The organism is Roseibium sp. AS2 (assembly GCF_038900065.1).
In the GTDB taxonomy this organism is placed as follows: domain Bacteria; phylum Pseudomonadota; class Alphaproteobacteria; order Rhizobiales; family Stappiaceae; genus Roseibium.
This window is the reverse complement of sequence record NZ_JBBMQN010000003.1, coordinates 57,393-114,238: the sequence shown is the minus strand read 5'-3', so window position 1 is coordinate 114,238 and position 56,846 is coordinate 57,393. Positions and strand designations below refer to the sequence as shown.

At 62.7% G+C, this 56,846-nt stretch carries 54 protein-coding genes (1 of these 54 only partly in view); 27 read left to right on the top strand and 27 right to left on the bottom strand.

Features of this window, described 5'->3' with window-relative positions:
* The 18 genes from WNZ15_RS09495 to WNZ15_RS09410 all read left to right on the top strand — a co-directional run.
* Positions 1–141, top strand: partial view of a LacI family DNA-binding transcriptional regulator gene (locus WNZ15_RS09495; RefSeq protein WP_342892728.1) — the end only. It extends 888 nt beyond the left edge of the window; 141 of the gene's 1,029 nt are visible here — the last part of the coding sequence; the start codon falls outside the window, past its left edge; its stop codon occupies positions 139–141.
* A 254-nt stretch (positions 142–395) separates the two neighbouring features.
* On the top strand, positions 396–1,715 hold the full coding sequence (locus WNZ15_RS09490) for an extracellular solute-binding protein (RefSeq protein ID WP_342892727.1): 1,320 nt from the start codon (positions 396–398) through the stop codon (positions 1,713–1,715).
* Positions 1,716–1,886: 171 nt separating this feature from the next.
* Complete coding sequence (locus WNZ15_RS09485; RefSeq protein ID WP_342892726.1) at positions 1,887–2,834, top strand: sugar ABC transporter permease; 948 nt, start codon at positions 1,887–1,889, stop codon at positions 2,832–2,834.
* Positions 2,831–3,772, top strand: coding sequence for a carbohydrate ABC transporter permease (locus tag WNZ15_RS09480; protein WP_342892725.1), 942 nt, complete (start codon positions 2,831–2,833; stop codon positions 3,770–3,772). Before WNZ15_RS09485 ends, WNZ15_RS09480 begins: the two co-directional genes overlap by 4 nt.
* Complete coding sequence (locus WNZ15_RS09475; protein WP_342892724.1) at positions 3,769–3,957, top strand: hypothetical protein; 189 nt, start codon at positions 3,769–3,771, stop codon at positions 3,955–3,957. Before WNZ15_RS09480 ends, WNZ15_RS09475 begins: the two co-directional genes overlap by 4 nt.
* 5 nt (positions 3,958–3,962) lie before the next feature.
* Positions 3,963–5,060 (top strand): ABC transporter ATP-binding protein, encoded by a 1,098-nt coding sequence (locus tag WNZ15_RS09470; protein WP_342892723.1) that lies wholly within the window; start codon positions 3,963–3,965, stop codon positions 5,058–5,060.
* Complete coding sequence (locus WNZ15_RS09465) at positions 5,053–6,048, top strand: ABC transporter ATP-binding protein (RefSeq protein ID WP_342892722.1); 996 nt, start codon at positions 5,053–5,055, stop codon at positions 6,046–6,048. Before WNZ15_RS09470 ends, WNZ15_RS09465 begins: the two co-directional genes overlap by 8 nt.
* Positions 6,049–6,323: 275 nt before the next feature.
* Positions 6,324–7,970, top strand: a complete 1,647-nt coding sequence (locus tag WNZ15_RS09460; protein ID WP_342892721.1) for a dihydroxyacetone kinase subunit DhaK — start codon at positions 6,324–6,326, stop codon at positions 7,968–7,970.
* 450 nt (positions 7,971–8,420) lie between these two features.
* The gene (locus WNZ15_RS09455; protein WP_342892720.1) at positions 8,421–9,461 is read left to right on the top strand and encodes a TRAP transporter substrate-binding protein; all 1,041 of its coding nucleotides are present in this window, start codon (positions 8,421–8,423) and stop codon (positions 9,459–9,461) included.
* Positions 9,462–9,530: 69 nt separating this feature from the next.
* Positions 9,531–10,118: a TRAP transporter small permease gene (locus WNZ15_RS09450; protein WP_342892719.1), complete on the top strand. Its 588-nt coding sequence runs from the start codon at positions 9,531–9,533 to the stop codon at positions 10,116–10,118.
* A complete protein-coding gene (locus WNZ15_RS09445; RefSeq protein WP_342892718.1) occupies positions 10,115–11,431 on the top strand; it encodes a TRAP transporter large permease in 1,317 nt (438 codons plus the stop codon). The genes WNZ15_RS09450 and WNZ15_RS09445 overlap by 4 nt, the downstream gene beginning before the upstream one ends.
* A 100-nt stretch (positions 11,432–11,531) precedes the next feature.
* Entirely contained in the window at positions 11,532–12,296 is a 765-nt protein-coding gene (locus WNZ15_RS09440) for an SDR family NAD(P)-dependent oxidoreductase (RefSeq protein WP_342892717.1), read from the top strand.
* 10 nt (positions 12,297–12,306) lie between these two features.
* Positions 12,307–13,074 carry a crotonase/enoyl-CoA hydratase family protein gene (locus tag WNZ15_RS09435; RefSeq protein ID WP_342892716.1) on the top strand — a complete coding sequence of 256 codons (768 nt, stop codon included), beginning with the start codon at positions 12,307–12,309 and terminating at the stop codon, positions 13,072–13,074.
* Between the two features lie 4 nt (positions 13,075–13,078).
* Positions 13,079–13,564 carry a MarR family transcriptional regulator gene (locus tag WNZ15_RS09430; RefSeq protein WP_342892715.1) on the top strand — a complete coding sequence of 162 codons (486 nt, stop codon included), beginning with the start codon at positions 13,079–13,081 and terminating at the stop codon, positions 13,562–13,564.
* A gap of 22 nt (positions 13,565–13,586) precedes the next feature.
* Positions 13,587–15,437, top strand: a complete 1,851-nt coding sequence (locus WNZ15_RS09425; protein ID WP_342892714.1) for a feruloyl-CoA synthase — start codon at positions 13,587–13,589, stop codon at positions 15,435–15,437.
* 12 nt (positions 15,438–15,449) lie between these two features.
* Positions 15,450–16,322 carry an amidohydrolase family protein gene (locus tag WNZ15_RS09420; protein ID WP_342892713.1) on the top strand — a complete coding sequence of 291 codons (873 nt, stop codon included), beginning with the start codon at positions 15,450–15,452 and terminating at the stop codon, positions 16,320–16,322.
* Positions 16,319–16,774: a DUF3237 domain-containing protein gene (locus WNZ15_RS09415; protein ID WP_342892712.1), complete on the top strand. Its 456-nt coding sequence runs from the start codon at positions 16,319–16,321 to the stop codon at positions 16,772–16,774. The genes WNZ15_RS09420 and WNZ15_RS09415 overlap by 4 nt, the downstream gene beginning before the upstream one ends.
* Before the next feature lie 457 nt (positions 16,775–17,231).
* On the top strand, positions 17,232–18,788 hold the full coding sequence (locus WNZ15_RS09410) for an acyl-CoA dehydrogenase family protein (protein ID WP_342892711.1): 1,557 nt from the start codon (positions 17,232–17,234) through the stop codon (positions 18,786–18,788).
* Positions 18,789–18,852: 64 nt separating this feature from the next.
* Here WNZ15_RS09410 and WNZ15_RS09405 read toward each other — a convergent pair whose 3' ends face one another.
* Positions 18,853–20,499 (bottom strand): thiamine pyrophosphate-binding protein, encoded by a 1,647-nt coding sequence (locus WNZ15_RS09405; RefSeq protein WP_342892710.1) that lies wholly within the window; start codon positions 20,497–20,499, stop codon positions 18,853–18,855.
* A gap of 20 nt (positions 20,500–20,519) precedes the next feature.
* Positions 20,520–21,263 (bottom strand): FadR/GntR family transcriptional regulator, encoded by a 744-nt coding sequence (locus WNZ15_RS09400; RefSeq protein WP_342892709.1) that lies wholly within the window; start codon positions 21,261–21,263, stop codon positions 20,520–20,522.
* A 135-nt stretch (positions 21,264–21,398) separates the two neighbouring features.
* On the opposite strand from WNZ15_RS09400, the gene WNZ15_RS09395 reads away from it, so the two are divergent.
* The 5 genes from WNZ15_RS09395 to WNZ15_RS09375 all read left to right on the top strand — a co-directional run bounded on the left by WNZ15_RS09395 (position 21,399) and on the right by WNZ15_RS09375 (position 25,503).
* On the top strand, positions 21,399–22,310 hold the full coding sequence (locus WNZ15_RS09395; RefSeq protein ID WP_342892708.1) for an NAD(P)-dependent oxidoreductase: 912 nt from the start codon (positions 21,399–21,401) through the stop codon (positions 22,308–22,310).
* A gap of 66 nt (positions 22,311–22,376) precedes the next feature.
* A complete protein-coding gene (locus WNZ15_RS09390; protein ID WP_342892707.1) occupies positions 22,377–23,348 on the top strand; it encodes a TRAP transporter substrate-binding protein in 972 nt (323 codons plus the stop codon).
* 54 nt (positions 23,349–23,402) lie between these two features.
* Positions 23,403–24,689, top strand: coding sequence for a TRAP transporter large permease (locus tag WNZ15_RS09385; RefSeq protein ID WP_342892706.1), 1,287 nt, complete (start codon positions 23,403–23,405; stop codon positions 24,687–24,689).
* Between the two features lie 2 nt (positions 24,690–24,691).
* Positions 24,692–25,180 carry a TRAP transporter small permease subunit gene (locus tag WNZ15_RS09380; protein ID WP_342892705.1) on the top strand — a complete coding sequence of 163 codons (489 nt, stop codon included), beginning with the start codon at positions 24,692–24,694 and terminating at the stop codon, positions 25,178–25,180.
* Entirely contained in the window at positions 25,177–25,503 is a 327-nt protein-coding gene (locus tag WNZ15_RS09375) for an NIPSNAP family protein (RefSeq protein WP_342892704.1), read from the top strand. The genes WNZ15_RS09380 and WNZ15_RS09375 overlap by 4 nt, the downstream gene beginning before the upstream one ends.
* A gap of 109 nt (positions 25,504–25,612) precedes the next feature.
* Here the strand turns inward: WNZ15_RS09375 and WNZ15_RS09370 are convergent, their stop codons facing one another.
* The 7 genes from WNZ15_RS09370 to WNZ15_RS09340 form a co-directional block, all read right to left on the bottom strand.
* On the bottom strand, positions 25,613–26,605 hold the full coding sequence (locus tag WNZ15_RS09370) for a Gfo/Idh/MocA family oxidoreductase (protein ID WP_342892703.1): 993 nt from the start codon (positions 26,603–26,605) through the stop codon (positions 25,613–25,615).
* Positions 26,602–27,489, bottom strand: coding sequence for a sugar phosphate isomerase/epimerase family protein (locus WNZ15_RS09365; RefSeq protein WP_342892702.1), 888 nt, complete (start codon positions 27,487–27,489; stop codon positions 26,602–26,604). Before WNZ15_RS09365 ends, WNZ15_RS09370 begins: the two co-directional genes overlap by 4 nt.
* Before the next feature lie 20 nt (positions 27,490–27,509).
* Complete coding sequence (locus tag WNZ15_RS09360) at positions 27,510–28,343, bottom strand: carbohydrate ABC transporter permease (RefSeq protein WP_342893193.1); 834 nt, start codon at positions 28,341–28,343, stop codon at positions 27,510–27,512.
* Positions 28,340–29,269: a sugar ABC transporter permease gene (locus WNZ15_RS09355; protein ID WP_342892701.1), complete on the bottom strand. Its 930-nt coding sequence runs from the start codon at positions 29,267–29,269 to the stop codon at positions 28,340–28,342. The genes WNZ15_RS09360 and WNZ15_RS09355 overlap by 4 nt, the downstream gene beginning before the upstream one ends.
* A 150-nt stretch (positions 29,270–29,419) precedes the next feature.
* The gene (locus WNZ15_RS09350; protein WP_342892700.1) at positions 29,420–30,634 is read right to left on the bottom strand and encodes a sugar ABC transporter substrate-binding protein; all 1,215 of its coding nucleotides are present in this window, start codon (positions 30,632–30,634) and stop codon (positions 29,420–29,422) included.
* Positions 30,635–30,663: 29 nt separating this feature from the next.
* Entirely contained in the window at positions 30,664–31,650 is a 987-nt protein-coding gene (locus tag WNZ15_RS09345; RefSeq protein WP_342892699.1) for an alpha/beta hydrolase, read from the bottom strand.
* The gene (locus tag WNZ15_RS09340) at positions 31,647–32,405 is read right to left on the bottom strand and encodes a GntR family transcriptional regulator (protein WP_342892698.1); all 759 of its coding nucleotides are present in this window, start codon (positions 32,403–32,405) and stop codon (positions 31,647–31,649) included. The genes WNZ15_RS09345 and WNZ15_RS09340 overlap by 4 nt, the downstream gene beginning before the upstream one ends.
* Before the next feature lie 194 nt (positions 32,406–32,599).
* On the opposite strand from WNZ15_RS09340, the gene ugpC reads away from it, so the two are divergent.
* A complete protein-coding gene (gene ugpC / locus WNZ15_RS09335; RefSeq protein WP_342892697.1) occupies positions 32,600–33,667 on the top strand; it encodes a sn-glycerol-3-phosphate ABC transporter ATP-binding protein UgpC in 1,068 nt (355 codons plus the stop codon).
* Between the two features lie 32 nt (positions 33,668–33,699).
* Here the strand turns inward: ugpC and WNZ15_RS09330 are convergent, their stop codons facing one another.
* From WNZ15_RS09330 to WNZ15_RS09290, 9 genes are all read right to left on the bottom strand, one after another.
* On the bottom strand, positions 33,700–35,487 hold the full coding sequence (locus tag WNZ15_RS09330) for a gamma-glutamyltransferase family protein (protein ID WP_342892696.1): 1,788 nt from the start codon (positions 35,485–35,487) through the stop codon (positions 33,700–33,702).
* 30 nt (positions 35,488–35,517) lie between these two features.
* Positions 35,518–36,396, bottom strand: a complete 879-nt coding sequence (locus WNZ15_RS09325) for an ABC transporter permease (RefSeq protein WP_342892695.1) — start codon at positions 36,394–36,396, stop codon at positions 35,518–35,520.
* On the bottom strand, positions 36,393–37,340 hold the full coding sequence (locus WNZ15_RS09320; protein WP_342892694.1) for an ABC transporter permease: 948 nt from the start codon (positions 37,338–37,340) through the stop codon (positions 36,393–36,395). Before WNZ15_RS09320 ends, WNZ15_RS09325 begins: the two co-directional genes overlap by 4 nt.
* A gap of 62 nt (positions 37,341–37,402) precedes the next feature.
* Positions 37,403–38,908: an ABC transporter substrate-binding protein gene (locus WNZ15_RS09315; RefSeq protein ID WP_342892693.1), complete on the bottom strand. Its 1,506-nt coding sequence runs from the start codon at positions 38,906–38,908 to the stop codon at positions 37,403–37,405.
* Between the two features lie 5 nt (positions 38,909–38,913).
* Positions 38,914–40,044: a dipeptide ABC transporter ATP-binding protein gene (locus tag WNZ15_RS09310; protein WP_342892692.1), complete on the bottom strand. Its 1,131-nt coding sequence runs from the start codon at positions 40,042–40,044 to the stop codon at positions 38,914–38,916.
* Positions 40,041–41,069, bottom strand: a complete 1,029-nt coding sequence (locus tag WNZ15_RS09305) for an ABC transporter ATP-binding protein (RefSeq protein WP_342892691.1) — start codon at positions 41,067–41,069, stop codon at positions 40,041–40,043. The genes WNZ15_RS09310 and WNZ15_RS09305 overlap by 4 nt, the downstream gene beginning before the upstream one ends.
* Positions 41,053–41,775 carry an FCD domain-containing protein gene (locus WNZ15_RS09300; protein ID WP_342892690.1) on the bottom strand — a complete coding sequence of 241 codons (723 nt, stop codon included), beginning with the start codon at positions 41,773–41,775 and terminating at the stop codon, positions 41,053–41,055. The genes WNZ15_RS09305 and WNZ15_RS09300 overlap by 17 nt, the downstream gene beginning before the upstream one ends.
* Positions 41,776–42,968: 1,193 nt before the next feature.
* Complete coding sequence (locus WNZ15_RS09295; protein WP_342892689.1) at positions 42,969–44,324, bottom strand: ATP-binding protein; 1,356 nt, start codon at positions 44,322–44,324, stop codon at positions 42,969–42,971.
* The gene (locus tag WNZ15_RS09290; protein WP_342892688.1) at positions 44,302–44,985 is read right to left on the bottom strand and encodes a response regulator transcription factor; all 684 of its coding nucleotides are present in this window, start codon (positions 44,983–44,985) and stop codon (positions 44,302–44,304) included. Before WNZ15_RS09290 ends, WNZ15_RS09295 begins: the two co-directional genes overlap by 23 nt.
* A 205-nt stretch (positions 44,986–45,190) precedes the next feature.
* On the opposite strand from WNZ15_RS09290, the gene WNZ15_RS09285 reads away from it, so the two are divergent.
* The 3 genes from WNZ15_RS09285 to WNZ15_RS09275 all read left to right on the top strand — a co-directional run bounded on the left by WNZ15_RS09285 (position 45,191) and on the right by WNZ15_RS09275 (position 47,478).
* On the top strand, positions 45,191–45,832 hold the full coding sequence (locus tag WNZ15_RS09285; protein ID WP_342892687.1) for a PEBP family protein: 642 nt from the start codon (positions 45,191–45,193) through the stop codon (positions 45,830–45,832).
* Positions 45,833–45,943: 111 nt separating this feature from the next.
* Positions 45,944–46,918: a YHYH protein gene (locus WNZ15_RS09280; RefSeq protein ID WP_342892686.1), complete on the top strand. Its 975-nt coding sequence runs from the start codon at positions 45,944–45,946 to the stop codon at positions 46,916–46,918.
* Between the two features lie 17 nt (positions 46,919–46,935).
* Positions 46,936–47,478 carry a YbhB/YbcL family Raf kinase inhibitor-like protein gene (locus WNZ15_RS09275; protein WP_342892685.1) on the top strand — a complete coding sequence of 181 codons (543 nt, stop codon included), beginning with the start codon at positions 46,936–46,938 and terminating at the stop codon, positions 47,476–47,478.
* A gap of 428 nt (positions 47,479–47,906) precedes the next feature.
* Here WNZ15_RS09275 and WNZ15_RS09270 read toward each other — a convergent pair whose 3' ends face one another.
* The 9 genes from WNZ15_RS09270 to soxX all read right to left on the bottom strand — a co-directional run bounded on the left by WNZ15_RS09270 (position 47,907) and on the right by soxX (position 56,783).
* Positions 47,907–49,184 carry an NAD(P)/FAD-dependent oxidoreductase gene (locus tag WNZ15_RS09270; protein WP_342892684.1) on the bottom strand — a complete coding sequence of 426 codons (1,278 nt, stop codon included), beginning with the start codon at positions 49,182–49,184 and terminating at the stop codon, positions 47,907–47,909.
* Positions 49,185–49,233: 49 nt separating this feature from the next.
* Complete coding sequence (locus WNZ15_RS09265) at positions 49,234–50,166, bottom strand: c-type cytochrome (RefSeq protein ID WP_342892683.1); 933 nt, start codon at positions 50,164–50,166, stop codon at positions 49,234–49,236.
* Positions 50,167–50,201: 35 nt separating this feature from the next.
* Positions 50,202–51,320, bottom strand: coding sequence for a c-type cytochrome (locus tag WNZ15_RS09260; protein ID WP_342892682.1), 1,119 nt, complete (start codon positions 51,318–51,320; stop codon positions 50,202–50,204).
* Positions 51,304–52,590, bottom strand: coding sequence for a sulfite dehydrogenase (gene soxC, locus WNZ15_RS09255; protein ID WP_342892681.1), 1,287 nt, complete (start codon positions 52,588–52,590; stop codon positions 51,304–51,306). Before soxC ends, WNZ15_RS09260 begins: the two co-directional genes overlap by 17 nt.
* 45 nt (positions 52,591–52,635) lie before the next feature.
* Complete coding sequence (gene soxB, locus WNZ15_RS09250; protein WP_342892680.1) at positions 52,636–54,330, bottom strand: thiosulfohydrolase SoxB; 1,695 nt, start codon at positions 54,328–54,330, stop codon at positions 52,636–52,638.
* Positions 54,331–54,572: 242 nt separating this feature from the next.
* Complete coding sequence (gene soxA / locus WNZ15_RS09245; protein WP_342893192.1) at positions 54,573–55,373, bottom strand: sulfur oxidation c-type cytochrome SoxA; 801 nt, start codon at positions 55,371–55,373, stop codon at positions 54,573–54,575.
* Positions 55,374–55,473: 100 nt separating this feature from the next.
* Complete coding sequence (gene soxZ / locus WNZ15_RS09240; RefSeq protein WP_342892679.1) at positions 55,474–55,800, bottom strand: thiosulfate oxidation carrier complex protein SoxZ; 327 nt, start codon at positions 55,798–55,800, stop codon at positions 55,474–55,476.
* Between the two features lie 30 nt (positions 55,801–55,830).
* Complete coding sequence (gene soxY / locus WNZ15_RS09235; RefSeq protein ID WP_342892678.1) at positions 55,831–56,280, bottom strand: thiosulfate oxidation carrier protein SoxY; 450 nt, start codon at positions 56,278–56,280, stop codon at positions 55,831–55,833.
* A 23-nt stretch (positions 56,281–56,303) separates the two neighbouring features.
* The gene (soxX, locus tag WNZ15_RS09230) at positions 56,304–56,783 is read right to left on the bottom strand and encodes a sulfur oxidation c-type cytochrome SoxX (RefSeq protein ID WP_342892677.1); all 480 of its coding nucleotides are present in this window, start codon (positions 56,781–56,783) and stop codon (positions 56,304–56,306) included.
* Positions 56,784–56,846: the final 63 nt, after the last annotated feature.

The window sequence follows — 56,846 nt, the reverse complement described above, 5'->3', positions numbered from 1 at the left end:
GATGCGGTGATTGCCCAGAACGTCGGTCATCTCGTGCGCAGCGCTCTCAGGGTTCTGCGTGCCAAGTGCGACGGCAGGGACATCTACGAGGCACAGGAAAAGATCCGCATCGAGATCATCATGCGCGAAAACCTGTATTGACCTGATTCCGCGCTTGTTCAGGCCGGGTTTCGGCCAGGCGCGAGTGCAGAACTTCCATTCATTCTGGTCGCTCTACAGATCACGGCAGACCGGGTGGCCCGATCGGCACAGCTCTTTCCAAACACTCAAAGAAAGGCGTATGTCAGTTTTTTTGTTGACTTGACATACGTATGTCACTTACCGTGGCCGGGCACTTGGAGGAGTGCACCGCCCGGCATGCGCCGGTGCGCGATCTTTTCGGGAGGACTTCACCGATGAAAACTGCGAATTTTTTCGCGGCGACCGCAATCGTGGCGGTCAGCGGACTAACTGTTTCGAATGCGCAGGCCGAAGACCTGACGCTGTGCTGGGCGGCCTGGGATCCGGCCAATGCGCTTGTGGAATTGTCCAAGGAATTCGAGGCCGAGTCAGGGCACTCGATGAGTTTCGAGTTTGTGCCCTGGCCGAACTTCGCGGACCGCATGCAGAACGAACTGAATTCCGGTGGCAAGCTCTGCGATCTTCTGATCGGCGACAGCCAGTGGATCGGCGGCGGTGCGGAAAACGGTCACTACGTCAAGCTGAACGACTTCTTCGACAAGGAAAGCATCAGCATGGACGACTTCGCTGCAGCGACCGTCTATGCCTACTCCACCTGGCCGAAGGGAACGCCGAACTATTACGCACTGCCGGCCATGGGCGATGCCAACGGCTGGTTCTACCGCAAGGACTGGTTCGAAAAGCCGGAGATCCAGGCTGCGTTCAAGGAGAAGCACGGCCGCGATCTGGCGCCGCCGAAAACGCAGGCAGAGCTTCTGGAGATCGCGCAATTCTTCCAGGAACGCGAAATCGATGGCCAGACTCGCTACGGCGCGGCCATCTTCACCGAACGCGGTTCGGAAGGCATCACGATGGGTGCCACCAGTTCCATGTATCCCTATGGTTTCAAATACGAGATGACGCCAGGCAAATACGACATGGAAGGCGCGGTCAATTCCGCGGAAGCGGTCGCGGGGCTGGAGTTCTACAAGGAGCTCTACCAGACGGCGACGCCTCCGGGTTATACCGACAGCTACATGGAGCAGTCGCTTGATGCCTTCAAGTCCGGCCAGGTTGCCATGGCAATGAACTGGTTCGCCTTCTTCCCCGGACTGTACGCGGATCCGGATGTCGGCGGCGACAAGATCGGCTTCTTCGTCAATCCCGGCCAGAACGTCGAGGCGTCGACGCTTGGCGGGCAGGGGATTTCCGTTGTCGCCTATTCCGACAAGCAGGACGCGGCGCTTGAGTACATCAAGTGGTTCGCCCAGCCTGACGTTCAGAAGAAATGGTGGGATCTTGGCGGCTATTCCTGTCATGTCAGCGTGCTGAACGACCCGGGTTTCCCGGACAGTGCGCCGTTTGCCTCCGACTTCCTTCTGGCCATGGACAACGTCAAGGACTTCTGGCAGGAGCCGGCCTATGCCGAGCTGCTTCTTGCCATGCAGAAGCGTCTGCACGACTACGTCGTGGCGGACCAGGGGACCGCCCAGGAGGCGCTCGACAAGCTGATCGAGGACTGGACGGAAACCTTCGAGGATGAAGGCAAGCTCTGATCCGGAGAACAGAAACAGCCGGCCCGCATGTTTTCGCCAGGCCGGCTGTTGCTCAAGGACAAAACAGTTTCAACCGGCGGATGGCCGCCGGGACCGCGCCGGAAATCCGCCCGGCGTTCACCCGGGCTCTGTCCGGTTCTTTCCGGCACCGTTTCCATTGAAGAGCATCTCATGGCCGTTACACCGATCGACCACATTGCTAAGGCGACCCCACCGTCGGTCGCGACGAAAATCAGGGGGTTCTCCGACCGCACCATTGCCTGGCTCTTTGTCGCGCCAACCATCTTCCTGCTGCTTGCGGTCAACATCTTTCCGCTCATCTGGACGATCAACCTGAGCTTCACCAACTTCCGCGCCAACCGGCCAAACCGGGAGATCGACTATGTCGGCCTGCGCAATTACGAGCGCATCCTGACCGACGGCGACATCTGGCTGACCATGCAGGCGACGGCGCATTTCCTGTTCTGGACGATTGTTCTTCAGGTGCTCATCGGCTTCACGCTGGCCTGGCTGATCAACCGCAAATTCAGGGGCAACGACCTCTGGACGACCCTGATCGTGCTGCCGATGATGCTGTCGCCCGCTGTGGTCGGCAATTTCTGGACATTCCTCTATCAGCCGCAGATCGGCCTGTTCAACTACGGGGTTTCCTTTTTGACTGGCGTCGACCCGTCCTCGTTCCAGATGATCGGTGATGTTGCGCTGGCGCCCTGGTCCATCGTGATTGTCGACACCTGGATGTGGACCCCGTTCGTGATGCTCATCTGTCTAGCCGGACTGAGATCGATACCGGACTACATCTACGAGGCGGCGGAAATCGACCGGGCCAGCAAGTGGCGTCAATTCTGGACCATCACGGTGCCCATGGTGCTGCCGTTCCTCATGCTGGCCGTCCTGTTCCGTGGCATCGAAAACTTCAAGATGTTCGATCTGGTCGTGCAATTGACCGGTGGCGGCCCGGGCTCGATTACCGAGCTGACCTCAATCAATCTCAAGCGCGAAGCATTCGAGAAATGGCGCACAGGCTATGCATCTGCCTATGCGATCATCCTGTTCGTGACCGTCTTCGGCCTCGCTTCGATTTATGTGAAGGCGCTCAACAAGGTGAAGGAAAGATGAGCAGTTACTCCATCACGGAACCGTCCGCGCGGCAGAAATGGGTGGCCGGGTCGCTTGTCATCGCCTATGCGGTCATCACGTTGCTGCCGCTGGTCTGGATCCTGACAACGGGTTTCAAGTCGCCGGTCGATGCTATTGCCTATCCACCCAAGCTCTCGTTCCAGCCTTCGCTGGAAGGCTATGTGAACCTGTTCACCACACGGACCCGGGTATCGCCCGAGCAGCTGGAGGCCCTTCCGCCGCCGGCCACATGGTATGAGGAGATTGTCCGCAAGCGTGACATGGTCATCGCCGGGCCGTCGCGCTACGGCGAGCGGTTCCTGAATTCCGTGATCATCGGGTTCGGTTCGACCTTCCTGTCCGTCTTCCTGGGAACGCTGGCCGCTTATGCCTTTTCCAGGTTCAAGGTGCCGCTGAAAGACGATCTCCTGTTTTTTATCCTGTCCACCCGGATGATGCCGCCGATCGCGGTCGCCATTCCGATCTTTCTGATGTTCCGCACGCTCGGCCTGTCGGACACCCATCTCGGCATGATCCTGCTTTATACGGCGGTGAACATCTCGCTGGCGGTGTGGTTGTTGAAGGGGTTCATTGACGAGATCCCGCGTGAATACGAGGAGGCGGCGCTGATCGACGGCTACACGCGCTTTCAGGCATTTCTCAAGGTGGTGCTGCCGCAGGCGGCGACGGGAATTGCCTCCACGGCCATTTTCTGCCTGATCTTCTCGTGGAACGAATACGCCTTCGCGGTTCTGCTGACCTCCGGTACGGCGCAGACCGCGCCGCCGTTCATCCCGACGATCATCGGCGTCGGCGGCCAGGACTGGCCAGCGGTCGCCGCCGGCGCGACCCTGTTTCTCCTCCCGGTCATGGTCTTCACCATTCTTCTGCGCAAGCACCTGCTGCGCGGGATCACCTTCGGAGCAGTGCGTAAATGAGTGCGTTCGTCACCGGCCTTGTCCACTTTCGCCGCGGGTCCTGGGAAATGCTGGCGTCCATCCTGATCGCTCTTGGCGTGATCATGCTGATGCAGCCGCTGGTTCTTTGGGCATACACCTATTCCTTTATTGTCACGCTGATCGGTACGGTGATGTTCATCGTCGTCAGCCACTTTCCGGAGTGATCTGAATGGCTGAGATCGTGATCAGGAACCTGAGGAAGGAGTTCGGCGCGTTCACGGCCGTGCAATCCTCCTCCTTCAAGATCGAGGACGGCGAGTTCTTCATGCTGCTGGGACCCTCCGGCTGCGGCAAGACCACCACCTTGCGCATGATCGCCGGGTTGGAACTGCCGACCGCCGGCGAGATCTATATCGATGGCGAGGAAGTGGGCCGCAGACCCGCCAGTCAGCGCGACATCGCCTTTGTCTTCCAGATGTTCGCCCTTTACCCGCACATGAACGTGCGCAGGAATATCAGCTATCCGCTGGTCAGCCAGGGCATGCCGAAACTCCAGGTGCGCGAGAAAGTTGCCGAGGTCGCTCAAATCCTGGGCATCACCGGCATTCTCGACCGGCCCGTGGGTGGGCTTTCGGGCGGTGATCGTCAACGTGTCGCGCTGGGCCGGGCCATCGTCCGCGACCCCAAGGCCTTCATGATGGACGAGCCCCTTGGGGCGCTCGATGCGGAATTCCGCGAACACATGGCAGAGGAATTGCGAGCCCTGCACGACCGGATGGGCGCAACCACCGTCTATGTGACTCATGATCAGCTTGAAGCCATGCAGATGGGCGACAAGATCGTTGTGATGAACCACGGCGTGATCGAGCAATTCGGCACGCCGCAGGACATCTACGACAAGCCGGCGACCCTGTTCGTGGCCGAATTCATCGGCTCACCCTCGATGAATTTCCTGCGCTTCCACGGTCAGGTTCACGCAGGCTCCTCGACGGTGAACCTGCACCATGTGGACATCGCTGTGCCAAGGCAGACAGAGCCGTTCGAGGGCGACATGGTGTTCGGCATACGGCCGGAGCAGGTGTCGCTCACGGACAACGGACCCTATCGGGGAGAGGTCGTTGCAGCGGAATATCTCGGCACCACGCAGATTGTCACCGTGAAGACCGCCAATGGCGAACTAAAGGCCCGGATACCGTCGGATCAGGCGGTGCGCACGGGGGAGACCGTCGGGCTGGATTTCAACGGGCCGAGCGTGACCCTCTTCGACAATCAATCGGGGCGGGCGTTGCGCTCCGAGCTGAACGAGGGAGTGCTTGCACATGTCTGAGGTCAGGCTCGCCAATCTGTCGAAAGCATTCGGGGAAACGGTTGCCGTCGAAGATCTGACGATGACAATCATCAACGGGGCGTTTGTGACGCTGCTCGGGCCGACCGGTGCCGGCAAGACTACTATCCTGCGGCTGATCGCGGGGCTCGAGCAGCCGGACGCGGGCGAGGTCGTGATCGGCGGACGAGATGTCACCGGCGACACGCCAGCGCAACGCAACGTTGCCATGGTGTTCCAGCAATATTCGCTCTATCCGCATATGAGCGTGCGCGACAACCTTGCATTTCCGCTGCGCTCTCCGATTCTGAAAACGCCGGCTGACGAGATCGACCGGAAAGTTGCGGAGGTGGCCGAGGTCCTGCGGATTTCGCACAAGCTCCACAACAAGGCGACCAACCTGTCGGGCGGTGAAATGCAACGGGTCTCCATCGGCCGTGCGTTGGTGCGCAATCCGTCCATCTACCTGATGGACGAGCCATTGAGCTCTCTCGACGCCAAGCTCAGGTCCGATCTCAGGATCGAGTTGAAGCGTATTCAGGAGAGCCTCGGCGCAACCCTGCTCTATGTCACCCACGACCAGATCGAGGCAATGACCATGGCGACACATGTCGGGGTTCTGGACCAGGGCCGCCTGGTGCAATTCGGATCGCCGCGGGAGATCTATGAAAGCCCGGTCAATCTCTATGTGGCCGGGAGGCTTGGTCAGCCGCGCATCAATGTGCTGCCTGCGGACATGTTTGCCGGGGCTCCAGCCGGTGCCAGGACAATGGGTCTTCGCCCCGAGCATGTTGCCCAGGGAGAGGGCAAGCCCTCCCGGATCACGCGGGTGGAGCACCTGGGAGACCAGACCCGTCTGCACCTGTCTCTGGACGGGCACGACATCGTCACCCTTTCGGAAAATCGCGTGGTCCACGAGCCCGGCGAAACGCTTGCCATCCAGCCGCGCAATCCGCTTTTCTTCGACGCCAGCGGCGCTCGAATTGCCTGATACCAAAGAGGGGTGAACATGACTTTTCCGACCGCGATTGCGGGCCCTTCGGCGAGACGCGCGTCGCAGGGCATTCTGAGTTTTCGAACACGAGGCGGGACGCAATCCGAAGGACCTCCAATCGTGGCCCGCGGTGGCCCGGTTCCGCCCGCTGGACGTCGCTGCACGGCATGCCCAGTTCTCCGCACAGGACTGGTCGATGCGCCTCACCGGCAGACGGAAAAGGGCCGCCGGGTGGGTCGAAACCAATACTCTCTGGCATGAGGAGACGGGATATGAAGCAGTTCATCAACACCAGGGAAGCGCTCGTCACCGAAGCGATCGACGGGATGCTCCGGACCGCCGGCGGACGGCTCGCCCGCCTGGACGGGTACCCGCATATCAAGGTTGTCGTGCGCACGGACTGGGACAAGTCGAAAGTGGCGCTGGTTTCGGGCGGCGGATCCGGCCACGAGCCGAGCCATGCCGGTTTCGTTGGCCAGGGCATGCTGACGGCAGCCGTCTGCGGCGAGGTTTTCGCCTCGCCCTCTGTCGACGCGGTGCTGGCAGGCATTCTGGCCGTTACCGGCAAGGCCGGCTGCCTTTTGATCGTCAAGAACTATACCGGCGACCGGCTGAATTTCGGTCTGGCGGCGGAACGGGCCCGGGCCTTCGGGCTGAAGGTCAGCATGGTCATCGTCGATGACGATGTCGCTCTGCCGGATCTGCCTCAGGCGCGCGGGGTTGCGGGTACTCTGTTCGTACACAAGATTGCAGGTGCACTGGCCGATCAGGGGGCCGATCTGGAAACCATCACGGATGCGGCCGGGCGGGCAATCGACGGAGCGATCTCCATCGGGATGTCGCTCGACACCTGCACAATTCCCGGTTCACCAAAGGAGGACCGCATCGCTACCGGCAAGGCAGAACTCGGTCTTGGTATCCACGGCGAAGCCGGGATCGAGCAGGTCGACTATTCCAATGCCCGGGCGGCCATGGCCATGGTCGTTGACCGGCTGGAACCGAACCTGACCCCCGGGCCGCATGTGGCCATTCTGAACAATCTCGGCAGCACCACGCCTCTTGAAATGTCCGTGTTGCTTGAGGAAATGACCGCGTCACGCATCGGCAGCCGGATTCGCTGGGTGATCGGGCCGGCGGCTCTGATGACTTCGCTGGACATGCACGGGTTTTCCGTGTCGCTGCTGCCCGTCGGTAAATCGGAGGAAGCGTTGCTGCAGGCGCCTGTCGCGCCCTGGGCCTGGCCCGGTTGCCTTGCGCTCGGCCCGGTTTCGGTGCGGCCGCTGCCGGACGGACTGGCGCCGATCCGGCCACTGCCCTCGGTCAACGACGAGACGCGGCAATTCATCGAGCGCTGCTGCAATATCCTCATTGCTGCGGAGGACGACCTAAACGCGCTGGATGCGAAATCCGGCGACGGCGACACCGGCAGCACGCTGGCAACCGCGGCACGGGCTCTGATCCAGGCCCTTGACCGCCTGCCGCTGGCGGATCTTACCCAGCTCTACCGGGCTATCGGACTGGAGCTCAGCCAGACCATGGGCGGCTCTTCCGGGGTGCTGCTGGCGATCTTCTTCGCGGCGGCGGGCGATGCGTCCTCAAGCGGGCGCGGTGCCATAGGTGCACTGAAGGCCGGTCTCGACCGGATCATGCAAGTGGGGGGGGCCGGACCGGGTGACCGGACCATGATCGACGCTCTTCTACCGGCACTGAATGGCCTGGAAAACGGTATCGGGGTCGCCGCTGAATCAGCCCGCCAGGGCGCAGACGCAACCGCCCGCATCACCCGGGCGCGGGCGGGCCGGGCGGCTTATGTATCCGAGGCGAACCTGTCCGGCCACAACGATCCCGGAGCGGAAGCCGTTGCGCGCCTGTTCGAACAACTTGTCCACTCTCCGGCCTTGACCTCCCGGTCCGCGTGAGGCCGGACACCTTCCGGCGGGTCGACGAGAGCCAGCGTGCGTTCGAACAAGCGCGCGGTGCTCTCATCGACTCGCCGGATTTTTCATGGGAACGTCCTCTCGGAGAGCACCGTGAGGCCGGCCAGGATCCGGCCTGATACCTGCCCAATATCTGGAAAGAGCAGGTTTCTTTCTCCATTCCGTCTGCTGGCCGCACGGAAGTCCTTGCGTTCGAAATCAATTCATCACAAACTCCGGTAAAAATCACGATATGTTGTGATGCTTTGAGACAGGAAGGGAGGAAACGCTTGCCGAAAGACAGCGCTTGTGCGGAAACGGGACATGTCCTGACTGACCTTCCCTGAAATAATGGCTTGAATAAAGTTATAATATATAACTATTATAAGCCATCACCTGATGGGGAGGAGGACCCCTGTCAGGCCCCGAAGTTGATCGAACAGGGAGGAAACCATGATCAACTTGAATAGCAAACTCGCCCGGCTGGCCGCGGCGGCGACCGTCTCCGCAATCGCGATTGCGGGTGCGGCGTCGACCACGCTGGCGCAGGAAGTCACGTTGCGCATGCATCAGTTCCTGCCGGCGCAGGCCAATGTTCCAAAGAACGTCCTGACACCCTGGGCGGACAAGGTCGAAGCCGAATCCGGCGGACGCATCAAGATCGAGCGCTATCCGGCCATGCAGCTGGGCGGCAAGCCGCCGGAACTGATCGACCAGGTCGTCGACGGTGTCGTCGACATCGTCTGGACCGTTGCCGGCTACACGCCGGGCCGCTTTCCGCGCGCCGAGGTGTTCGAGCTGCCGTTCACCATGACCGATGCCGGGGCCATGTCGCGGGCCTACTGGACCCTTGCCGAAGAAACCATGATGGACACCGAGTTCGCGCCGTTCAAGCCGCTCGGCCTGTGGGTGCACGGACCCGGGGTGATCCATTCCAGCAAGCCGATCACCGCGCTGTCGGATCTCAACGGTGTCAAGCTGCGCGCGCCGACCCGCGTCACCAACAAGCTGTTTTCCAATCTCGGCGCCACGCCGATCGGAATGCCGGTGCCGGCGATCCCTGAGGCGCTCAGCAAGGGCGTGGTCGATGCGACCGTCATTCCGTGGGAGGTTGTCGGTGCGCTGAAGGTGAACGAGCTGGTGAAGAACCACACCGAGTTTCCGGGCAACGCGCTGTACACGACCACCTTCCTGTTCGCGATGAACAAGGACCGGTATGAGTCCCTGCCGGACGATCTGAAGGCGGTGATCGACAACAATTCCGGTGTCGAATTCTCCGCGTTCGCCGGCAAGCAGATGCAGGCGGACGATGCCGGACCGCGTGCCGCGGCCGTCGAGATGGGCAACAACATCATCGAGCTGACGCCCGAGCAGGCTGAAGAGTGGCAAGCCGCCGCCCAGGGCAGCATCGACGAGTGGTTCGCGGAGATGGACGCCAAGGGGATCGACGGCAAGGCTCTGAAAGCCAGGGCCGACGAACTGATGGCCAACTGACCACGCGATAGCGGACGGTCCCCGGAGGCATGTCTTCCGGGGACCACCTTCCCACAGGATACTTGAACAATGCTGCTCACACTGGTGGAGCGCCTCGCGCGCTACATGGCGATCCTTGGCGGTCTGGTGCTCACGGCGCTGATCGCGCTGACCTGCATCAGCGTGCTGGGCCGCGGACTGAACACGCTTGGACATTCCGAATTCCTGAAGTCGATTTCGCAAAGTGCCGCCGACGCCCTGATCGCGACCGGTGTCGGTCCGGTATCGGGCGATTTCGAACTCGTCGAGGCCGGGATCAGTTTCACCATTTTCGCCTTTTTGCCGATCTGCCAGCTGCGGCGCGGCCATGCCACCGTCGATATCTTCGCGAACGGATTTCCGCGCTGGCTGAACCGGCTCCTCGAGACCTTCTGGGAAGTGCTTCTGAGTGCGCTGATCCTCGTGATCACCTGGCGCCTGTTCGTGGGCATGGGAGACAAGATGCGCTATAATGAGACCACCTTCCTGCTGCAATTTCCGATCTGGTGGTCGTTCGCGCTGAGCTTCTGCGCCGCGCTGGTGGCCTCGCTCGTCGCGGTTTATTGCGCTGGGGTCCGGATCCTTGAGCTGATCACGGGCCGCCGGACCGAGCCGCAAGCCGAGGGGGCCGACCATTGAGCCTGCTTGAACTGGGATACCTGTCCTTTCCCGTCCTGCTTGTCCTGATTTTCCTGCGCGCGCCGATTGGGCTCGCGATGATGATCTGCGGACTTGGCGGCCTTTACCTGGCCACCGGCAGCCCGAACATCTTCCTGTCGAAGCTCAAGAGCGAAACCTATTCGACCTTCTCCAGTTATTCGCTGACGATCATTCCGATGTTCCTGCTGATGGGGCAGTTCGCGACACATTCGGGCATGTCGTCATCGCTGTTCAAGGCGGCGGAAAGCTTTCTCGGGCACCGCAAGGGCGGCGTCGCGATGGCCGCGGTCGGTGCCTGCGCCGGGTTCGGGGCGATCTGCGGATCGTCGCTGGCGACCGCCGCGACCATGAGCCGTGTCGCCCTGCCGGAACTGCGCCGCTACGGCTACTCCGGCGGCTTTTCGACGGCGACGCTCGCCGCCGGCGGCACGCTCGGCATTCTCATACCGCCTTCCGTCATTCTGGTGATCTACGCGATCCTGACGGAACAGAACATTGCCAAGCTGTTTCTGGCCGCCTTCATTCCCGGGATCCTGGCGGCCATCGGCTACATGATCACGATCTCGATCTATGTGCGGGTCAATCCCGGTGCGGCGGGCACGCGGGAGCCGGTGCCCTATGCGGAGCGGATCCGGGCTCTGCTCGATGTCTGGCCGGTGCTGCTCGTGTTCGGGCTGGTGGTCGGCGGCATCTATCTGGGCTGGTTCACGCCGACCGAAGGTGCGGCGGTGGGCGCGGCCGGAACCGGCGTGCTGGCCCTTGTCTCCGGCAACCTGAGCCGGAAGATGTTTCTCGACAGCATTCTCCAGACGGCGATGAGCACAGCGATGATCTTCTTCATCATTCTCGGCGCCAGTTTCTACAACAGCTTTCTCGCGCTCAGCCAATTGCCGCAGGAACTTTCCGGCTGGGTGATCGGCCAGGGCTTCAGCCCCTGGACGGTGCTGACACTGATCCTGCTGTTCTATCTGGTGTTCGGTTGCCTGATGGACAGCCTGTCGATGATCCTGCTGACGATTCCGATCTTCTTTCCGGTGATCAGCGTTCTGGAATTCGGCATGAGCCCGGAACATGTCGCGATCTGGTTCGGCATCATCGTCCTGATCGTGGTCGAGGTCGGGCTGATCACGCCACCGGTGGGCATGAACCTGTTCATCATCAATTCGATGGACCGGTCGACACCCATGACGGACACCTACAAGGCGGTGCTGTGGTTCGTTACCTCTGACATCGTCCGGGTTGTCCTTCTGGTGCTGTTCCCTTCCATCACACTGTTTCTTCTGGGCGGCTAGCGCCGCCCGGAAGGCCGGGACGGCAGGCAAGGCGTCTCGTCACATGCAAATAGATATGAATTATAACAATGATAGATCACACTGAACTGGAGCAAACGCGATGCAGCTGATGGGCAACACCGCACTGGTGACCGGGGCCGGCAGCGGCCTGGGCGCTGCCACGGCCCGGTATTTCGCGGCGCAGGGCACCAGGGTCGTCCTGCTCGATTTCGATATCGACAGGGCGCGTATGGTCGCCGGCGAGATCGGCGGCCATGCGGTCCAGGCCGATGTCAGCGACGAAGCGGCCGTCGGGCGTGCGCTCGACGAGGCTGCCGGGTTGCTGGAGGGCGCGCCGCGGATCGTCGTCAATTGCGCCGGTGTCGGCCATGCCGCGCGCATCGTCGGCCGGGAGGGCAAGCTGTCCTTCGACACGTTCGAAAAAACGCTCAAGGTGAACCTGTTCGGTACCTACAACGTCATGAGCCACGCGGCGAAGCGGATGCTCGGGGAAGACCCGCTGGAGACCGGTGAGCGGGGCGTGATCGTCAACACAGCCTCCGTCGCCTTCGAGGACGGTCAGCTCGGCCAGGCCGCCTATTCCGCCTCCAAGGGCGGAATTGCCGCGATGAGCCTGCCGGCTGCGCGCGAGTTTGCCCAGCACGGCATCCGTGTCATGGCAATCGCGCCGGGCCTGTTCCGCACGCCGATGATGGAGGGCCTGCCGGAAGAGGTCACCACCAAGATCACGGCCAACATCCCGTTCCCGCCACGCCTGGGCGAGCCTGACGAATTCGCCCTGCTTGCCGGGCACATCGCAAGCAATTCGTTCCTCAACGGAACGACCATCCGTCTGGACGGCGCTGTGCGCCTGCCGCCGCGCTGAGGACAAATCGATGAGCGAACCGATCCTGAACATCGAGGTGAGCGGCGCTGTCGCGACCCTGACCATGAACCGCCCGGACAAGCGCAACGCCATGTGCGACGCGCTGCTCGAGGCCATCGACGGGTTCTTTTCAAAACCGCCGGAAGAGGTCAAGGCCGTGGTGCTGACCGGAACGGCGGGACATTTCTGCTCGGGCCTCGACCTCAGCGAACATGTCGCCCGCGACGCGGAAGGCACCATGCGACACTCCCGCGGCTGGCACCAGGTGATGGAACGGATCCAGTTCGGCGGCCTGCCGGTGGTTTCCGCCCTGTTCGGCGCTGTCATCGGCGGGGGGCTGGAACTTGCCAGCGCCACCCATGTGCGCGTCGCCGAGCCGTCGACCTTCTTCCAGTTGCCGGAAGGCCGGCGCGGGATCTTCGTCGGCGGCGGCGCATCGGTGCGTGTCGGCCGCATTCTGGGGGCGGACAGGATGACGGAAATGATGCTGACGGGCCGCAGGTACTCCGCCGGGGAGGGCCAGTCGCTCGGACTGACGCACTACACGGTCGGCGAAGGCGAGGCGCTCGACAAGGCGCGGGAGCTGGCCGGCAAGATCGCGTCAAACGCACCGCTGTCCAACTACATCATGATCCAGGCGCTGGCGCGGATCTCGGACATGTCGAAGACCGATGGCCTGTTTACCGAGAGCCTGTGCGCGGCCATCACCCAGACCAGCCCGGACGCTCTGGAGGGGCTGGCGGCCTTTCTGGAAAAACGCTCCCCGAACTTCAGGTGATCCGATGAGAAAGAATCCTGTTCCGCCCGAATTGCAGACGACCGTCAGCCATGTCAGTGACTGCTGCCTGCGGTCGTTTCACGGCTATCAGATCAAGCGGACCTTCAATGTCATCCAGTCGGATCTCAACCGGACGCTGAAGCCCTTCGATCTCAGGATGATCACCTATTCGGCGCTGGTCCTGATCGTCGACAATCCCGGCCTGCGCCAGTCGCAACTGGCCGAGGCGATGGATATCGAACGGCCGAACCTGGTCGTCATCATCGATGAACTGGAGCGGCGCGACCTGATCGTCCGAGATCGTCTGCCCCAGGACCGCAGGGCCTATGCGCTCAAGGCAACGCTGGCCGGACGGCACCTGTGCGACAACGCGATTGCCGCCGTCAAGGTGCATGAGAACCGGCTCACGCAGGGCATCAGTCCCGATGCGCTGACGAGTGCGATGAAGGTGATGCAATTGATAGAAGCCAATCGCAGCCGGGAGGGCTGAGATGCTTTTGGGAGAAGCAAGGATGAAGCGCACATCGGATTTTCAGCCTCATTCGGTGGAACGGCAGACCCGCGCGGACGGCTCGATCCTGCTGCGCTCGAAACATCCGCTGAGCGCGAGCGTGGAGCGGACCGGCGACTGGCTGCATCAGTGGGCGGACACGGCGCCCGGGCGGGTCTTCCTGGCCGAACGCAGCGGTGCCGGCTGGCGCGGGGAGAACTACAGAAGCGTCCTGGAAAAGGTACGCGCCGTCGGTGCGGCGCTGCTGGCCCGGGGCCTGGACGACAAAACGCCGATCCTGGTGATGTCCGGCAGCGGTGTCGATCACGGCATCCTGGCGCTCGCTGCCCAGTATGTCGGCGTGCCACTGGTTCCGGTGGCCGAGCAATACGCTCTGGTTCACGGGGCCCACGGGCGTCTGCGCGACGTCATCGGCCTGATCAACCCGAAGCTGGCCTATGTGGACGATGCCGCCCGGTTCGGCGAAGCCCTTGCCCTGGAGGCGCTTCAGGGTGTCGAGATCGTCGCCAGCCACCCGGAAGGCAAGATGGGGGGCAAAGCGGGGGGCAGAGCGGATGGACGGGCCGTGACCGCCTTCGCCGATCTGCTCAAGGGTGACGGCGGCATCGATGTGGATGCCGCCTTCTCGAAGGTGACGCCCGATACGGTCGGAAAGATCCTGATGACCTCCGGGTCGACCTCCAGTCCGAAGGGAGTTCTGACCACCCACCGGATGATGTGCGTCAACCAGGTCCAACTGGCCGATGCCCTGCCGTTCCTGCGCAGACGCCCGCCCGTCATCCTGGACTGGCTGCCCTGGAACCATGTCTTCGGCGGATCGCATAATTTCAACATGATGCTGGCCAATGGCGGCAGTCTCTACATCGACGACGGCAAGCCGGTGAAGGGTCTGTTCGAGCGCACGATCGAGAACCTCAATCTGCAGACCGGGACACTGGCCTTCAACGTGCCGCTCGGTTTCGGCATGCTGCTGTCGGCCCTGGAAAAAGACGCGGACCTGCGCCGGCGCTTCTTTCAGGATCTGGACCTGATCTTCTATGCCGGCGCATCCCTGCCGCAGGAGGTCTGGTCCGGCTTCGAACGCATGGCGATGGAGGTGGCGGGCGAGGTCCCGCTGATGACCTCGTCATGGGGTCTGACGGAAACCGCGCCCTGCGCGATGATGCAGCAGGAGCCGGCGCCGCGTTCGGGCATTGTCGGGGTTCCGGTCAATGGTGTCACCGTCAAGCTCCTGCCGGACGCGGACATGCGCTGTGAAGTGCGCGTCAAGGGTCCCAATATCATGCCCGGCTATCACGGCGACCCCGAGCGGACCAAAGAGGCGTTCGATGAAGAGGGTTTTTTCATCACCGGCGACGCCATGATGTTCCTGGACCCGGACGACCCGGACAAGGGCATGCGCTTCGATGGCCGCATTTCCGAGGACTTCAAGCTGCAGTCGGGCACCTGGGTGCGCGCGGCACAACTGAGGCTCGACATGCTGTCGCTGCTGGCGCCGCTCGCCGCCGACCTGGTGATTACCGGAGCAGACCGCCAGCAGATCGGCGTGATGGTCTTTCCCAATGCCGAGGAGCTGACCCGCGAGGGCTTCGATCTGACAGCGGACGGCGGCGCTCTTTCCTGTGCGTTGCTGCGGGGCGAAATTCACCGGCGCCTCGGCGAACGCGCGCGCGAAATCAGCGGCAGCTCGACACGGGTGTCGCGGGCCATCGTGCTGGCGGAACCGGCGTCGATGCCGGACGGCGAAATGACGGCCAAGGGCAACTTGAACTTCCGCAAGGTACTGACACGCCGTGCAGCGCTGCTGGAGCGGCTTTACAGGGACGACGACCCGGCTGTGGTCACAATTTGAGGGAAAACCGACATGGTCGACATTTCGAAAGTTCGGGCGATCGACATCCATACCCATGCCGAGGAGCCGTGCGGCTGTCATTCCGATGACGGCTACGACGACTTGCAGGCAACGATGGCGAGCTATTTCCGCGCACCCTGGAAACATCCGCCGACCGTGCCGGAAACCGCTGCCCACTACCGCGAACAGAACATTGCCGCGGTGATCTTCCCGGTCGATGCGGAACGCGAGACCGGCTACCGGCGCTACAAGAACGAGGAGGTCGCCGAGCTCGCCGCCGAGAATGACGATGTGCTGATCCCGTTCGCCTCCATCGATCCGCACAAGGGCAAGCTGGGCGCACGCGAAGCCCGCAGGCTGATCTCGGAGTTCGGCATCAAGGGCTTCAAGTTCCACCCGACCATGCAGGGCTTCTACCCCAATGACCGCATGGCCTACGAGCTCTACGAGGCCATCGCGGAAGCGGGCGCCATCGCGCTGTTCCACACCGGCCAGACCGGCGTCGGCAGCGGCATGCCCGGCGGCAACGGCATGCGGCTCAAATATTCCAATCCGATGTTCATGGACGATGTGGCGGTCGATTTTCCGGACATGAAGATCATCCTGGCGCATCCGTCCTTCCCCTGGCAGGAGGAAGCGCTGGCCGTCGCCCAGCACAAGCCGAACGTCTATATCGACCTGTCCGGCTGGTCGCCGAAGTATTTTCCGGAAATCCTGGTCAAATATTGCAATTCGATCCTGAAGAAGAAGGTGCTGTTCGGTTCCGACTGGCCGATGATCACGCCGGAGCGCTGGCTGGCGGATTTCGAGAAGATCGCCATCAAGGACGAGCTCAGGCCCGACATCATCAAGGGCAACGCAGCGCGGTTGCTAGGGCTGTCATGAAGGCTCCGGACCTCACCCATTTCTGCGACGTCGAGGTCACGCTCGGCGCGCCGATGGAAATGGGCCCGGGCCGGGCCGGGCAGCGCCGGATCATTCCGATCACGGGGGGCGCCGTGTCGGGCAGGATCAGCGGAACGGTGCTGAATCTCGGAGCGGACTGGCAGACGGTCTTCGGCGACGGCTCCGCCGACATCGACACGCGCTATGCCTTCCGGACCGACGACGGGGCGCTGATCGAGATCGTCAACAAGGGCGTGCGCCACGGCCCGCCGGACGTTCTGGCAGCGATTGCCCGGGGCGAGGACGTCGATCCCGCGAGTTACTATTTCCGCACCACGGCCCGGCTGGAAACCGGGGACCAGCGCCACGAGTGGGTCAACCGGATGCTCTTCGTCGGCACCGGACGGCGACTGGCCGCGGCGGTGAAGGTGTCGCTGTTCGCGGTGGAGTGAAGTTTTGGAATTTGGGCCGGGACAGGGGCAGGGGCAGGATCCGTTATGTCGGTCTGTGCCTGTGACACAGACCGTTTGTCACCCCGGCCAAGCAAAGCGCAGAGCCGGGGCCTACTCGCACTGCAACTTGCCGAAGTCAGGGGGCGCTCGTCCGGCTCGCTGTGAACCGGCATGCGCTCTGGAAACGAGTGGGCCCAGGCTCTTCCTTCGGTCGGCCGGGGTGACTGGGAGCGTGGGGTGCAGCCACGCCACCGCCGCCCCGGCCTTCGCGCCGGGGCCAGGTCCGGGGTTGCAGCCGGTTTGCAGGAGGTCCCGGCTCGGGGCCGGGACGGCGGAGTTATATAAATGGCGTCGGCATCCTTCGAGCCGGGCCGCCGGCCCTGCTCGGGATGAGGGGGGAAGGACATGGCGAAGTCGGCGCTCGGCGCGCCACACGCAACATGAAAGGCAGTCACGCATGAAACCGTTCGCAGCTCCCCTCGACGACATCCTGTTCTCTCTGGAGCATGTTGCCGGCGCGTCTTGCCTGCCGCAGTGGGACCTTGAGCTGGCATCGGAGATCGGCGGGCATTTCGCGGCCTTCGCCGAAGAGCAGCTTGCTCCGCTCAACGAGCCGGGCGATCGCCAGGGCTGCCGGCTGGAAAACGGCCGGGTGCGCATGCCGGACGGGTTCGGCGATGGCTATAAGGCCTATGCGGAGCAAGGCTGGCCGGGGCTGACGGTGCCCGAGGACTTTGGCGGGCAGGGGCTGGATGCGACCGTTCTTGCGATCACGTCGGAGATCTTTTCCGGCGCCAACCACAGCCTGCAGATGGTGACCGGGCTGGTGCCGGGCGCCACCGGCACGCTGCTGGCCTTCGGCACCACGGACCAGCAAAAACGCTATCTGCCGGACTTCGCGTCCGGAACGGCGCTGGCGACCATGTGCCTGACGGAACCGGAAGCGGGCTCGGATCTCGGGCGTATCCGCTGCCGCGCGGTATCTTCCGGCGATGGCTGGTCCCTGACGGGCGAGAAGATCTTCATTTCCGGCGGCGATCAGGACATGAGCGCGAGGATCCACCATCTGGTGCTGGCGCGCACCTCCGATGACGGCATCAAGGGCCTGTCGCTGTTCCTGTGCCCGTGCACGCGGACGGATGGCAGCCGCAACGCGGTCGCGGTCACCCGTATCGAGGAAAAAATGGGGCTGCATGCCTCGCCGACCTGCCAGCTGTTGTTTGACGGGGCAGACGCGGAGCTGATCGGCGAACCGGGTCTGGGGCTGAAAGCGATGTTCACGATCATGAACCACGCCCGCGTCGATGTCGCCCTGCAGGGCGTCGCCCATGCTGCCCGGGCCGCTGATATCGCGCGAAGCTACGCGGGGGAGCGGATCCAGGGCCGCGGTGCGGACGGACAGCCGGTGACGCTCGACCGGCACGCGGACGTTAAGCGCATGCTCGACGAGATCGACGCCCTGGCGTTGGGCGGGCGGGCGCTGGCGCATCTGACGCTGGTGGCGATCGAGGCGGGCACCGATCCGGATCTTGCCGAAGTTCTGAAGCCGGTCGCCAAGGTCTGGTGCACGGAAGCGGGCATGCGCGCCACGGAATTGGGCATGCAGGTGCTCGGCGGTTACGGCTATCTGAAGGAATATCACCTGGAGCAATGCTACCGTGACGCCCGCATCACCGCGATCTACGAAGGGGCGAACGGGATCCACGAACGCACGCTGTCAACCAGGCTGATCCCGAAAGGGGGCGGCGCGGCGCTGGAGCGGTTCCTGCGGGCGGAGTGCGCGCTACACGCTGCGGCCTTTCCAGAGCTGGAAAAACACCTGGAAGCCTGGTGCGCGGCCCGTGACGGGCTTCTTGTTTCCGAAGACCCGGCGGTGCGGGCGCATGATTTCATGACGCTGACAGGGGACACCCTGCAAGCGGCCCTCTGGGCCCGCATGAGCGAGAAGGCGGACCATCATCCGCAGCCCGAACGGATCCGGCATCTGGCGGCAAGGAAACTCGGGGATTCCTGACGGACAGGTTTGCGGCGCTCCCCATTTCGGTTTCACTGGTCACTGCGCCCGTATCCGCATCGGCTCAGCCGGCGTCCTCCAGCTCAAGTCTCGGCGACAGTGCCCTCGGGTCGAGCTTCAGATGAAGGATGCTGGGCACGGACGCCTGTCGCGCCTGTTCCAGGGCATCCGGAAACTCCGCATCCGCAGAGACCGTGAGCCCCAGACCGCCATAACTTCTTGCCAGGGCGGCAAAGTCGGGATTGGTCAGTTTCGTTCCCGAGGGGCGCCGGGGATAGTGCCGTTGCTGGTGCATGCGAATGGTGCCGTACATGCCATTGTCGCTGATGAGGACAACGACGTTGGCGCCCTGCTCGCAGGCGGTGCCGAACTCCTGGCTGACCATCTGGAAACAGCCGTCTCCGGCCAGGCAGATCACGTCGCGCTCGGAATGCTGAAGTTTCGCGGCGATGGACGCCGGCAGGCCATAGCCCATCGACCCCGATGTCGGTGCCAGTTGGGTGCGCCAACCGCGATACCGGTAGTATCTGTGCAGCCAGGCGGAATAGTTTCCAGCGCCGTTCGCCAGGATGGCGTCATCCGGGAGCACCGTGTTTAGGTGGCCGATCACCCTTTCCATTTTCAAGGCACCCGGCGTTTCCTGCAATTCCTGCCATGCGTCATAGGCGGCCCGCGCAAGGACGCGCTCCGGACGCCTGAGCGATCTCGAGGATGCCTGAGCCAACTGGATGCAGGCGGCGCCGGGTTGGGCGACAACGGCAAGGTCGGGCCGGTAGACCCTGCCGATCTCGGACGGGTCGGCGTGGACATGAAGAAGGCTCTGTTCCGGCACCGGCGATTTCAGCAACGTGTATCCGGACGTGGTCATTTCGCCCAGCCGGGCCCCGAGCGCCAGCACGACATCCGCCTCGCGAACCCTTTGGGCAAGGGCCGGATTGATGCCGATACCGACATCACCGACATAATTCGGATGCCGGTTGTCCAGATAATCCTGGCAGCGGAACGAAGCGCCCACCGGCAGGTCGAGATCATCCGCGAATTTGGCGAGCGCGTCGCAGGCCTCTGCGGACCAGCCTCCGCCGCCGACAATGACCATCGGGTTCCGGGCACGTCTGAGCCGGTCGATCACTTCCTGAATGTCTTCCTGAGCGGCCTTGCCGGAGGGCAACACCGCGGCGGGGGCCGCCTGACCCTGGGCCGGGCCGGACAGCATGTCCTCGGGAAGGGCGAGAACCACCGGACCCGGACGCCCGGACTGGGCGACATGGAACGCGTGGGAAACATATTCGGGAATGCGGTCCGCGCGATCGATTTCCCCAACCCATTTCGCCAGCGGGCCGAACATCGCCCTGTAGTCGACTTCCTGGAAGGCTTCACGGTCGCGCTGGTCGCTTGCCACCTGGCCGACGAAGAGGACCATCGGTGTTGAATCCTGAAACGCGATATGGACGCCGGCGCTTGCATTTGTCGCACCCGGGCCGCGTGTCACAAAGGCGACGCCCGGTTTGCCGGTCAGTTTTCCGACGGCCTCCGCCATGATGGCCGCTCCGCCTTCCTGGCGCGCGACGACCACGTCGATCCGGGAATCCCGGAGACCGTCCAGGGCCGCAAGGAAACTCTCGCCGGGAATGCAGAAGACGCGCTCGACTTCCTGGGCAACAAGACAATCGACGAGAAGCGCGCCGCCATGGCGCGTTGACAGTTCACTCACAATTTCACCTCAAGAGTTTTTCAGGCGAAGTCTTCCCGGGCGGCCAGCCGTTCGGCAGCCCGCTCGAAACGCCTGCGCGTGGCAAGTCGGGCTGCTTCGGCATCCTTTTTGGCCAGGGCGTCGACAACAGCGCGATGTTCGTCCAAAATTTCCGCGCCGAATTCGGATGCGGCGGCGTTCTTCAGGAATGCGGAGCGAAGGTTGTCCTGAATGTTGGTCTCGATCATTGCGACGACATCCACATAGTAGGGATTGCCCGAGGCCTCAGTGATGGTCCGATACAGGAGCAACTCCAGGTCAACCCGCTCCTCCAGGGCCGTCTCGGGCCCCAGCAGGTCGGCGGCTTCCATTTTTCTGAAGATGTCCTCGATTTCCTTCATCTGGTCTTCGCTGCGGGACTCCGCCGCGATCGCGGACGCTCCCGCCTGAACCCCGGTGCGCAATTGCAGAAGCTGGATGATCTGTTTTCGTTTCTCAAAACAGGCGGGGCTTATGCGAAAGGCCGACCGCTTGCTCGGATCCGCAACGAACGCGCCAACACCCCGCCTGGAATCGACAACGCCGTTGTAGCGCAGAAACGAAATTGCTTCCCGCACCACCGTTCGGGCGACGCCGAACCGCTGGGATAGTTCCGCCTCGGTCGGAAGCCGGTCTCCGGGCTGCAATTGTCCGCTGTCGATGGCTTTGCTGATCGAGACCGCGACTTCGTCCGGCAGCCTGCGGGGCCGGTCTATGCGGTCAAAAAGGGGTGAGTTCTCGTTCATTCCTGTGCTCCGGTAGGCCTACATCAACCTAGTACAATTCGAGCCGGTGGCCATCAACAATAATAATAAAACAGAAAACAGGTTGTCTGACAACTGATTTTATGTTTTCTTGCGATTAACAACAGGGAGAAGCGGATGACCGCGACACGTATCGCACTGATCGGACTGGGTGGCATGGGCCGGGGGCTCGCCAAGAACATGTTGCTGGCGGGATTGGATCTCACGGTTGCCGATCTGGATGCGGGCGCCGTTGCCCTGGCGGTGTCCCAGGGCGCCAAGGCCGGGGCCTCGCCAGTGGATATGGCCAGGAATGCGGACGTCCTGGCGGTCTGCATCACCACCGCGGAAGCGGTGCAGGCACTTGCCCTGGGTCCGAACGGTCTCCTGGCGGCGATGAAGCCCGGCAGTATCTTTCTCGATCACACCACCGTTTCCGTCGAGCATGTCGATGTGATGCGGCAAGCCTGCGAGGATCACGGCATCGACTATGTCGAGGCTCCGATGACCCGCACGCCGATCCATGCGGATCGGGGCGAGGTCAATATCCTGTTCGGCGGGAGCGAGGCGCTTCTGGACCGCCTGCGACCGATCTTCGATACCTATGCGGAAAACATTTTCCATGTCGGGCCGGCGGGTCACGCGATCCGCCTGAAACTCATTCACAACTACATCGCGTTCGCCAACGTCGCGAGCTTCTGCGAGGGCTTCGCGCTTGCCGCGAAGGAGGGCCTCGACATGACAAAGGTCATCGGCATCATCTCCGCTGCCGGAGGCAAGTCGGGCATGATGGACCTTTATGGCGAGATGACCCTGCGCCGGGATTTCACGCCACACATGTCGCTGGCGAACGCCCAGAAAGACGTTCGCTACTACGCGGAATGGCTCGAGTCGGCCGGCATGCCCGGCTTCATGGCACAGTCCATCCACCAGACCTACGCGCTGGCCTCCATCATGGGGCACGCGGACGAGGGCTGTACCGCCGTCATCAAGCCATACGAGGAGTTTTCAGGCGTGGAAGCCGCGCTTCCGCCGAAGACGGACAACTGATCCCACCCCACGGCGAGGGAAGACGTCGGGGGTGGTTACATTTGCATCAAACGGGAGGAACCAAAGATGCTCAGATCCACATTACTTGCTACCGTAACCGGGCTTGCAATGGCCTCGGCGGCCATGGCCCAGGACGTTACCATGCGTCTGGCGCATTTTGCGGCGGAGAGCCATCCCGGCCATCTGGCGGCGGTCCAATTCGCGGAAAACGTCAAGGAGCGCACCGGCGGCGCGATCGAAGTGGAGCTTTACCCCGCCAATGAGCTCGGCGCACCTCCGGAGCAACTCGAACAGACCATTCTGGGTGCGATCGAAATGAACCTGCCCACGCAGGGCGGGCTGGACAAATACGAAAAGGCCTTCGGCACGGTCATGACGCCGTTCGCCTTCTCGTCCTACGAGAATGCTCACGAGGTCCTGGACGGACCCTTCATGGAATGGGCGGCTCCCAAACTCGAGGAGCAGGGTCTTGTCATGCTCTCCAACTGGGAATACGGCTTCAGGAACATAACCAACTCGGTTCGTCCCATTGAAAGCCCGGACGATGTGGTCGGGCTGAAGCTGCGCACACCGCCCGAGCTGCAGATCGTCGCCGCCCTGGAAGGTCTCGGCGCGGCAACGACCCAGATCGCCTTTCCCGAATTGCCGAATGCCCTGAACCAGGGTGTGGTTGACGGCCAGGAAAATCCGATCGGCGTCATCTACCACTACAAGCTGAACGATTTTCAGGAGCATCTGGCACTGACCAGGCACGTCTACAATTCGATGGTGCATGTCATCAACAAGGACGCCTTCGAAAGCCTGACGGCGGAGCAGCAGCAGATTCTGCGCGAGGAAAGCAAGGCGGCCGGAGACATGATGCGCGCTGCCGTGATTGCGCAGGAAGAAGAGGAAATCGCGGCGCTGGAAGCCAAGGGCATGAAGGTGACGCGTCCGGATCACTCGAAATTCGCCGCCAAGATGGGGTCTGCCCGTGAGCGTGTGGCGGAATACAGCGGTGCGGACAACATGAACACCTTCCTCAGTTTCCTCGATTAACGCACTGGTTCGCTGCCCCGTGACTTTCACGGGGCAGCACGCCCGGGACATCACATGACAACCTTCCTGATACTGGCCGCTCTGGTCACCCTGATCGCCATCGGGCTTCCCGTTGCCGTGTCGCTGGGACTGACCGCCGTCGGCTTCTATGCCCTGCAGGGCGATTTCCGCATCCTGGCGATGGTGCCGCAGCGCATGTTCTCGGCAACCACCGGGTTCACCCTTTTGGCCATTCCGTTTTTCATCCTGGCCGGCAACCTGATGAACACCGGCGGCATAACAGAGCGGATCTTCCGGTTCGCCGATGCGTGCGTGGGCCATGTGCGTGGCGGGCTCGGACAGGTGAACGTTCTGGCCTCGCTGTTCTTTTCCGGCATGTCCGGCGCTGCCGTCGCCGACGCGGCGGGTCTGGGCCAGGTCGAACTGAAGGCCATGGCGGACAAGGGCTACGATCCCGAATTCTCGGCCGCGATCACGGCTGCCTCTTCAACCATCGGGCCGGTGTTCCCGCCCTCGATCCCCTTCGTTCTCTATTCCTCGATCACCGGTGTCTCGGTTGCCAAGCTGTTTCTGGCAGGCGTCGTGCCCGGCGTTCTCATGGCCCTTGCGCTGATGGCGTCGGTCTGGGTCATCGCCCATCGCAGGGGCATGCCGAAACGCCACCGCATCGACTGGCTGGAAATCGGCCGCAGTTTCCTCGGCGCGGCCCTGTCGCTGCTGACGCCGGTCATCATCATCGCCGGCATTTTCGGAGGGATCGTAACGCCCACCGAGGCAGGCGTCGCGGCAAGTGCCTATGCCCTGATCCTGTCGATGTTCGTCTACAGGGAAATCACGGTCCGGGACCTGCCGGGCATCCTCTGGGAAACGCTCCAGCATACGATCCGCGTGATGTTCGTGATTGCGGCGGCCGGGTTCTTCGGCTGGCTGCTAATCCATCAGCGTGTCCCAAATCAGCTGGTCAGCAGCCTGATCGGATTTTCCGACAACCCGGTCGTCATCATGGCCATCGTGGTTGCGATCCTGCTGGTGCTGGGGATGTTCCTGGAAGGGATCGCGGTCATTGTCCTGACGGTGCCGCTGTTCTACCCGGTGATGACCCAGATCGGCGTGGATCCGGTACAGTTCGGGGTCATCATGATCATGTGTTCCATGGTCGGCTTGCTGACACCGCCGGTGGGCATGGTGCTGTTCGCCGTGTCCTCGATCGCAAAACTGAGCGTCGGACGTCTGTCGAAAGCCCTGCTTCCCTATCTTGCGGGGCTCTGTGTCGTGCTTCTGGCCGTCATCGCCTTTCCGGCCGTGTCGACCTGGCTTCCCAACCTCCTGCTCGGAAACTAGCCATGCTTGCAACTATCGACAGGATCACCGGGTTCATATTGCGTGCAATTCCCGTTTGTTGCCTGGCTGCATTGTTCCTGCTGCTGCTGACCAACGTGATCGCGCGAACATTTCAGCTCGCCGGGTTCTCCTGGTTCGATGAAATCGTCCAGGGGCTGTTCGCGTGGATGGTCTTTATCGGGGCCGCCGCCCTCTGGCGGGAAAGGGACCATTTCCAGGTCGACTGGCTGGAGCGGTCCCTTCCTGCGATTCCGGCGCGGATCCTGCGTCTGGTGACAACGCTGCTCGCGATCTGTTTTCTGGTCGTGATGACGGCATATGGCGCCGACCTGACGCGCAGCGCGAAAGCCCTGACGCCCATTCTGGGGCTGCCGACCGCCCTGTTCTACATCACCATCCCGCTCTCCGGGGCGGTGATGCTCATCTACTCTTCAGCCGAACTGCTCAGGCTTCTGACAGGCTTCAATTCCTCCAGGGAGACACAACAATGATCTTCGATCACCGCACATACACCTGCCGTCCCGGCACGATCCGCAAGCACATGAAGCTCTATGAGGAAAGCGGCTGGGCAACCCAGTCCAAACATCTCGGGCAACCCATTCTTTACGGCGCGGTCGAGACGGGCAACGTCAATTCCTACGTGCATGTCTGGGTCTATGAGGACGCGGCCGACAGGGCGGCGAAACGGGCTGCACTGGCGGCCGATCCCAAGTGGCAGGAATATCTCAAATTGAGTTCGGACGCAGGCTACCTGGTCGGTCAGGTCAACACGATCCTGACCCCGGCCTCGTTCTTCAAGATGCCGCAGGTCTGAGCAGGCACCTGCCGAACTTCCACCAGCCGCCACCGGGCCCTGAGCGGGCCGGGTGGCGGCTGGTGTGGAATGCGCCGGGGCCGATCTGCCCGGCTCAGATCAGATCAGCTCAAATCAAGCCGACCATCCGTTCCAGGTTTGCCATCGCGCGCACGCCGTCATGGATGTCCGGGGCTGACGATTTTTCCTGCCGGAAGGCGGCGGCGACGTCGGTGATCAGGGCATGGTAGCCCTTGTGGTCCTCGTTGGCGGCAGCCGTGAAATTCGGCGTCCAGGACAGGGTGTCCGATGTGTCCGACAGGGTCGCATCCGGGTCGTCCGCCTTGAACGGCGGGTCGCGGTAGCAGGCGACGTTGATTATGTTGTCGACTTCCAAGCGTATATGATCGCCCATGATCTGGATGGATTCCATCGGCGTGCCCCGGGACTGGACGGTGCCCATGACGATGGTGCCGATAACCCCGTTGACGCATTCGAAATTGAGATGGAACAGCAGAAGGCCCGGCTTCGGCTCGATCTTGCGTAGCGCCATGTCGCTGAAATCGCTGCCTGCGAACCAGGGGATGAGATCCATGTAGTGGACGCAGTGGTGCAGGTAGAAACCGGTATAGTCGACCTCGCCGGCGAAATAGGTCGGCGCGGTCATGTAGCTGCCGGTGATGCCCAGGACCTGGCCGAAATCCCCCTTGCGCAGGACATTGCCGGCCATCCGGTTTCCGGTGGAATAGCGCTTCATGAAACCGACCAGAACGGGCTTGCCGGTGCGCTCGGAAGCGGCCGCGATCTCTCTTGCCGCTGCGGTGTCCTTCGCCGGCGGCTTTTCAAGAAACACCGGCAAACCGTGCTCCAGGGCAGCGATGGAGGCGACGTGATGGAGATCCGGCCCGACGGCCATGCCGATGGCATCGAGGCCCTTGTGGGCAATCAGCTCGCGGTAATCCGTGTAGACGGCATCGGCGCCATATTGCCAGGCGGCGTTCGCGGCCGCCTCCTTGTTGACGTCGCAGACGGCGGCGATGTTGATGCCGTTGCGGCCGAGCTGGGGCATCAGCATCTGGGTGGCGTGGCGGCCGCAGCCGATCCATCCGATGTTCAGGGTCATTGGGCGCTCTCCGCCATGGCAAGGCAGGAGCGGATCAGGGCCAGGCCTGCCTGCAGTTTTCCGGTTTCGTCCTCGCGCGGGGCGCGCCAGTGGGCGATGGGCAGGCCGACCCGGTCGTCGTCCCTGCGGAAGGGTTCCAGAGACACGGGGCCGTCATAGCCGATGTCGGCCAGCGCCTTCATGATCGCGGGCCAGTCGAGGTGGCCCGTGCCGGGGAAGCCGCGATGGTTTTCATTGGCCTGGAAATGCACGACCCGCGACCCGGCGGCCCGGATCGCGTCGGGGATGGAGCGTTCCTCCATGTTCATGTGGAACGTGTCGAGCACGATCCCGAGGCCCGGATTGTCGACCGCGTCGCAGACCTCGATCGCCTGCCGCGTGGTGGAGACGATGTCGGTCTCGAACCTGTTCAGGGCTTCCAGCGCGAACACACAGCCGGCGTCGGCGGCACCCGGCGCCACGGCGGCGAGGCCTTCGATCGTCCTGTCCGCGCGCGCCCTGATGTCATCGTCCGACCAGGGGACCGGCGGGCGGCCCGCGAACACCATCGGCTCGCCATAAAGCGGGCCGCCGATGATCCGGGCTCCGAGCGTTGCTGCAACTTCGACGCAGCGTTTCAGATAGTCAATGCCGCCCTGACGGCACGCCGCGTCGCCGCTGGCGATCGAGCGCTGCAGATTGACCCTGGCGGCCAGCACGACGCCAAGATCCGCGTCCCGCAGGGCCGCCGCGGTTTCGCTCAGGTCCAGGTCATCGTCGGGCTCGGGAACCAGCAGTTCGACGAAATCGAAGCCAAGGTCGCGAATGTGCCGGAAGAGACCCAGATCGGCGCGGCTGAAGGGCCGCACGAATTGCATGGAAATGATGCCGACTGGGTTGTTCACTTTCAATTGCCTTTTCATTGTCATCCCTTGACCGCGCCCTGTGTCAGGCCGCTGATCAGGCGTTTCTGGACGATCAGGAACAGGAGGGTCGCGGGCATGGCGCCGATGATGCCGCCGGAGGTCAGCAGACCCCATTCGACCTCGTATTCGCCGATGAGCGTCTGGATGGCGACGGTGATCGGACGGACATTCCGCCCGCCCAGGGTGAGGGCGTAGAGATATTCGTTCCACGCGGTGATGAAGATGTAGATGCCGGTGGCGATGATGCCCGGCGTGCACAGCGGCAGCACCACGCGCCAGAGTGCGCCGAGCCGGCTGCAGCCGTCGGTCATCGCCGCCTCGTCCAGGCTTTTCGGGATGCCGTTCATGTAGCTGGTCATCATCCACACGGAGAAGGGAATCGCGACCGTGGCATTGGCGATGATGAGCGCCAGGTGAGTGTCGAGAATGCCCAGAACGCGCATCATCACGAACAGCGGCAGGATCAGCAGCACCACCGGGAACATGTTGATGATCAGGAACTGCAGCAACAGGTAGCGTTTGCCCCGGAACGAGAAGCGGGAGAAGGAATAGGCGGCGGTCACGCTCAAGGTGAGGCCGACCACGACGGTGCCGCCCGCGATGATGAACGAGTGGATCAGGTTGGTCAGAAAGCCGACGGTGGCAAACAGCCGGATGTAGTTTTCAAGGGTCGCCCCGATCAGGCTCGGGCCTTCGGTGAACAGGCGGCTTTCCGATGTCAGAGAGGTCAGCAGCATCCAGAGGTACGGCCCGAGTGTGAAGGCCAGGATGAGCAGCATCGGCAGATCGACGGTCAACAGCCGCCGCAACAGGGATTTGCGTCCAACCATCAGTCAACGGACCTCCCTGCGCGGCGAAGATAGACGATCACCAGTCCGAGCAGCATCAGCGTGAACAGGACGGCGAGGGACGAGCCGTAGCCGAAGTCCAGATTGGTGCGCGCCTTGATGAAGGCGTAGAGCGGCAGGGTGTAGGTGGCATAGCCGGGTCCGCCGCCGGTCATGACGTAGATCACGTCGATCGAGTTGGCGACCCAGATCGTCCTGAGCAGGACGGCGGTGATCAGCACGCCGGAAATGCCCGGCAGGGTGATGTGCCAGAACTGGCGCAGCGGGCCGGCGCCGTCCAGGGAAGCCGCTTCGTAATAGCTGCTCGGGATCGATTGCAGGCCGGCCAGGATCATCACCGCGAAGAACGGAAAGCCCTGCCAGGTCAGCGTCAGGATGATGGCGTAGAGAGCGGTGTCGGGGTCGGCGAGCCAGGGGACCGAGGCCTTGATCAGGCCCAGCCGCAACAGGAACTCGTTGAGGATGCCGTAATTGGCATCGTAAATCCACACCCACATCAGCGCGATGACCACGCTCGGCAGCGCCCAGGGAATGATGATCAGCGCCCGTGCGAGGGGCCGCCAGGGGAATTTCTGATTGAGCAGCAGGGCCGTGGCGAGGCCGAGCAGAAGCTGGGCGGGGATGGTCACGGCAATCCAGATGACCGTATGCCTGAGCGAAATCCAGAAGACCTCATCCTGGAGGGCGGCCGCGAAGTTCTTCAGCCCGACAAAGGTGAAGTCCTTCGGTTTCCAGAGAATGTAGTCGTGCAGGCTCATCCAGGCGGCCTGGATCATCGGAAAGAACACGATGGCCAGTGTCACGAGGACTGCGGGCGAGAGCAGGGCATAGGGGAGCACCTTGCGCGCAAGGGCCGCCCGGCCTGGCGGTCTGGATCCGGGTTGGACCGCCGCTTCGTCGATGGTGGGCATGGTTGAATTTCCATTCGGTGCGGGAGGTGTCTCCCGCACGCAGTTCAAGTCTTTCGTCTGCCGTTTTCAGGCAAGTGCTGTTTGTGTCGGTTGGAAAAGGGGACGGTCGTTGCCGGACAACGTGCCCGCCAACGACCGCCCAGGGAGGACTCAGGGATTGTAGAGCTTGTCGATTTCGGCGTTCATTTGCTCCGCGGTGATCTCGCCCGTCAGGGCGCGCTGCATGTTCACCGGCCAGACCGTGTTGACGAAGTCCGAAGTTTCCGGCGTGTTCGGCAGCAGGTTGGCGAAGGGCAGCGACTGGACCGTCGCATCGACGAAGCGTTTCTCGTGCAGTGTCCAGCCTTCGGAGTCCGTTTTGGTGACAGGCAACTGGCCGGTTGCCTTGTTGAACTCGGCGTTGTTGCCGGCGGTCGACAGGAAGGAAATCCATTTCCAGGCGGCGTCCTTGTTTTCCGCCGTGGAGAAGACAGCCGTGGATTCATCGCCGAAGGACGTCCAGTGACCGCCGCCGCATTCCGGAACGGTCGTTGCGGACACCGCGTTTCCAAGCGCCTCGACCATGCCGTTGGACGAGCCGATGTGGTGGATCGTCATCGCGGTCTTGCCGGCCTTGAACGCGCCGGTGACTTCCTTGAAGCCGTCATTGGGCGCGGACGGCGGGAACACCTTGTCCTTTTCGAACAGGTCCACGACCCACTGGGTTCCGGCAACGCCGGCATCACCGGTCAGGCTTCCGGCGGAGAAATCGACACCGCGCGAGAGCACCAGACTGCCCCAGTGATCATGACCGCCCTTGCCGCCCCTGAAGCCGAAGCCGTAGACATCAAGCTGGCCGTCGCCATCGGTGTCGCGGGTGAGCTTCATGGCGACATCGCGGAAGTCGTCGCAGGTCTTCGGCACATCGAGGCCGAGCTCTTCGAGCATGTCCTGCCGGTAGTAGAGATAGAGCACCACATATTGAACCGGCAGGTAATAGGTCTGGCCGTCGGAGGCCCTGGTGAGGTTCAGGAGATTGTCCTGCAGGTCGGCCTTGCCGTCCCAGGCGTCGATCCGCGCGCCGATCGGTTCCAGTGCGCCCATTTCGACCAGGCGCGGCTGGGCGAACATCTTGACCATCGCGGCGTCCGGCGCATTGCCGGCGACAATCGAGGTGTAGAGATTGTCGTAATAGGAGTTCCACGGAATGTTCTCGGCTTCGATCTTGATGCCGGGATTTGCCTGTTCGAACTTGGCGACCAGTTCCGACATGGGATTGTCGGCATTGTCGAAGTGATACCAGAAACGGACGGTTTCGTCCGCCTGGGCGACCGCCGTTCCGGCAAGAAGTCCTGCCGCGAACGCGGCCGAAATGAGTTTTGACATTGTTTCCTCCACTTTATTTCTGTTTTTGCTCAAGACCCTGTGAGTTCGCGGAAAGCCCTCCCGGCTTCCGCCGCAGCCTTGCGGGCCTCCGGCAATTCAAGGCTCATCTGCATGAAGCCGTGAACCACGCCCGGATAAAGGGTGTAGGGATCGGTCCGGCCCAGGCTGCGTAGCCGACCAACCAGATTTTCCGTATCCGAGCGAAGGGGGTCGATGGCCGCCGCGTTGAAGAACATCGGCGGCAGTTTGCGCAAGGCGTCGTCCGTTGCCTGAAACGGGGACACCAGCGGCCGGCTCCGGTCGGCCGGATCGGCGGCGTACCAGTCCCAGTAGCGCATCATCTTGGCACGTGTCAGGCCGGGGCCGTCCTTCTGGCCGAGATAGGACGCGGTTTCGAAGTCCGCGTCATAGACGCCATAAAACAGAAGCGCGGCGTCCGGAGCGGGCAATTGCTGTTGCTGAATCATGAGCAGCAGGGCGAGCGCGAGATTGGCGCCGGCGCTGTCTCCGGCCAGGGCTCGAGGTCCCGAACACCCGGCCAGCTCCGACCGTCCGGCCGTGACGGCAGTCCAGACCGTCCGGCAATCCATCAGGCCGGCGGGGTGGGGGGCTTCGGGCGCAAGCCGGTAGTCGAAGGTCAGCACATGAGCACCGGCCTCCAGGGCCAGCAGCCGCGCGGACCGTTCATGGGTTGTCATGCCGCAAAAGGCCCAGCCGCCGCCGTGAACGAACAGGATCAGGCCGTCGGCCTTTTCGGGGCTGAGCAGGCGGCAGGGGATCGAGTGTCCCTCGGCGGCGGTCACGGCAAATTCCGTGACGGACAGATCGGGAAGGTCGCTGTTCCAGCGAAGATTGGTCCGTTCGGCCAGCTCGCGGCCTTGCCGCGCGGGCAGAAGCGTCGGATCGCCGAGGCCGGCATCTTCCCTGGCGAGGCGCTCGAGGATCCATTGCATCCGCTGTGTCGGGATCAGGTCCGCGTCCGAGGGCAGGGGCATAGGCAGGGTCGCGGACATCATTTCGCCGATCCCGATTTCTCTGGCGCCAATTTCTCTGGACCCGTGTCCGCATCGACGGCGAGAATGCTCGGCCCGAAATCCACGATCGTGGTGATGTGGCGGGACAGGGCCTCGATCGCTTGTTTCTCGTCGCCGGCGGCGAGGGCGTCCAGGATCGCCACATGGCGTTCGGCGGTCTCCACAAGACCCCGGTTCGGTTCGGAATTCAGGATCTTGTAGCGGTGATTGTGAATGAGGCACCTGCGCAGGATCGGGCTGACGCTGGGCATGTCGGCGGCGTTGTAGAGATTGAGATGAAAATTCCGGTCATGGAGGGAGAGCCGGTATTCGTCGCCCTCTTTTGCGGCCTGGCGCATGGCGTCCAGATCCGCTTCCAGTTCCTTGCGCAGAAGCGGACCGAAGTGGTTCAGGACACGGATCACGCCCCGGCACTCGATGTCGTGACGGATCAGGATCAGTTCGCGGGCATCCTCGCCGCGACTGTCCGCGACGAAGGTGCCCCGATGGGGCAGACGCTCCACCAGACCATCCGTCTGCAGGAACATCAGCGCTTCGCGAATCGTGCTCTGGCTGCATTCGAAGCGGTCGGCCAGTTGCAGTTCCAGGATCGCGGCGCGCGGGGGCAGGTGCCCCAGCATGATGTCCTTCTGAAGTTCCTCGAAGATCGCGTGGCTGCGCTTGGTGGCGCGGCGCGGCTGCTGCCGGGTGTGCCCGGATTTGCCGTTTTCCTGAGTGTCGAAGCTTTCCGCCGCCATGTCTGTGATCTGCCGCTTGAATATCGATAACGTTATCGATAATGTAACGATAATGATGCGATGACGCAAGCGAAAGCATCGCGGCAAACGGACAACGCGGCGGCAGCCCGGACGGCAAAAGCGGGAAACCGCCGATGCCGGGGCGGGAACACCGAACCGGAAGCAGAGCTGCCGAAAGGCGCGGGAGGACAGAATTGGCCGCTATCGAGCTAGAGAAAATCGTCAAGAATTACGGATCTTTTCGTGCGGTCAAGGGCATCGACCTGGATGTCAGGGACGGCGAGTTCGTGGCCTTCGTCGGTCCGTCGGGGTGCGGCAAGAGCACGTTGCTGCGGATGATCGCGGGTCTTGAGGAAATTTCCGGCGGCACGCTGAAAATCGACGGCCGGGTGGTCAATGACCTCGAGCCGAAGCATCGCGACATCGCCATGGTGTTCCAGGACTACGCGCTTTATCCGCATATGTCCGTTGCCGACAACATCGGTTTCGGCCTGAAGATGCGCGGCATGTCCGCCGGGGAGCGGCGGCGCCAGGTCGAGGAGGCCGCCGACATTCTGCAGATCACCCAGCTTCTGGACAGGAAGCCGGGACAGCTTTCGGGCGGTCAGCGCCAGCGTGTCGCCATGGGCCGGGCGATCGTGCGGCGACCGAAGGTGTTCCTGTTCGACGAACCGCTGTCCAATCTCGATGCCAAGCTGCGTGTCGACATGCGCACCCAGATCAAGCGCCTGCACAGCATGTTGAAAACGACGATGGTCTATGTGACCCACGACCAGGTGGAGGCGATGACCCTCGCTGATCGTGTGGTCATCCTCAAGGACGGTGAGCTGATCCAGCAGGGCGCGCCGGTGGATGTCTATACGGTGCCGGAAACGCGGTTCGTCGGCGAGTTCATCGGCTCACCGAAGATGAACGTTCTGGCCGCGGAAACTGGCGCCGTGGACGGCAAAAGCACGGCGCTTGTCGGCGAGACGCGGATCCCGCTCGGGCAAACGCGGCTGGCCGAAGACCGCCGGATCCTGGTCGGTGTCCGGCCGGAGCACCTGATCCGCTGTCCCACTGACGAGGCCATGATCCGGGTCACGGTCGATGTGCTGGAGCCGCTCGGCTCGGACACGATGGCGATCTGCATGCTCGGCGACCAGGAGATCACCGCCCGGCTCGCCCCCGATCCAGACCTCAGGCCCGGCATGCCGCTCGATCTGAAAGTGAAGCCGGCGGACATTCATCTGTTCGACGCGTCGACCGGCAACCGGATCTGACCTGCGTCCGATCCGGTTGGCCGCGACACGCGCTAGCGGCCGATGGCGTAGGCCTGCATGAGCCTTGGTGTGGCGCCTGCCTTCAGCACTCCGTCCGCCTCGCGTCTGGCGGCGGTCAGCCGGCCGATGGTCCAGTTGCCCGAAACCTCGACCGAATGGCCGCGCGCCCTGAGCTCCCTGATCGTGTCGGCGCTGAAATTGCCTTCCGCCATCAGGTGGCCCGGCTGGCGCTGGCGCGGGTGGAAGGAGGTCGGGAAATGGGTGGTGTGGAACAGCGGCAGGTCGATGGCCTCCTGCAGGTTGAGGCCATGATGGACGAGGCGCAGGAACAGGGATAGCTGCCACTGGTCCTGCTGGTCACCGCCCGGCGTGCCGAAGGCGAGCGTCGGCCGGCCTTCGTGGAAGGCGAGGCTCGGTGTCAGCGTGGTGCGTGGACGCTTGCCCGGCGCCAGGCTCGAGGCGAGCCCTTCTTCCAGCCAGTACATCTGGGCCCTTGAATTGAGGCAGAAACCGAGGGAGGGAATGATTGGCGAGGATTGCAGCCAGCCGCCGGACGGCGTCGCCGCGACCATGTTGCCCCAGCGGTCGATGATGTCGAGATGCACCGTGTCGCCGCGCCGCTCCGACAGATGTGCCATGGTCGGCTCGTAGAGCCCGGTATCGGCGATCCCGGCCCGCTCGATGACCGCCATGCTGCGGGCAACCTGGTCCTCGAAACCGGGCAGGGTGCCGGGGCGCAGGTCGAAGGACGCGCTGCCCGAGATCAGCTCGCGGCGGGTGGAATTGTAGTCTTCGCCGAGCAGCTTCTGGAGCGGCACGTCGATGAAGTCCGGATCGCCGTAATAGACCTCGCGGTCGGCATAGGCGAGCTTCATGGCTTCCGTGATGTGGTGGACGAAATCCGGCCCGGCCGGGTCCATCGCGCCGATGTCGATCCCTCTGAGAAGCGCAAGTGACTGCAGCAGAACCGGGCCCTGGCCCCAGGGGCCTGTCTTGGCGACGGTCCAGTCGTGATAATCGTCCGTCAGCGGGTCTTCGTAGGTGGCCTGCCAGTTGGCCAGATCGTCCCGTGTCAGGATACCCTTGTGCTTGCTGCCAGAGCCGTCCATGACCTCGGCGGTTTCAAGAAAGCTGCCGATCTCCTCGGCGATGAAGCCCCGGTAGAAGCAGTCGCGCGCGGCGTCGACCTGCTGCTCGCGGCCGCTCTTGCCCTCGGCTTCATCAAGCAGACGTTTCCAGGTCTGCGCCAGCACCGGGTTGCGGAACAGCTCTCCCGTCTTCGGGGCCTTGCCGTCCGGAAGCCAGGTCTGAAAGGAGGTCGGCCATTCCTTTTCGAAAAAATCACTGAGGCCGGCGATGGTCGAAGCCGTGCCCGGCAATGTCGGCTGGCCGTGTTCGGCGTAATAGATCGCGGGTTCCAGAACATCGCGCAGGCTGAGCGTACCCCTGTCGCGCAGCATCAGCATCCAGCCGTCGAAGGCGCCCGGAATGACGGTCGCGAGCAGGCCATTGCCCGGGATGAGGGACATGCCCTCGGATTTGTAGTGCGCAATGGTCGCCCCTGCAGGGGCCGGCCCCTGGCCGCAAATGACCTTGGTCTCATTGGTCTTCGCATCGTGGAAGATGACCGGAAGGTCGCCGGCGGGGCCGTTGAGATGCGGTTCGAGAACCTGCAGCACGAGACCGGTGGCGACCGCCGCGTCAAAGGCGTTGCCGCCCTTTTCCAGGATGCTCATGCCGACGGCGCTGGCAATCCAGTGGGTGGAGGCGACGACGCCGAAGGAGCCGGTTATTTCGGGGCGGGTGGTGAAATTCGACATGATCTACTCTTTTGGGTTGAAATAACGGTTTCAGGTCTCGCGCGGGTCGAGAGCGTCGCGCAGGCCATCGCCGAGCAGGTTGAAGCCGAGGACGACCAGGAAGATCGCCGCGCCCGGCCACCAGGCCATCCAGGGCGCCTGGGTCATGAAGTTCTTGGCGACATTCAGCATCGATCCCCAGCTGGGTGCGGGGGCCTGCTGGCCGAGCCCCAGAAAGGAAAGACTGGCCTCGGCGATGATCGCGGTGGCCACCGTGAGTGTCGCCTGGACCAGGATCGGGGCGAGGACATTGGGCAGAATGTAACGGCCCATGATGGCCACATGCGTCAGCCCGACGGCGCGCGCGCCCTCCACGAAGTCTTCGGTCTTGACCGCCAGCACCTGTCCGCGCGTGAGCCGGACAAAGATCGGCACGGCGGACAGGCCGATGGCGATCATCGCGTTGGTCAGGCTCGGCCCCAGAAACGCCGCGAGCGCGATCGCCAGGATGAGGAAAGGCGTTGCCAGCAGCGCGTCGGTGACCCGCGAAATCGCCTGATCGGTCCAGCCGCCAAAATAGCCTGACACGAGGCCGAAAGGCACGCCGACCAGAACGGCGATGACCACCGAGACGACACCGGCCAGCAGGGAGGCCTGCGCACCCCAGATCATGCGGGACAGGATGTCCCGGCCGATCTCGTCCGTGCCCAGCCAGTGGGCCGCAGACGGGGCCTTGCGAACGTCGCTCCAGCTTGTGGCGATCGGGTCGTCGATGGGCAGGATGGGCGCGGCCAGGGCGATGCCGATGAAGAAGGCGACGAGGATCAGGCCGAACCGGGCGCTGCGGTTGGCCTTCAGCTTCTTCCAGGCACGGTTTTCCGGTCTGACGGTCTCTTCCGCAGCTTCGGCGGTGGCGGTCACGGCGCTCACAGGCTGCTCCTCATGCGCGGGTTGAGAAGGAAGTACAGAACATCGGCGATCAGGTTCATCAGGATGAATCCTGCGGCGGTGCACAGGACGACGCCCTGCACCACCGCGTAGTCGCGGGTGAAGACGGCATCGACGATCAGCTTGCCGAAGCCGGGAATGGTGAAGATCTGCTCGGTCAGGACAGCCCCGGCAAGCAGCTCGCCGAATAGGAGCGCGCTCAGGGTGACGATCGGCAGCAGTGCGTTGCGGAAAGCGTGTTTCAGGATGACGGTCTTTTCCAGAAGGCCCTTGGCCCTGGCGGTGCGCACATAATCGGCTTTCAAGACGCCGAGCATGGCGGAGCGGGTGTGGCGCATCAAGGTGGCGGCAAGCGCGGTGCCCAGAACGAAGGCGGGCATGATCATGGTCTGGAACGATTTCACCGGATTCTCGAAGGGCGACACATAGCCGGAGGCCGGCAGCCAGCCGAGGTTTACCGAGACCAGCATGATCAGCATGATGCCGAGCCAGAAGTTCGGGATCGACAGGCCGGACAGCGCAATGAAATTGGCGACATAATCGACGGCCGTGCCTTTCTTGACGGCGGAGAGGATGCCCGCCGGGATGCCGATCGCGAAGGCGATGATCATCGCCATTACCGCAAGCTGTATGGTGACCGGCAGCTTGTCGCCGATCAGGTCCAGCACCGGCTGGCGGGTTCTGAGGGAAATGCCCAGGTCTCCCTGCAGCAGAGCTTTCACCCAGTAGAAATACTGCATGATGATCGGATCGTTGAGACGGTATTTCTCGCGAATGAATTCGAGCATCTCGGGATCGCGTTCCTCGCCCGCAAGCACGAGCGCCGGATCGCCGGGCAGCAGTTTCTGCAAGACGAAGACGAAGATCGACACGAGGATGAGCGTCGGTATGGCGATGAGCAGCCGGCGCGCGATATAGGACAGCATTCAGGCACGACCCGAGTTGAAGCGGACCCCGGCGGAAAGCCGGGATCCGAGGTTGGTTCGACTTACTTGAACTTGACGTTCTCGAGGCGGATCATGCCGTCCGGATAGGGGGTGAAGCCTTCCAGCTTGTCGGAAAGCGCCCAGATCCAGGTCACATGATAGAGATAGATGATCGGCAGTTCCTCGATCAGGATATCGCGCGCGGCATCGTATTTGGCCTTGCGCGTTGCAAGGTCGGTGCTCGTGCGGGCTTCATCCAGAAGCTTGTCCACTTCCGGAATACAGACCTTGGAGTCGTTGATACCGCCTTCGCAGGTCATGAACTGGTGGATGTTGCCGTCCGGATCGACGCGGCCGGACCAGCCGACCTGGCTGCCCTGATAGTTGCCGGCGGACTGGTCCGCAAGCAGGCTGGCGAACTCCATCGTCTTCAGCTTGACGTTGAAGCCGGCCTCGGCGGCCATGGACTGGACGACCTGCATCATCTGGGTCTGGACCGGGTTGTTGGCGACCTGGATTTCCACATCGAGGCTGTCATAGCCTGCTTCCTTCAGCAGCTCCTTGGCCTTGGCCACGTCGCGGGCCGGGACGGGATAGTCCTTGTCGTACCAGGGGCTGGTCGGCGGGAAGGGCTGGTTGCCGGGCGCGAAGGCGCCTTCGAAGACCACCTGGTTGATCGCGTCACGATCGAGCGACAGGCTGAAGGCCTGGCGGATCTTTGCATCGTTGCCGAATGGATTGTCGCCCTTTTCGGTGTTGTTGATGTTCACCGTGATGCCCTGATAGCCAAGGCTGACGGCTTCGGCGTAGGAGAGAGCGTCATCGCCCTTGACGGAGGCGACGTCGGTGGCCGCCAGCCGCTCCAGCATGTCCAGGTCGCCGGAGCGCAGGTTGGCAAGGCGCACGGTGGTGTCCGGGATCGGCAGGAAGGTCACCGTGTCGAAGTTGATGGCATCGGCGTTCCAGTAGCCGTCGTATTTGCCCAGCACGATGCGGTCCTGCTGAACGCGCTCGACGAACTTGAACGGGCCGGAACAGACCGGATTGGCGCCGAAGTCCACGCCGGCGGCGGCAGCCGCGGTCGGGGACATCATCATGCCGGAGCGGTCGGCGAACTGGGCCAGCAGCGTCGCATCGGGTGCCGTCAGGTTGAACTTGACCTGCAGCGGGCCGGAGACATCGACGCTCTCGATGGACTTGACCTCGCTCTTGCGGCGGCTCTCCGGCATTGTTTTCGAACGCTCGATATTGGCCTTCACGGCCTCGGCGTCGAACGGGGTGCCGTCGTGGAAGGTCACGCCGTCGCGCAGGTCCATGGTCAGGACCTTGCCGTCGTCGGACCAGCTCCAGCCAGTGGCCAGCTGGGGAACGATTTCAAGGTCCGGCGTGATGTCGACCAGCTTGTCGCACATCGACGCATAGACGATCCGGCCGACGAAGGTCCGGGACTGATCCGGATCGAGCACGTCGGCATCGTCCTGAAGGCCGATACGCAGGTCGGCGGCCTGGGCCGCCGTTGCCAGGGTTGTCGCGCTGAGCAGCAGGGCTGCCAGGAATTGCTTACGCATTGTTGTCACACCTCTCGGAAAGTTTGTTTTTCAGTTGTTCCGGCCGTGGTCGGCTCTTGTCGTTGACTTTTTTCGCGAAACAGCGCGAAGCGCTTTTCCGCGTCTGCACTCCTTGGCGGTTCCCGGACGGTGTCCGGGGAACTCGCGGAGATTTTCTCCCAGTGATGGCAGGCGACCATGCGTGCACCGGCCTCCGCCAGCGGGGGCCTGGTGGTGGTGCACACATCGCTCGCATGCGGGCAGCGGGGATGAAAGCGGCAGCCGGACGGGGGCGCGAGCGGCGAGGGCACGTCGCCGGTCAGCGATACGTCCATGGACCGGCCATGGGGCGAGGCGATCGGGATCGCCCGCATCAAGGCCTGTGTATAGGGATGCAGCGGCTTGTCATACAAGGCGTCGTTGGGCGCCAGTTCGACGATCTCGCCCAGATACATCACGGCGATGCGGTCACTCATGTGCCGGATGACCGCGAGGTCATGGGCAATCAGGATCAGGGTCAGGTCGAATTCGGCCTTCAGGTCTTCCAGAAGGTTGATCACCTGGGCCTGCACGGAGACATCGAGCGCGGACACGGGCTCGTCGCCGACAATCACCTTGGGTCCGCTGGCAAGGGCCCGGGCGATGCCGATGCGCTGGCGCTGACCGCCGGAAAACTCGTGCGGGTAGCGGTTGGCGAAAGCCGGGCGCAGGCCGACCTTCTTCAGAAGATCCGCGACCTTCCGGCGGCGTTCGGACCGTGAAAGCCGGGTGTGGACCTTGATCGGCTCCTCGATCAGCGCGCCGACGGTCATGCGCGGATTGAGCGAGGAAAACGGGTCCTGGAAGACGAACTGGAGATCCTTGCGCAGGCGCCGCATTTCCAGCTCCGACAGCTCGGAAATGTCGTTGCCCTCGTAGAGCACCGCGCCTTCGGACGCCGGCAGCAACCGCACCAGCAGGCGCGCCAGGGTGGACTTGCCGCAGCCGCTTTCCCCGACAATGGAGAAAGTCTCGCCGCGCCGAATGTCCAGGGCAACGTCATTGACGGCGCTGACGGAGACGGTGCCGCCGAACAGGCCCTTGCTGCTGGTGAACCGCTTGGTGAGCGCACGGGTCTCGATGATCCGCTCGGCGGTCGGGGGCCTCAGGACCGTCATGATCCGGTCTCCGCAGATGCAGGCTCGGCGAAGGCGGTTTCCAGCGGCGCATAGTGGCATGCGGCCCGGTGCGAGGGACCGAGTTCGGTCAAAGGCGGCGACGCGGCTTCGCAGGCCGGTTGCGCGAACGGGCAGCGGGGCGTGAAGCGGCAGCCGTCCGGCATCTTGTCGATGGTCGGCACCATGCCGCCGATGGTCGTCAGCCGGCCCGTGCGCGGGCCGACCGAGGGCACCGAGCTCATCAGGCCGATGGTATAGGGGTGCTGAGGATCGTCGAAGATGGCTTCCACGGGACCGTCCTCGACGATACGGCCGGCATACATGACGCAGACCCTGTCGGCGACTTCCGCCACCACGCCGAGGTCATGGGTGATCATGACGAGCGCGGTGCCGGTCTCTTTCTGCAGCTCCTCGATCAGGTCGATGATCTGGGCCTGGATGGTGACGTCCAGCGCGGTGGTCGGCTCATCGGCAATCAGCACCGCCGGGTCGTTGGCAAGGGCCATGGCGATCATGACGCGCTGGCGCATGCCGCCGGAGAGTTCATGGGGATAGTCGTCCAGACGGCTGGAGGCGGCGGGGATCTTGACCCGGTCCAGCATGTCGAGTGCACGCTGCCTGGCCTCGGCCCGTGTCGCTTTCCTGTGGCGCAGCACGACCTCGGCGATCTGGTGGCCGATCCGGTAGGACGGATTGAGCGACGTCATCGGTTCCTGGAAGATCATCGAGATGGTGTTGCCGCGCAGGTCCGCCATGGCGCGTTCGGGCAGGGTCAGCAGATCGCGATCGCCGAACATGGCCGTGCCGGACATGACCTGCGCGAGCGCGCGCGGCAGCAGGCCCATCAGCGACAGGGCGGTGACCGACTTGCCGCAACCGCTTTCGCCGACGATGCACAGGGTCTCGCCCGGATGGACCTGAAACGAAATGCCGTCGATGATGTTGGCGGGGGCGCCCTTGAAGCGCAGCGCAAGATTGTCGACGCCGAGGACTGGCGCCCCCTGCGCTTCAGTGGCCTTCGTCATCGCCCACCTCTGTCGCGCTCTGGAAGAGAAGGCGCTGCTGAAGGGCCAGAAGGTGGCCGCGCATGGCCTTTTCCGCCGAGATCGGGTCGCGGGTCTCGATGGCGCCGATGATGTCGACATGCTGGGATTTGTAGAGGGTCATCGCGTCATCGGTCCTGAGTGCCTCGCGCACATGGCGCCAGGCGGCATCCTGGCGAACCCGGTCGACCACATCGAACAGCGCCAGGAACAGGGTGTTGTTGGCGGCCCGTGCGATGGCCCGGTGCAGCGCGCCGTCCCACAGTTCCCGTCCGTCCATGTCCTCGGCCTCGGCGAGGCGGCCGGCAACGTCGCGCATGGCGGCGATGTCCGCCGGAGTGGCGCGCAGGGCGGCCAGCCGGGCCAGCACCGGCTCGATCTGCAGCCGGACTTCCATCACCTCCAGCATGTTGGAATTCTCGTTGAGAGCGAGGATCTGCTTTTCCGGCTGGGCGGGCTCGGGGCCAATGAATGTCCCGGCTCCCTGCCGCCGCCAGATCTTGCCTTCCGTTTCCAGCACTTCCAGCGCCCGCCGCACCGCCCGGCGGCCGACGCCGATGGTCTCCGAAAGCTCGCGCTCGGTCGGCACCTGCTCGGTGCCTTCGGCGGTGAGCTGGTCGACGATGATCCTGAGGCGCTCGAGCGCCAGGCTCGAGTTCCGCTGTGAGGGCTTTTCCGCTTCAATCATGCCGTACCGTATCGTGAACCAATCTTTATTGGTCTCAGTATCAAGGGGGAATTGGTCCGGCGCAAGCCCTGAAAATGCGGCAGCCGACGGCAGAAGTGGCCGGGGCCGGGAGGGTTTTGCGTTCGGGGTCGGGGGGCTTCTGCCGGCTTGGGCGTTATACTAAAGTATTGAAATTATTATTTTATTCTAAAGTCTGGCTTTGCCGGAAATATCCCGGATGGTGGGCGATTCCGGTCACCTGCTCCAATTTTGAGCTATGGAACAAATTTTAATCGGTCACCTTGAATACGGGTTTTGTGCGGTTAGGGCTGAGGGGGAGTTTCGGGCGGAGCGGTCGTATCGGGCATCCGGTCATGGTGACATTGCGGGCGGAATGTCCTGTTTTTCAGGTCCGGTTGCCTGTCGTGACCGGTGCATTCGAAGGCAGGGCCATCGCAGTCGGCCGGACATTTGCCGCACTTGCTGGCGTCACCCCGGCCGACCGGAGGGAGTGCCTGGACCCACTCATTTCCAGAGAGCGGATGACTTGCAGAAACGCCGCCGACCAATTTCCGACCGGTTCAACAAATTGCCCTGCGAGCAGGCCCGGCTCTGCGCTTCGCTTTTCCGGGATGACGCCGGCATGTGCTGCACTTGCCCGGGCAAGGGCCGCAGCCCTGTTTTCGAGGGGAGATGATTTGCCGGTTGGGTCGGTGAAGGCTGTGCCGATGTAGCCGAATTCGGACGGGACAAGGTGACTGGCTGTCCAGGAATGCTGTCGACGATGCAGGTTGCCGGCAGATTGCGCAACCGGTTGGAGACCTCGATCTGGCGGTATGCATCAGTCGCGGCTGCCGCACGATCTGGACTTCCTGATCGTCCTCCATGCAGACCGGCGACCTGAAACCGGAGATCGGAAACGTGGTGCTTTTCAGCAGCTGTTGAGGCAGAGAAGCAGTCTTTTGCTGCGTTTTTCACTGACGTGCGTAAAGGGTGGGAAGCGTGAATTCGCTGCGTCATGCTCCAATGGTAGCAATGCGCAGGGAGGGAGCTTTGCAAAGCCAAGGCCTCCGGGAGGGATGGCAGTGCAAGGCCCTCCCATACTTTCATAAAAACCCGGTTCCCAGACAGGGCAATGTCTCCGGCTCGCTCAAATTCGGGTTGTAGAGTGATGACAGTTCTTTCGTGCCGCCAGGCAAGTGTCACGCGACTGGCTACGGCATTTCAATCTTCACGTAGAGCCCTGCATTCACCGGCAACTGAGGGTTTTTCGAGAACAACAACTTCGCGTCATGGAGATTTGCGATCGTCTTTACCAAGGAGAGACCCAGCCCCACACCTTCGGTGGTTCGGCTGCGTTCGAGGCGATAGAGTGGTTGGGTGACGTGCTCGAATTCTTCGGCAGGGATGCCTTGTCCCGCGTCGGCTACGCCGATTGAGCGGCCGAGGGCCAAAAGCCAGATCTGCGTCCCCTGGGGAGTGTGGCGGATCGCGTTTTCCAAAAGGTTGGCCACCGCCTGAGACAGCAGAACACGATCCCCGGGCACGATTTCCGGGTTGGAGTTGTCAAGCTCCAAGGTCCGGCCCGAGGCTTCAATCACATAGCGGTAGGTTTCGAAGATCTCGACCGCCAACTGCCCCAGATCCACTGACGAGAAAGAGGCACGTGCCGTTCTGGCTTCGAGCTTGGCAATGCGGAGGAACGCATCAAAGATCGCGTTGATCTGTTCGGTCTGCGCAATGGCCGCCTCGATGGCCGTCGTGCTGTCGCTGTCTTCTTCGCTTGCCATCAAGGCGCGATCCAACCGGATGCGCAGTCGCGACAGGGGCGTTTTGAGATCATGGGCAATATTGCCGGCAAAATCACGGGACTGTCGGATCAGCGTGTCGAGCTGATCCAGGGTCGTGTCCAATTGGCGCGACAGATCGCCTAGGTCGTCATGCCGAGCGGGACCACCAACGCGTGCGGACAAATCTCCGGCCCCAAAGTCGGTCAGGCCCCTGGAAATGGCATTGATCCGGCGTTGCGTCCGCGCGCCCAGATAGAGGCCCAGGCATAGAGCTGAAAGTGCAGCGCCAAGCCCCACAAGTCCCATGGTTTTCAGCATGATCTGCAGGAAGTCATCCTGACGGTGCAGTTCGGTGGCAACGATCAGCTGGCCACCCTTTGCCGGACCGGCCAGATAGATCCAATCCTCAAGGCCTTCGGGATCAGAACCTTCTGCCGACGAGGCCCTGTCGCTTGGCCAGAACCACAAATTGAGATCCAGAGAATTGTGAATTCCGGGCCGGATATCACTGGGACCGGGGCGAAATTCAATACGTTCGTTCTTGGCATCAGGATAGCGGGCCAGATCAAAGCCGAGGCGGTCAATGTCGGCGCGCACCTCTGCAAACCGACTTTGAAGATCATCTTCGATCCGCCTTTGCGTCTCGCGCTCGAAGGCGGAAATCGCAATCCCGCCCGCGACCAAGACGATCAGTACAAAGGCCAAGGTCATGATGACGGCCTGGCGCAGTGCCGACATGCGCAAGACGGAGATCAGGTCAAATTTTCGGTTCAAAAACATAGCCCGCTCCGCGCCTTGTCCTGATCACCGCATCGCCAAAGGGCTTCTCGATCTTGGCGCGCAGGCGACTGACATGGGTTTCCACAACACTGCTGGTGGGATCGAAGTTCATGTCCCACACCTTTTCCAGCAGCATTGCGCGTGTCAGCACCCGTCCGTTCGAACGCATGAAGGTATCCAGCAGGCGAAACTCCTTTGGATTCAGATCGATCAGCTTGCCTTGCCTGAGGCAGCGCTGCTTGAGAAGATCAAGCTGGATATCACCTGCGACGAGGGTGGTACCTTCAGTGTTGTCCAACTCGGCATGACGTCGCCCCAATGCGGCAACACGGGCATCAAGCTCCGAAAAGGCAAAGGGTTTCGGCAGATAGTCGTCGGCGCCTGCATGCAGTCCTTCGACCCTGTCATCCACATCGCCCAGGGCCGTCAACAAAAGAACCGGCACGCTGTTTTGTGCCGCGCGGATGGCACGTAGTACGGACAGTCCGTCGAGCCCCGGGGTCATGCGATCAAGGATCAACAGGTCATAGGCGGTACTCATCGCCGCGACCAGCGCCTCGCGCCCGTCTTGCAACCAGTCGATTACATGGCCGCAACGGTTCAGCCCGTCGCGCACCCACTCGCCGATCTCAAGATCATCTTCCAGCAACAGGATTTTCAATTGCAGCCTCAACTCTCAGAGGCGACGGGTCCGACACCGGACACATTCAGCCGTTTTGCGCCTCATTCTTAGTCGCGAATGTCCACGAGGACAAAGCGCAATTACCTTACAACTTTGTAAGTTTCGCTTCCTGCCACCGCAAAGCCGCGTGTCTATACTGGATGGCAGACGCGGCCTCGCGCCTCGAAAATCAAGGAAACTGATCATGCGCCTCAAACTCGCAATGCTGACTTCCTGCGTGGCCCTCGCCAGCGCGGCCCAAGCTGAAACCTTTTCTGCCGACGTCTGGGTGGACAACTGGTTTTCCATGAGCGTCGACGGGCAACAGGTTGCGGAAGACAGCGTGCCAATTACAACCGAACGGTCCTTCAACGCGGAGAGCTTTATCTTCGAGGCCGAGCGGCCCTTCGTGGTCGGCCTGAGAATGAAGGACTTCAAGCAAAACGATACAGGCCTTGAATATATCGGCGCCCCTCGTCAGCAGATGGGCGATGGCGGGGCGATCGTGCAGATTCACGATGCTGATGGGGCGCTCGTCGCGGTGTCGGATTCTGGCTGGCAATGCCTTGTCGTTCACAAGGCCCCCCTGGACACCGCCTGCGCCGACGAAGCCGATCCGGTGGCGGGCGAAGGCGTCTGCGGCTTTGAGATCACCGAAGAGCCGGAGGGCTGGGACACCGCTGAATTCGACGCGTCGGACTGGACCACGGCCACAGAGCACAGCGCCCGTGAAGTCGGACCGAAAGACGGATACGACGAGGTTGACTGGGACCCGTCCGCCAAGCTGATCTGGGGGGACGACCTGAAGACGGACAACACCGTCCTGTGCCGCCTGACGGCCGAATAACCCGCCTGTACCGCTGAACGCTCCATTCCTTCTTCAGCGGATCATGTGCCGCCGAAGACCTTTCCGAAAGAACCTCCGATGACACAGTTTTCTGCCGCCAAAGGCCTTGGCATGCTTTCCATTCTGTTTGGCTCAGCCGCAAGTTTCGCCGCGCCGGCGCAGGCTCATGAAGATCACAGCCACCGCGTGCAGGACCAGTGCGATGCGGTCAAAGCCTCGGTCGCAGAAGCCGGTTTTTCCGACAGCGTTACCGTCACCTGCGAAGACGGCAAGGCGATCATCTCTTCCGACACCTATCCCGACCACGATCTGATGACCGGCATCGTCGGCACGAACGAACAGGTGCCGGTGCCCGCCAAACAGTATGATGCTCCAATCCCGTTGGAGCCCGTGCTGGGAGACACGCCGCAAACCCGTGACGCTGCACTTGGCGTGGCGGTCAATGGCGTGCCGATTTTCGACTACACTGGCGGTGGCGAGATGACACAGGAAGATCTCCACCATTACCAAACACGGCACGACACCTATCAGACCCAGCAACTCGACATCTGCGGCGGTCATGCGGGGCGCGGAGACGACTATCATTACCACATGAAACCCGTCTGCATGATTGCCCGGATGGAGAACGCCGGCGACGACGCGATCATCGGCTGGGCCTTCGACGGCTTCCCGATTTACGGGGACAACAATCCCGACGGCACGCCGATTGTCGAAGGCATGCTGGACGTCTGCAATGGTCAGCCGGACCAGGCGTATGGCTATCGCTATCACACCTCTGAAGAGGCCCCCTATATCGTGCAGTGCCTGATGGGAGAGGTCGAAGATCTGCGAGAACTGCCCCGAACCGCGCCGCTGACCAACGCCGCCACGGGTCGTGGGTCCGCCCCCGGGCGGCCTCCTCGGGGCGGCGTCGAGAACCTGATCTTCACCCAGGAAGAAGACGGCAGCCGCAGTATGGATTACAGCTATGAGGGGAAAGACTATTACATCCGTTACCGCCCCTCAGACACCGAGAACTGCTATAATTTCGAGACCAAAACCGTCACCAATGGCGGCGACATCCAAACCGGCGAGTTCTGCCGATGAGGTCGCCGCTCCGGTTCGTGGCGATCACGTCGCTTCTTGCGATGCTTAACGGCATCGCGGGGGCTGCCGCCGCAGAGGCTCTCTTCAATCTGACAAGCCCAGCCCTGGAGGATGGGAACCGTCTTCCTGCCGACCTGAAATGCGTGCGAGATGGAGGCGATGGTGTCTCCCCGCCGCTTGCCTGGGCAGGTGCTCCCGAGGGCACCAAAAGCTTTGCCCTGATCATGCATCATTATCCACGCGGCACGATCGAGGGGCGCGATGCCCCCAGCCAATACTGGTTGCTCTGGAACATCCCCGCCGACACGCGAGCGATCCCCAGGGGCAATCCCGGTTCGATTGGGGATGAAGGGTCCGACAAGGATGGAAACTTCACGGGTTACACGCCACCGTGTTCTCCAGGGGCAGCCTCGCATGAATACACCATCACGCTTTTTGCGTTGGCGGCAGCTCCGGAAACCTTGCCTCATCGCGACAGCAGCGCAGTTGATTGGGCAAAAATGACCGCCGCCCTGAAAGGCAGGGTGATCGCTCAGAGCAGCCTGACGTTTCGGAATTAGACGCGTGTGCAATAGGTGTGACAAGGACTGATTGAACTAGAGCCCGCTGCGGTGCGGGCCGGACCTTGCTGCTGGGTAGGGCGGCTTTTCCGATTGTGAGTCCTCGACACAATGACGGCTTTGGACAGCGGGCCTTCGTAGGGCATGGCCCGAATGTCCGGAGGCCGGAAAGGGTCATCGACCTGTTCAAAGTGAATGTCCGCTTCGGTGAACACAGGAGCTGCAATCCTCCAGTCCGCTTTCGGCCCGTTCGGATCATTCCTGGACGCGGAAACAAGCGCCTTGTCTCAGCCTGAGTTTCGAGGTCAATTCACCTCAGCATATGTTTCGCACGAACGCGCAGCAAACGTTCGGCGCCCGATGTTCTGCCTTTGCACGCTTCCCCCCACGGCCGGGCACCTACCCGGCCGCAGACCCCTTCACTTCCCTCAACTCCCGAAAATATCCGCCGTGATGCCGTTGTACCAGCCGACGGATTCCTCGTAGGTGGCCTGGCGGAGCGCGGCGTCTTCGCCGGTCTGGCTGATGAAGGACGAGGTCGAGGCGATCTTTTCGTCGCTCGGGGCGTATTGGGCACCGACCTTGACGCCGTCGTTGGTCTCGATCAGGCTCCAGCAGGTGTTGGAGTATTTGGCCGGGAACACTTTCGAGCCCGTCAGGTCGCCGCGCACCGCCATCGCCGCGACCTTGGCCTGGCTGTTGGCCGAAAAGCCGGACTTGGGCATGTCGCCGGCGATCGAGGCGTCGCCGATGACGAAGATGTTGTCATCCGCGCTTGAGCGCATCGAGGCCGGATCGATCGGGCAGAAGCCGCTGTCGTTGGTCAGGCCGGTGCTGGCGGCAATCATGCCGGCCTTCTGCGCCGGGATGACGTTGACCAGATCGCCGGTGAACGTGTCGAAGTCGGTCTCGACCGCGCCGGTGTCCGCATTGACGCTGGTGATGCCGCCATGCACGTCCGGGCCGTACCATTCGATCATGCCGGGATAGTGCTTGTCCCAGCCTTCGGTGAACAGCGCCTGCTTGGAGAATTTCGGCTTCGGATCGATGATGATGATCTTGGTGTCGTTGAAGCCTTTCTGTTTGAGGAAATGGGCCATCATGGAGACACGCTCATAGGGGCCGGGGGGGCAGCGATAGGGGTTCGGCGGGGCGACCATGATGATCTGCTGGCCGTTCTCGACGGCATCGAGCTTCGCCTTCAGGAGCTGTGTCTGCGGTCCGGCCTTCCAGGCATGGGGCATGACTTCGGCTGCTGCCTCCGAATAGCCTTCGACGCTGTCGTAGATCAGGTCGATGCCCGGCGCCACGATCAGCCGGTCGAAGGGCACCTTCGAGCCGTCGGCCATCACGACTTCCTTGGCGTCCCGGTCGACGGCCGCGGCCATGCCGTTGACAACGGTGATGCCGTAGTTGCCGGCAAGCCGGTCATAGCCGTGGGTGATGGAATTGAAATCGCGGTAGCCGCCGAGATACAGGTTGGAGAAGAAACAGGTCGTGTATTGCGGGTTGGCCTCGATCAGGGTGACGTCGAGATCCTCGCCGGCGTCCTTGGCCATGTAGCGGGCGGCTGTCGCGCCGCCGGCGCCACCGCCGATGACGACCGCGCGCGGTTTGCCCTGGGCGCGGGCGTAATAGGGCATCGCCAGGGTCGAGGCTCCGGCCCCGACCATCAGACCGAAGGCGCGGCGTGAGATATTTGGCATTGTCTTCCTCCCAGATGTGCAGCGCGGCGGGAGGCTCCCCGGAGTGTTGTTATTGTGGATCAAGAGAGCCGAAATAGGCCGCAAGCGCTGCGATTTCCTCGTTGCCGAGATTGGTGGTCATGTTCTGCATGACCTGATGGCTGCGTATGTTTGACTTGTATTCGAACAGGGCCCGGATGAACGGCTCCCTGGGCCAGCCGACGATCGACGGAATGCCGTCGGCCCGGCCGGAGACCTGGTGACAGGTGACGCATTCGCTGGCGAGATATTCGCCGAACTCCGGATCGCCGTCCAAATGCATTGCCGCCGCGCCCAGTTCGGGCCGGGAGGCCTCTGCCTCGCTCTGGTCCGCCGCCGGAGCTTCCCGGGACAGGGCCTTCAGATAGGCAATCACGTCGGAACGGTCGCCCTCGCTGGCCATGCCGCGATAGGACATGCGCGTTCCGGGCACATAGGCACGCGGCTTTTCCAGATATTGATCAAGGGTGAAATCGTTCCAGACGAGCCCGTCCTGGCCGAGCTTCTTCATGGCGCCGGAATACTTGAAGCCGTCCAGCACCCCCGCCTGGCGGCCGAACAATCCGTCCAGATGCGGGCCGACCCCGCTGCGGGCTTCCGCGCCGACCTGGTGGCAGGATTTGCAGGCCCTGAAGACCTGCTCGCCTTTGACCGGGTTGCCTTCTTCGGCGGTGGCCTGGAACGGCAAAAGGACGGGGATGGCCAGTGCCAGCAGGGAACGGGCGTGTGTGAGAGCCCTTGTTGCGATCGTGAGGCCCCGAGAGACGATCTGGCCTTTCCGCCGGCGCCCCTCTCCGCCCTCGAGGGGGGAGAGGAGGGAGACTGGGGCATGGCGGGAAGTCCGGGGTTGAACGGCGGTCGCCGTCAAACCGGACAGCACCGGGCCATGCCATGGCAAGGCGGCGACGGCCCTGCTCCCGGCAAAGAGCGCTTTCAGGGGTTCGTTTCGTTTCGCTCCGTCCATTGAGGGCCCTCCCAAACCCGTCAGGTCACGTCAGATCAGTCGACGCCTCCAAGCCCCGAGGCGTCATCGTCGTCGACGGAACCGGGGGTCACGTCGAGGATCCTTGCGCGCATGGTGATGCTGACGGGCTCCGCCTTGCAGTCGCTCATGCAGGGATCGCCCTTGCGCGCATATTGTTCCTCCTGAGCCCGGTCGTCGGCAATGAAATTGTCCTCGTTCGGCAGGCGGATTTCAACGAAGTTCTCGTTTGAAAGCTCGAAATCCTCGTCTTCGACGATGTCGTTGAGATAGAGAAGATAGGCGGTGATGGCGTAGACGTCATCATCGGAGAGCGAGCGCGCATTGCCGTAGGGCATGGCCCTTCGGACATAGTCGTAGACGGTCGACAGATACGGCCAGTAGGAGCCGATGGTCTTTTCCGGGCGCTCGTCTGTCAGGGTGTCGTGACCGCCCGCCAGCACCGGCCAGCGGCCGACGCCTTCGCCGAAGTCGCCGTGGCAGACCGCGCAATTGTCGGTATAGAGCGGTTCGCCGTCCGCGACCGTGCCTGAGCCGATAGGCAGCCCCTGACCGTCGGGGCGAATGTCGATGTCCCAGGCGGCGACCTCGTCTCCGGTGGCCTTGCGGCCGAGGCCGAACACGCCGCCGTCACGGGTCGCGGAGACCGGCGCTTTGGCCGGCGTTGCCGCAGGGGCTGCCGCCACCGCAGTGGGCTGGCTGGCTTCATCGGTTTCCGGTTCGGCAGCGCTTTCCTGCGTGGTGTGCGCGGCGCTGGAGAAGGTCGCCAGATAGGCGATGATGTTGTCCAGGTCGGCTTCCTTGCGCAGACCGGCAAAGGCCATCTTGGTGCCCTTGATCATGGCCTTCGGCTTTTCAAGGTAGGTGGTCATGGTGGCCTCGTCCCAGACCAGGCCTTCCTCGCCGGCCTTGATCATGGCCTTGGAATACTTGTAGCCTTCGAGTGCGCCGGCGGTCCGGCCGAACACGTCGTTGAGCTGGGGGCCGACCTTGTTCTTCGCATTGTCGCCGACCGCATGGCAGGCGGCGCATTTCTTGAAGACCTTCTTGCCCTTGGCGGCATCGCCCGCGACAGCAAGGCCGGGCAGGGCGGCAAGAGCGGTTGCGAGACAGATTGATTTAAGAAACTTCGACATTTTCCACCGTCCCGTCTGCTTTGACATGCCAGGTCTGGATGCCGTTGTTGTGGTAGATCGAGTTCTCGCCGCGGACGGCGCGCAATTCGGTCTTGGTCGGCTGGTAGAAGCCGCTCTCGTCCATGGCCCGGGACTGGATCAGAAGGTCCGAGCCGTCCCAGTCGATGTCGAGATAGAAGCGATGCATCGCCTTCGGCAGGCTGGGGCCGTCGATGCGGGCGGTCTTCCAGTTGCGGCCGCCGTCGATGGACACATCCACCCGGGTGATGCGGCCGTTGCCGGACCAGGCGACGCCGGAAATGACCAGCGGACCCTTGCCATGGGGGACAGGGGCTTGCGGGCTCGGGTTGGTGACCACCGACTTGGCATCCATCACCCATGTGAAGCGGCGGGCCTTGCCGGTCTCCAGAAGGTCGGTGTACTTGGAGGTTTCCTCGCGCTGGTGCCACGGCTCGTCGCCGACTTCGAGGCGGCGCAGCCACTTGACCCACATGTTGCCTTCCCAGCCGGGAACGACCAGGCGCAGCGGGTAGCCCTGTTCCGGGCGCAAAGCCTCGCCGTTCATCTTGAAGGCGACCAGGCAATCGTCGAGCGCCTTGTCCATCGGGATTGACCGGGTCATGGCGGAGGCATCGGCGCCTTCGGGCATCACCCATTTGGCGTTGGTCTTGATGCCGGCCTCTTCCAGGATCAGTTTCAGCGGCACGCCGGTATACATCACGCAATGGACCATGCCGTGGGTGAACTGGCAGCCGTTGAGCTGGGAGCCGCGCCATTCCATGCCCGAATTGGCGGCGCATTCCAGGAAATAGATCCTGTTCTCGCGCGGGAACCGTTTCAGGTCCTCCATGGTGAACACCAGCGGCGTGTCGACAAGGCCGTTGATCATCAGCCGGTGGTCCGCCGGGTCGATCTCCGCGACGCCGCCATGGTGACGCTCGAAGCACACGCCGTTGGGCGTGATGATGCCGTCGAGTTCATGAAGCGGCGTGAAGTTGATCGAGCTTTCCGTGGACGCCGTCAGCCATTCGACGTCGCGGCGCACCACATGGGCCTCGAATTCCGACGGCACGCCATAGGGCCGCGCCTGGACGCCTTCGCCGAGATACCGGTTCCAGTCCTGGATCTCGGTAATCAGGGGATCTCCCGCCGCGCGGGCGGCAACCGTGGAGCCGGCGACCGCGCCGGCACCGGCGCCGGCCGCAAGACCTGCTTTCAGCAGGGAACGGCGGGAAAGACTTGAGGGTGGGGAAACCTTGGTATCACTCATGATCGTGTCCTTGGGGGTGTCCTCAGGATTTGCTTGGAACTGCGGTCAGCCGGCCAGTTTGACGGACTGGTTGTCCGGCAGGCTGACGACGGGATTCTTGAGAATGTGGGCTTCGACGACCTCGTCGATGGGCGGGCCCACGGTGTCCTCGTTCACGGAGGCCCAGCCGGCAACGACATAGTCTTTCGCCGGATCGATGGCTTCGCCCGTGGCAAGAAGGGTCATGGCGGAAATACGTTCGCCGATCGCCTTGTTCGGGTCGATCGTGTAGCCCATGCCGCCGACGCGGACCATGTCGCCGCCCTGCTGGTAATAGGGATCCTTGTTGAACAGGTTGTCGCCGACATCCTCCAGGATGTCCTTCAGCGTCTGGCCGGTCATGGTCGAGCGATAGGCCGCCGGGTAGGTCATGGCGCAGGCGTTGTGGACGTCCTCGAAGGTGATGTCCTGGCCCGGTATCAATGTCGTGCCCCAGCGAAAACCCGGGGACAGCGCGATCTGCGCGTCGCGTTCGGACAGGAGCGCCTGGCAGATCAGGTCATCGAAGGTGCCGTTGAAATTGCCGCGCCGGTAGAGCAGGCTTTCTGTCTTGCCCAGCACCCGGGAAAGCTGGTCCTCGAAGGGCGCCCGGACCTCGTCGATCAGCGCCGACATGTCCGCATCCGGGGTGATGATGTCGGAAAAGATCGGGATGAGGCGATAGGCATAGCCGGCCAGCTTGCCGTCCTTTATGTCCAGGTCCAGCCGGGAGACGAACTTGCCGTTGGAGCCGGAGGCGATCACCAGCGTGTCGTTGACGATCACCGGTTCGGGCAGGGCGTCGTGGGTGTGGCCCGTGAGGATCACGTCGATGCCGTCGACCCGCGAGGCCAGCTTGCGGTCGACGTCGAAGCCGTTGTGGGACAGCAGCACCACCAGCTCCGCGCCTTCGTCCCGGGCCTCGGCGACGTGTTTGGCGATGTCTTCCTCGCGGATGCCGAAGGACCAGCCGGGGATCATCCAGCGCGGGTTGGCGATCGGGGTATAGGGAAACGCCTGACCGATCACGGCGACCTTGGCGCCGCCGCGTTCGAACATCTTCCAGGCCTCGAAGGCCGGTTCGTCCCATTCGTTGTCGTAGATGTTGGACCCCAGGAAGGAAAACGGCAGGCTCTCGATGAGTTCTTCAACCCGGTCGGTGCCGTAGGTGAATTCCCAGTGGCCGGTCATGGCGTCCGGCTCCAGGGCGTTCATCACCGTGACCATATCCTGGCCGAGCGTCTCGTTGGACGTGTAGCTGCCCTGCCAGGTGTCGCCGCCGTCCAGAAGCAGAACATTGTCGGCACCGCGCTCGGCGCGGATCCGCTTTATGACGGTGGCGACCCGGTCCATGCCGCCCATCTTGCCGTAGGTCCGGGCGAGCGCGACGTAGTCCTCGGAGGTCAGCGCATAGGCATCCGGCGAGCCCGGCTCGATATTGTAGAGCTTGAGGAAATCGGCCCCGGTCACATGGGGCGGCTTGCCGGCGACGTCGCCGATGCCGAGATTGATGGACGGCTCGCGGAAATGGATCGGCTTGAGCTGTGCGTGAATGTCGGTGATATGGACAAGCGTGAGCCGGCCGGCCGGCTCCATGGTCAGCAACTGGTCCTCGGTGAGCGCCTGCTGCGCCATCAGCCGCGACCAGGATCCCGCCATGCCGGAGCCGAGCAGCGCGCTCGTCGCCGTCGCCGCCATCAGGAACTCACGTCTCGAGAACATACCCATTCACTCCATCTGCTGGCCGGATCTGTTGGCCGGCAGGCCGGTCAGGCCTGCTGAAATTGCGCATTGTTTTCCCGTTGGCGCACGATCTCTCATGCGCCTTCAAGATCCCGAAGGCGGGATGATGACTGGTCTTTCCGCCCGATGCCCGTGATCTGAAATTCCTGATCCGGACCCCTGAACTGGCGGCAAGGGAGCCGGCGCGGCAGTTGTGTCCGCGCCGGAAAGGACGGGTGCGCCTACTGGCGAACCGCCGGGGTTTCGACGTCAAGGCCCGTTCCACGCCAGGTCACATAGACCTCCAGGGCCATCAGCTCGTCCGAGAAGGCCGCCGGAAACTCTGCCCTTGTGTCGCGGATACAGCCGCGGAAACGGTTGTGCAGGGAGACCATCGCCGATTGTTTCAGGCGGTAGGTCGGGAACCCGTTGACATTGCCCTGGCTGAGGTGATCGGCGCGGATGTAGTTGCCGTTGTAGTCCTCGTGACAGGTGGCGCAGGCCAGGTTCAACTGTCCCGTGCGGGTGTAGTAGACTTCCTTGCCCTGATCCCACCAGGCCTTCATGTCGCCCTGGGTCAGATCGACTTCCACCGGCATGCCGATCGACTGATGCTTGATATAGGTGGTGAGCGCCTTCTGGTCGGCCGCGTCGAACTTGTAGGGTTTGGCCTCCATGTTGGCTTCGCGGCACTGGTTGATCTGCAACTCGATGTTGAACGGCTTGCCGGCGTCGGCGTTCCATTTGGGGTAGGTCGCGCCCAGCCCTTTCAGGAATTCCGCACCGTCCTCGTGGCAGGAGGCACAGGACTTGCCGGCGGCTCCGTCCACGGTGTTCCAGATTTCCTCGCCGCGCTCCACATAGAGCATGCCGGGGTTCTGAAAGCTGTCCGCCTCGAGATCGCGGGTTTCTTCCGTGCGATAGTGCCAGCCGGAAATGATCTCATCCAGCGGATGATCTTCCGGAGCCGCGACGCGCGTCCTGATTTCCATTTCCCCGTCGATGACGAGCTTGTCTTCGGATGGCCCCCCGGCCAGCGCCATGCCCGTTCCGAGCGCGAGCGCCGTGAACAGGGTGGCTATGCTTTTGTATGTCTTGGCCAAATCGTCTCCTCCCGATTTGCGCGGATGGTTGTCCCGCGCCCTATTCAACAGCGATCTTCTTCTCCGTCTCGTAGACGCTGCCGTCGTCGTCCACCCAGGTGAACTTGAACGTGCCCGGTTCATTCACCTTCGCGTTGAACTCCATGTAGGGGTTGGCGGAAACCGCCGGGTCCATGTCGCAGCTGAAGACAACCTGTCCGTTGAATTCGCAGGTGAACTTGTTGATGATCTGGCGCGGGATGAGTTCACCCGACTTGTCCTTGCGCTGACCTGATTCCATCGGATGGCTGATCAGGGTCTTGATCGTGATGACTTCGCCTTGAGATGCCTTCTTGGGCACTTTCACGCGTGGTTTGGGGGATGCCATGGTGTGTCCTTCGTGTCCTGATCCGTTCGATTAGCCGCCGCAGCCGCCAATGGTGACCTTGACTTCCTTGCGGTCGATGAAGGTCGAGCCATCGTTCATCCGGGCGACAGCGATGACGTCCTGGGTCTTGGCCAGCCGGATCCGGGTCTTGGCTTCCGCTGCACCGCTCATCGCGGTGAAGTGAAAGGTGGCAACGGCCGGGCTGGGGTTGCCGTCCGCCAGGATGAGAACGGATTCGACATAGCTGTCGGCCGTCATCGGGCTGTCGACAGAAACGCCGACGGGAACCGTGTTGCCGTTTTCCGCGATTTCAGGCGTGTCCAGGGACACGGTGCCTTCTGTCGGGGCCGCCCCGCCGGTGAAGGCCTTGATGGCTGCATCCGTCTTGTCCGTCATGGCGAACGAAAGCGTGGGATTGAATGCCAGTACGGTCGCGGCGCCTGCCGTCAGACCGAAAACTTGGCGTCTGGTAAAGGTCATCTCTTGCTCCTTGAAACCCGAGATCAGTTTTCTTTGAGTGTCAGCAGGTAGGCGACAACGTCTTCCACCTGCTGCGCGTTCAAAATGGTCTTGCCCTGGTGATCCCCGGCAACGTTGATGCCCACTTTCATGGTGTAGAAACCGGGCATGATGGATTGTTCGCCGAACACGTCCTTGCTGTTCACGACGATGGCGCGCAGCTGTGCCTCGCTCCAGCGGTCGGCGACGCCGTCCAGAACCGGACCGACTTCGCCGTGGAACAGCTGGTCGTTCAGATCGGCGTTGGCATGGCAGGCAAGGCAGTTGCCCTGCTTGCGGTCAGCAAAGGCTTCCCGCCCGGCAACCGCGTCACCCGGGGCTCCCGTCAGCGATTGGCCGAGTTCCATGTCCACGATCGGGACACTGTCGGGTGCCACCGTTCCGGCGGATGCCACGGATGCGGTCATGAGAGCGATGCCGGCCAGTGCCGCCGGCAAGGCTTTGAATGTCGCGACCTTCGTCATTGTGTCGGCTTTCCTCCTCAAAGCGAAACGTCCGGTTCCGGCCCGGTTCCGTTTCTGCGGCAG

Bases quoted from the DNA above. Each gene is read 5' to 3' on its own strand.
- WNZ15_RS09490 (WP_342892727.1), top strand. From the start codon at position 396: ATGAAAACTGCGAATTTTTTCGCGGCGACCGCAATCGTGGCGGTCAGC.
- WNZ15_RS09485 (WP_342892726.1), top strand. From the start codon at position 1,887: ATGGCCGTTACACCGATCGACCACATTGCTAAGGCGACCCCACCGTCG.
- WNZ15_RS09480 (WP_342892725.1), top strand. From the start codon at position 2,831: ATGAGCAGTTACTCCATCACGGAACCGTCCGCGCGGCAGAAATGGGTG.
- WNZ15_RS09475 (WP_342892724.1), top strand. From the start codon at position 3,769: ATGAGTGCGTTCGTCACCGGCCTTGTCCACTTTCGCCGCGGGTCCTGG.
- WNZ15_RS09470 (WP_342892723.1), top strand. From the start codon at position 3,963: ATGGCTGAGATCGTGATCAGGAACCTGAGGAAGGAGTTCGGCGCGTTC.
- WNZ15_RS09465 (WP_342892722.1), top strand. From the start codon at position 5,053: ATGTCTGAGGTCAGGCTCGCCAATCTGTCGAAAGCATTCGGGGAAACG.
- WNZ15_RS09460 (WP_342892721.1), top strand. From the start codon at position 6,324: ATGAAGCAGTTCATCAACACCAGGGAAGCGCTCGTCACCGAAGCGATC.
- WNZ15_RS09455 (WP_342892720.1), top strand. From the start codon at position 8,421: ATGATCAACTTGAATAGCAAACTCGCCCGGCTGGCCGCGGCGGCGACC.
- WNZ15_RS09450 (WP_342892719.1), top strand. From the start codon at position 9,531: ATGCTGCTCACACTGGTGGAGCGCCTCGCGCGCTACATGGCGATCCTT.
- WNZ15_RS09440 (WP_342892717.1), top strand. From the start codon at position 11,532: ATGCAGCTGATGGGCAACACCGCACTGGTGACCGGGGCCGGCAGCGGC.
- WNZ15_RS09435 (WP_342892716.1), top strand. From the start codon at position 12,307: ATGAGCGAACCGATCCTGAACATCGAGGTGAGCGGCGCTGTCGCGACC.
- WNZ15_RS09430 (WP_342892715.1), top strand. From the start codon at position 13,079: ATGAGAAAGAATCCTGTTCCGCCCGAATTGCAGACGACCGTCAGCCAT.
- WNZ15_RS09425 (WP_342892714.1), top strand. From the start codon at position 13,587: ATGAAGCGCACATCGGATTTTCAGCCTCATTCGGTGGAACGGCAGACC.
- WNZ15_RS09420 (WP_342892713.1), top strand. From the start codon at position 15,450: ATGGTCGACATTTCGAAAGTTCGGGCGATCGACATCCATACCCATGCC.
- WNZ15_RS09415 (WP_342892712.1), top strand. From the start codon at position 16,319: ATGAAGGCTCCGGACCTCACCCATTTCTGCGACGTCGAGGTCACGCTC.
- WNZ15_RS09410 (WP_342892711.1), top strand. From the start codon at position 17,232: ATGAAACCGTTCGCAGCTCCCCTCGACGACATCCTGTTCTCTCTGGAG.
- WNZ15_RS09400 (WP_342892709.1), bottom strand. From the start codon at position 21,263: ATGAACGAGAACTCACCCCTTTTTGACCGCATAGACCGGCCCCGCAGG.
- WNZ15_RS09395 (WP_342892708.1), top strand. From the start codon at position 21,399: ATGACCGCGACACGTATCGCACTGATCGGACTGGGTGGCATGGGCCGG.
- WNZ15_RS09390 (WP_342892707.1), top strand. From the start codon at position 22,377: ATGCTCAGATCCACATTACTTGCTACCGTAACCGGGCTTGCAATGGCC.
- WNZ15_RS09385 (WP_342892706.1), top strand. From the start codon at position 23,403: ATGACAACCTTCCTGATACTGGCCGCTCTGGTCACCCTGATCGCCATC.
- WNZ15_RS09380 (WP_342892705.1), top strand. From the start codon at position 24,692: ATGCTTGCAACTATCGACAGGATCACCGGGTTCATATTGCGTGCAATT.
- WNZ15_RS09375 (WP_342892704.1), top strand. From the start codon at position 25,177: ATGATCTTCGATCACCGCACATACACCTGCCGTCCCGGCACGATCCGC.
- WNZ15_RS09370 (WP_342892703.1), bottom strand. From the start codon at position 26,605: ATGACCCTGAACATCGGATGGATCGGCTGCGGCCGCCACGCCACCCAG.
- WNZ15_RS09355 (WP_342892701.1), bottom strand. From the start codon at position 29,269: ATGCCCACCATCGACGAAGCGGCGGTCCAACCCGGATCCAGACCGCCA.
- WNZ15_RS09350 (WP_342892700.1), bottom strand. From the start codon at position 30,634: ATGTCAAAACTCATTTCGGCCGCGTTCGCGGCAGGACTTCTTGCCGGA.
- WNZ15_RS09345 (WP_342892699.1), bottom strand. From the start codon at position 31,650: ATGATGTCCGCGACCCTGCCTATGCCCCTGCCCTCGGACGCGGACCTG.
- WNZ15_RS09340 (WP_342892698.1), bottom strand. From the start codon at position 32,405: ATGGCGGCGGAAAGCTTCGACACTCAGGAAAACGGCAAATCCGGGCAC.
- WNZ15_RS09330 (WP_342892696.1), bottom strand. From the start codon at position 35,487: ATGTCGAATTTCACCACCCGCCCCGAAATAACCGGCTCCTTCGGCGTC.
- WNZ15_RS09320 (WP_342892694.1), bottom strand. From the start codon at position 37,340: ATGCTGTCCTATATCGCGCGCCGGCTGCTCATCGCCATACCGACGCTC.
- WNZ15_RS09315 (WP_342892693.1), bottom strand. From the start codon at position 38,908: ATGCGTAAGCAATTCCTGGCAGCCCTGCTGCTCAGCGCGACAACCCTG.
- WNZ15_RS09310 (WP_342892692.1), bottom strand. From the start codon at position 40,044: ATGACGGTCCTGAGGCCCCCGACCGCCGAGCGGATCATCGAGACCCGT.
- WNZ15_RS09305 (WP_342892691.1), bottom strand. From the start codon at position 41,069: ATGACGAAGGCCACTGAAGCGCAGGGGGCGCCAGTCCTCGGCGTCGAC.
- WNZ15_RS09300 (WP_342892690.1), bottom strand. From the start codon at position 41,775: ATGATTGAAGCGGAAAAGCCCTCACAGCGGAACTCGAGCCTGGCGCTC.
- WNZ15_RS09295 (WP_342892689.1), bottom strand. From the start codon at position 44,324: ATGTTTTTGAACCGAAAATTTGACCTGATCTCCGTCTTGCGCATGTCG.
- WNZ15_RS09285 (WP_342892687.1), top strand. From the start codon at position 45,191: ATGCGCCTCAAACTCGCAATGCTGACTTCCTGCGTGGCCCTCGCCAGC.
- WNZ15_RS09280 (WP_342892686.1), top strand. From the start codon at position 45,944: ATGCTTTCCATTCTGTTTGGCTCAGCCGCAAGTTTCGCCGCGCCGGCG.
- WNZ15_RS09270 (WP_342892684.1), bottom strand. From the start codon at position 49,184: ATGCCAAATATCTCACGCCGCGCCTTCGGTCTGATGGTCGGGGCCGGA.
- WNZ15_RS09265 (WP_342892683.1), bottom strand. From the start codon at position 50,166: ATGGACGGAGCGAAACGAAACGAACCCCTGAAAGCGCTCTTTGCCGGG.
- WNZ15_RS09260 (WP_342892682.1), bottom strand. From the start codon at position 51,320: ATGTCGAAGTTTCTTAAATCAATCTGTCTCGCAACCGCTCTTGCCGCC.
- soxC (WP_342892681.1), bottom strand. From the start codon at position 52,590: ATGAGTGATACCAAGGTTTCCCCACCCTCAAGTCTTTCCCGCCGTTCC.
- soxB (WP_342892680.1), bottom strand. From the start codon at position 54,330: ATGTTCTCGAGACGTGAGTTCCTGATGGCGGCGACGGCGACGAGCGCG.
- soxA (WP_342893192.1), bottom strand. From the start codon at position 55,373: ATGGCGCTGGCCGGGGGGCCATCCGAAGACAAGCTCGTCATCGACGGG.
- soxZ (WP_342892679.1), bottom strand. From the start codon at position 55,800: ATGGCATCCCCCAAACCACGCGTGAAAGTGCCCAAGAAGGCATCTCAA.
- soxY (WP_342892678.1), bottom strand. From the start codon at position 56,280: ATGACCTTTACCAGACGCCAAGTTTTCGGTCTGACGGCAGGCGCCGCG.
- soxX (WP_342892677.1), bottom strand. From the start codon at position 56,783: ATGACGAAGGTCGCGACATTCAAAGCCTTGCCGGCGGCACTGGCCGGC.